Consider the following 56845-nt stretch of genomic DNA (forward strand, 5'->3'; position numbering starts at 1 on the left):
CTCGAAAACACGGTCGTACTGGTGGTCTCTGCCGACCTGCCCTTCGCCGCCGCACGCTTCTGTGGCGCCGAAGGCCTGAAGAACGTGATCACCCTGTCGACCTTCCGCAACTACAGTTTCCAGCAGGACTACGGCGTCGCCATCCAGGACGGTCCGTTGGCAGGCCTGTGTGCCCGCGCGGTGGTTGTTCTGGATGAGGATGACAAGGTCATGTACAGCCAACTGGTCGATGAGATCAAGGATGAGCCGGATTACGAGGCCGCACTGAAGGCGCTTTGATCCCATCGAATAACCCGGGGCAGGAGACCGACACAGGTCTCCTGCGTGCACCTTGATACAGACCTGTTAGAATCCCTTCCCCTATTTCAAACCAAGGCCGCACCCTCATCCCGTGAGCACTCCACCCGAGAACGCCAGCCTATCCCGCCAGCTCTATACCATGACCTGGCCCATGCTGTTTGGCGTGCTCTCGCTGATGACTTTCCAGTTGGCCGACAGCGCCTTCATCGGCCAACTGGGCCGGGATCCCCTGGCCGCGCTCGGTTTCACCCTGCCCATGCAACAACTCATCATCGGGCTTCAGGTAGGCCTGGGCATTGCTACCACCGCGATCATCTCCCGCACCCTGGGCCAGGGCGACGAACTCCGCGCCTTCCGCCTGGGCGGACTGGTCATTACCGTGGGCGGCAGTCTGGTTTTTTTGCTCTGCCTTGGCCTGTGGTTGCTGCAGAGCCGGATCATGACCGCCTTAGGTGCCGAAGACTCGCTGCTGCCCATGATCCGGAGCTACTGGCTGCCCTGGCTGATTGCGGCCTGGACCGGCGCCACCCTTTACTTCGGCTACAGTGTCTGCCGCTCCCACGGCGACACCAAACTGCCGGGCTACATGATGGTCGCCACCAGCCTGCTCAACATTGCCCTGGATCCGTTGTACATCTTTGTCTTCGACTGGGGCCTGCCAGGCGCCGCCTGGGCGACGGTCACGTCCTTTACCCTGGGCTGCCTGGTGATCTACCCCAAGCTACTGAAACGCCACTGGGCCCGGTTCGATCTGGGCCAGCTTGCCCTCGGCCCTGCACTGAAACAGCTCAATGGCATCATGGCGCCCGCCATGGTCAGCCAGCTGATGCCGCCGGCTTCGGCCATGCTGGCGACCGCCATGGTCGCCGGTTTCGGGTCGGCCGCGGTGGCCGCCTGGGGCCTCGGGACGCGTCTGGAATTCTTCTCGATCGTCGTGGTGCTGGCGCTGACCATGTCGATGCCACCGATGGTCGGCCGGCTGCTCGGCGCCGGAGACATCGAGCAGATCCGGAAGCTGGTGCGCATCGCAGTCCGGTTCGTGGTCGGCTGGCAGCTGGCGATCGGTCTGACCTGGCTGGCCGCCTCGGGGCTGGTATCGGAATTGTTTACCCGTGATGCCGAGGTTCAGGACATCCTGGCCGGCTATCTGCTGCGGGTGCCACTCAGTTACAGCGGTCTGGGGGTGTGCATGCTGATGGTCTCAGTGTGCAACGCCCTGGGCCTGGCCATGCGGGCGTTGCTGGTATCCACCCTGCGGCTGTTCCTCTGCTTTCTGCCGCTGCTCTGGCTCGGCAGCCAGATCAATGGCATCTATGGTCTGATGAGCGGCGCCCTGGTGGGTAACCTGTTCGCCGGCGCCATGGCCTACAGCTTCTATCGCGCCGGTATGAACAAACTGCGTGCCGCGCCGGCGTCAACCGAAGCGTGAGCGGAAGCTCTCCGGCATGGGCGCCACTTCCTTGCGTTGGTAGTTGAAAAACACAAACCCGTACTTGGCCAGCGCCACCGGCTGGCCGCTCTCGGCCTTGGTGACCCGGAACACGAAGTCTCCGCCGTACTTGTTGAAATCCATGAGTCCGACTTCAAAGCGGAGCATTTCCGGAAAGAAGGATTCCGACTGATACATGGTGGCCAGATCGGTCACGATGATGCCCACGCCGTCGTGACCGGCTTCCTGAATGCCGTAGTTCACGAGGAACTGGGCCCGCGCCTCCGACAACATGGAAATCAGCGCGTCATTGCCCAGGTGGTTGGCTCCGTTGATGTCGGTGATGCGCACCGGCATGTTGGTTTCGAAATAGAAGACGTCATCCGGAAAAGCGAGTTTGATGCGGGCCACGTTGGGTACCTGTCTGGCTGGGGATTCGTTTGGCAGGGCGCATAATACGCCTTTGGCGTGGTCTGTTCATCTTGCGGTGAATTCAGTTATCTTGCTTCTTAAATAACTCAGCGCCCGTACCTTGAGGGAGTGGCGACTGGGATGGCTATTCCAAAACCCGCTCAAGCACATCCCTGTGACGCTTGAGCTCCGCCATCCCTGGCTCCGCACAGTTTTGGAATAGCCATCCCAGCCCCCACGCCAAACTCCCCGGCGCTCTACAACAAGCTTACTAAGGGAAAACTATGGATATTCGCCCTGCGGCCACTCTGGTTCTGACTCGGGATACGGAAAACGGGGTTGAAGTACTTTTGCTTCAACGCACCTGGGATGCGGTCTTTCTTCCGGGCTATTTCGTGTTTCCGGGGGGAGCGGTGGATCAGCAGGAATCCATGGCCCGGGCGCACGCGATGGGGCCTGCGGATACCGAAATCAGCCAGATCATGAGTCTGGACGAAGGGGGCGCGGACTACATGCTCGCGGCTGTCCGGGAATGTTTCGAGGAAGCCGGCATCCTGGTCGCCATTGATGACAACGGCCAGCCCATCGGCGGGGAGCATGCCGTGCATGGGGACCGCGATGCGGTGTTCCGGGGCGAACTGAGTCTTGCCGACCTCTGCCAGCGGCATGGACTGGCGATTCCGCTGGATCGGCTGGCGTACCTGAGCCACTGGACCACGCCGCCGGGACCACCCCGCCGCTTTGATACCCGGTTCTTCGTGGCCGCCGCACCCGAGGGCCAGTTGGCCAGCCACGACGGCACGGAGACCATTGATCACCTTTGGATCAGTCCCGAACAGGCCCTGGAAGATCATCGCAGTGGTCGTCGCCTGCTCGGACTGCCCACGCTCCGGACGGTACGGGTGTTGAGCGATTTTCAGACCACCGAGGCGCTGATGCGCTACGCCCATGCCAATCCGCCCGAGACCTACCCAAGCAAGCCCTGGCCGGCGCAGAAAAAAGGTCAGTCCGTCATGCTGGAGCCGGGGGCACCCGCCTACGATGAGGCCACCCGGCTTGATCCCGAGGGTGAGGGCAGCACCCGGGCGGAAATTGTCCCGGGCGAGCCTGTCGAGATCGCCGCCGGCGTGATTCGGCTGACCGCGCCCAATCCGGGCATGATGACGGGACCAGGCACCAACACCTACCTGCTGGGCCACGAACGCTTTACCGTGCTTGACCCCGGTCCGGACGATGCGGTGCACATCGAGCGTATTCTGGAATTGACCGGCGGTGTCATAGACCAGGTGGTTGTGACCCACACCCATCCGGACCATTCCCCGGCAACGGCCACTCTGAAAGCCAGAACCGGTTGTCGGGTGTTCGGTCTGCCAGCGCCCGAGGGCCCCTCCCAGGACCGAACGTTCGCGCCGGATGACGAGCCTGAACACGGCGACCTGATCGTTACCGAGGCCGGGCTTCTGAAGACCCTGCACACGCCCGGCCACGCCTCCAATCACATCTGTTACCTGCTGGAAGGTCCCAACCTGCTGTTCTCTGGCGACCACATCATGCAGGGGTCAACGGTGGTGATTAATCCGCCGGACGGCGACATGAAAGCCTACCTGGATGCCCTCTACGACCTGCTCGGGGAATCCATCCGGGTGATAGCCCCGGCGCACGGTTTTCTGATGGGCTACCCGGAAGCGGTGATTGATTTCCTGATCACCCACCGGCTGGCCCGGGAACACAAGGTGGCCAAGGCGCTGAAACAGCACGGACCGGCCACGCTGAAGGATCTGACAACCCACGCCTACGACGACGTTCCGGCCGCCATTCATGGCCTGGCGGCGCGCTCCGCGCTCGCCCATTTGCTGAAGCTGGAGACCGACGGCCGGGCCCGCCAGACTGACGAAGTCTGGCATGCGACGCGCACAACCTGATATCGAGGCAAAAGGCTCGCACACCGGGTCTTTTCACTTCTTCGCGATGATATAAACCGCATGCACGATGCCGGGAATATAACCGAGCAGCGTCAGCAGGATATTGATCCAGAATTGCTTGCCGATGCCTTCCTGTAAAAAAACGCCTAACGGCGGTAACAAAATCGCAATAAGAATACGCAAAAGATCCATATTGTTAACTCCCTCTGCTCGGTATAACTGGGCCATATCTACAAAATAGCATCTGCTCAATTTTTGAACAGAAAACCAGAAAATACCGGCAATTCATGAAAGTGGCATTAAACCTTTGTCACAGCTGTATTCATGAGCGCCAGGAGCACTCTATCCTTGAGCGCATTCTGACGACCCGTGAGGAACTATGCTGTTTCACTGGCAATACACACTGACACCACTCCGACTGCTCGCCTGTTTGATGGCGCTGGGCCTGCCCGCGCTCGCCGTCGCCGAAAGCTCCGCAGAGGGCACCGGGAAAAACGCCGACACCCGGGTTGCGGTGCTGGCTGAGGACGAAAACGTCGAGGACGTGGAACAGTCCAGCCCCCGTCGCCAGGGAAATGCCAGCCAGACCGGATCCACCGCCGTTTCCAGTGACACCAAACCGGCGCCGACAAAATCTGTCCAGTCTTCTGGAACCAAAGACGCCAAAAAAGTGGCACCCAACATCGATCTGAAAGAGGTCACGCCGGCGCCCAAAACCGACGTGGTGACCACGCCGGCGGAGGACAGCGAGATCCGGCCGGGCGAAGAAATCCAGGGCACCGTGGCGGTCGAAGATACGGTGCAGCCGGCCAAGAGCTTTACGCTTCTGGATACCGAAATTCTGCCCGGCACCTCGACCCGCCTGGCCTGGTCACCCGGCATCCAGATTGCCGGACTGTCCCAGCCCACCCCGGTGCTGGTGGTAAACGGCGCTAACGCCGGCCCGACGCTATGCCTGACGGGTGCCATCCACGGTGATGAGCTGAACGGTATCGAGATTATCCGGCGCACCATGTACGACCTCGATCCGGAGAAACTTTCCGGCCGAGTGGTTGGCATTCCGATCGTCAACCTGCCCGGTTTCCAGCAGGGCAGCCGGTATCTGCCGGACCGCCGCGACCTCAACCGCCATTTCCCGGGCAGCACCGATGGCAGCCTGGCGGACCGCATTGCCCACTCGCTGTTCGAGAACATCATCCGCCGCTGCAGCATGCTGGTGGACATCCATACCGGCTCGCTAAAGCGCACCAATCTGCCGCAGCTGCGAGCCGACATGAACAATCCGGACGTCGCCACCTTTACCCAGGGCTTTGACCGAATGGCCGTGGTCCACAGCTCCGGCTCCCCGGGCATGCTCCGTAGCGCGGCGGTGGAAGCGGGCATTACCACGGTCACCATGGAGGCGGGCGAGTCCCACCGCATCCAGGAACACCAGATTGAAGCCGGGGTGAACAGCCTGACCAGCCTGATGGAGCGCCAGGGCATGATTTCCCGCATGTTCGTCTGGGGCGACCCGGAACCGGTCTATTACGATTCGGACTGGATCCGTGCCCAGCATGGCGGGATCCTGTTCAGTGAAGTCGATCTCGGCGCCCGGGTTTCCGAGGGCGAAATTCTCGGGTACGTGGCCGATCCGATCACCAACGCCCAATACCCCATCCGCTCCAGCAGCAATGGCCGGATCATTGGGATGGCAGTGGACCAGGTAGTGATGGCGGGCTTTGCCGCCTACCACATTGGTACGGAGGCAGAAGTTCCGGGAGAGTAGTATCCTGTGCGTTTTTCCTGACCACGCCCAAGGATTGACTGCGAGTGTCTTCAGAAAACGCCGGACTGTTATCCCGCATTCCCGGCCTGGCCTACGTCGGGCTGGTCCTTACCCCCCTGTTCTGGGCCGGCAACGCCGTGGTGGCCCGGGGCACGGTGGAAAGTATCCCGCCGCTGTCCATGTCGTTCTGGCGCTGGGTGATTGCGCTGACCATCCTGCTGCCGCTGGGCCTGCCCGGCATCTGGCGTCACCGTCAGATCATCCGGGACCGCCTGGGGTCGATGCTGGCGCTCGCCACCTTCAGTGTCGGTGCCTTCAACTCCCTGCTCTACTTCGCGGCCACCAGTACCACCGCCACCAACATTGCCCTGATCAATGCCACCATTCCGATCTTTGTCGCCCTGATGTCCTGGATCCTGCTGGGCGACCGGACTCGCCCCCTGCAGGCGCTCGGCATCGCGCTGGCGGTACTGGGTATCCTGACGGTGGTGGCGCAGGGCGACATCTCGGTACTGACCGGGCTTCGGGCCCAACCGGGCGACCTGATTATGGTGGCAGCGGTATGCAGCTGGGGTCTGTTTTCGGTGCTCCTGCGTCGGCAGGCTGTGCCACTGCCAGCGCTCACCTTCCTGACCACGCAGATCCTGCTGGGCGCGCTGGTGATCCTGCCGTTTTACCTGACTGACCTGGTGTTCTTCTCCGGCGGGTTCGAACTTTCCATCGAGACCTTGTTACCGCTGCTTTATTTCGCCATCTTTCCTGGGATCCTCGCCTACGGCTTCTGGAACCACGGGGTACATACCATCGGTCCATCGAAAGCGGCGATTTTCATGTATCTGACCCCGGTATTTGCGTCCGTACTGGCGGGTATTTTCCTGAACGAAGTACTGGGGCTGTTCCATGTTATCGGCGGACTGCTTATTCTGGCAGGTCTGATACTGGCAACCCGGGCCGGCCGACCAGCATCAATCCATCGCAAACCGGGCTGAGACAAGGAGACCATCATGTTTAACAGGCGCTTTCCGCACTCGCTCCCCTCCCTCCTGATGCTCATAATTGGTCTGGGGTTGGCCAACGTGGCCCTGGCCGAGCCCTGTGATCCGGAAGAATCGGGCTGGGAATTGGCCAGCTTGTACCGGGCGGGGGCCGTGGTGTTTTACGACGGTCAGTGGTTCCAGGCCCGGCAGATCAGTGAGGGCAAAGAACCCGGCATCAGCTTTGACTGGAAAGAGCTGGATGGGGTACCGGAATGTGACGCCGAGCAGAAGGCGAAACAGGACCCGGTCGAGGAAACCTCCAACGATCAGGCCGGTGACACAACGACCACCGGCGGCAGCAATCCATCGATATGCCAGACGCCGGAGCAATGGCGGTTCGCCTGGGAATACACCGAGGGCAATCTGGTCACTCACGGCGGCATGGTATGGGAAGCTTCCCGAAAGACCAGCGGCGACATGCCCGGCATGAACGAGCCTCCGCGCTGGCGCGAAGTGGAGGATCACTGCTCCCTCAAAAAGAAACTGGACCTGGAAACCCAGTAGCTCAGCGGCGGACGTCTAATGCGGTTTCAATCCGTTCCAGCACCTCCGCCAGCACCGCACGGGGGCAGCCAATGTTCAGTCGCATGAATCCGGAGCCCGGGTTGCCGAAGGACAGCCCCGGGTTCATGCCCACTCCGGCATCCTGGACAAAGAAACGCTTCAGTTCAGCATCGGTCATACCTAGGTCACGGCAATCCAGCCACATCAGATAGGTGGCTTCCGGAGCTGACACGCGCATGCCTGGCAGCCGTTCGCGCACCTCCCGCTCGACATAATCCCGGTTATTCCGCAAGTAGACCAACAGTTCATCCAGCCAGGGCCCGCCCTCGCGGTAGCCTGCCTCAAAGCCCGCCGAACTGAACGGGTTGCACTGGGGCATGTGCATGCTCTGGAATACTGCCTTGATGGCCTTGCGACGCTCGGCGTCGGCAACAACCAGCGCCGAGAGGCCCAGTCCCGGCATGTTGAAACTCTTGCTTGGCGCCACCGCCGTAACCAGCGCATCGTCAGGTTCAGCCAGGGTTGCCAGCACCGAATGCCTGGGCCCATCGTCGAAGGTCAGATCGCAGTGGATTTCATCGGACAACACCACCAGATCGTGCTTCCTGGCAATGGCCAGAACGCCGCGTAACTCCTCTTCGGTCCAGATCCGGCCTACCGGGTTGTGGGGTGAACACAGCATCAGCACGCGGGCGTCGGGCCGGGCGGCGCACTGTTCCAGGTGCTCCAGGTCCATCCGGTAACGCCCCGGGCCGGCATCCGGGCCTTTCTCCAGTACCAGTGGATTCTCGATCACGGTTCGACCGCTCTGGCGCACCGAGCTGAAAAACGGCGGATACACCGGCGGCTGGATGATGACGCCCTGACCCGGTTCGGCGTAGGCCATGCAAGCGGCATTGAGCGAGGGCACCACACCCGGCGCCATCAGAATCCACTCACGTTGGATATCCCAGCCATGACGGGTGCGAAACCAGTCGATCATCGACTGGTAGAGGCTGTCCGGGAACAGGCTGTAGCCATATACCGGGTGCCTGGCGCGTTCAACCAGGGCGCGGGTGACCGCTTCCGGGGCGGCAAAGTCCATGTCCGCCACCCAGACCGGGATCACATCCTCGCGGCCAAACACCGCCTTGCGGGCATCGAATTTCACCGAACAGGTGTGGTCACGGGCAACGGGCTGATCGAACGGACTGGTCACTACAAACTCCCTGACAGGCGGTCATGACGTACTACGGTTGCCGGTATTGTGGGGCCAGGGTCAGACCATCGCAAGCGCCCGCCCGGCAGCTCGGACCTCCTGCTTTGGTCGAACACCGGCGATTAGTGCTTGCCCGGACAGCCCGATACTTGCGAACCTAACAGTTTATCTTTCGGACCACTGCCATTCTCCCTGGAGCTTTGAATGATTGCCCAGATTCTTTCCACGATGTTGCCGGTCTTTGTCATCGCCGGCTGTGGGGCTCTCTATGGCCGCTACCGCACCCCCGACATTCAGGGCCTGAACATTCTCAACATGGAGCTGTTCGTGCCCATGCTGGTGTTTGCAGTCCTCGCCGACCAGCAGGCGCCCCTGCAGGAATATGCGCGCCTTGCCCTTGCCGCAACGGTCGTGGTGCTGGGCTCCGGCATCGTCCTGTACCCGTTGGCCAAGGTACTGAAGCTGAATCTGAAAACCTTCCTGCCGCCGATGATGTTCAACAACTCCGGCAACATGGGCATTCCGTTGCTGGTGCTGGCGTTCGGGGACGCCGCCCTGCCGGCGGCGGTGGTTCTGTTCATTGTCGAGATGCTGCTGCATTTCTCCGTCGGGCTGTACATGCTGGACCCACACACTTCCATTGTTCAGCGCCTGAAACTGCCCATCGTCTTTGCCAGTATCGCCGGCCTGGCGGTCAACCTCGGCGGTGTTCCCCTGCCAGAGTGGCTGTTGGAAACCCTGAACATGCTGGGTGGCGTGTGCATCCCGCTGATGCTCTTTGCCCTCGGCGTGCGGATGCTGGATGTCGACTTCAGCGACTGGAAACTGGGTATGCTCGGCGCCATCGCCTGCCCGGCCAGCGGGCTGATCCTGGCCTGGCCAATGATAGAGCTTCTCGACCTGCCGGGGCTGCAGGTGGCATCGCTCTGGGTCTTTGCCGCCCTGCCACCGGCCGTGCTGAACTACATGGTCGCGGAACAATACCGCCAGGAACCGCACAAGGTGGCCTCGCTGGTGCTGCTCAGCAACCTGGGCAGCCTGGTGGTCATGCCCATCGTGCTCGGGCTTGTGTTCGCCGAGGGCTATATCTAGGGAAGGCCTGTCATGTCCGAAGCCGCGGCGGTGGTCCGAGCCTCACGTCCAAATTTCCTGATTCTTGCCCCCCTGTGCGCCGGCCTCGGTATCGCTACGGCCTGGCACCAGGGCGCGCAGCCGGAACTGCTCGATATCATTCTGGTGCTTCTCGGGGCGGTGCTGGCCCACGCTGCGGTAAATTTGTTCAACGAACACCAGGACTTCGTCTCGGGTCTCGACCTGATCACCCGGCGCACGCCGTTCTCCGGTGGCAGTGGCGCCCTGCCCGACGTGCCTTCCGCGGCTAAAGGCGTGCTGCTGGCCGCCATGGGGACCTTGGGACTGGTGATGGCCATCGGCGTGTATTTTCTCTGGCAGAACGGCATGCCGATGTTGGTCGTCGGCATCACCGGGGTGCTGTTGATCCTCACCTACACGCGATGGATTACCCGGTCCCCTCTGTTGTGCTTGCTGGCGCCCGGAGTCGGCTTCGGCCCGGTCATGGTCATCGGCACGGTGGTTGCGCTCGGTGCCCGGGTCGACGGCACGGCGATGGTGGTCTCGCTGATCAGCCTGCTGATGGCCAGCGAGCTGCTCTTGATCAACCAGATTCCGGACGCCGAGGCCGACCGGATGATCGGTCGCCGACACCTGGTCATTACCCGGGGGCCGGTCGTGGCCGCCCGGCTTGTCGCAGCCCTGCTTGCCGGCAGTTATCTGTCACTGCTGGCCGCCTCGCTTATGGGCCTGCTGCCAACAGGCACCGCGCTGGCCCTGCTGCCCGCCCCGCTGGCCCTCTGGATCAGCATAACGCTGCCCCGGACTGTCGGCCGGCCAGAACGCCTGAACGTCATTCTGGGCACCAATGTGGCGGTGCTGCTGGCCACCCTGGCGCTCCTGGTCATCGGACTCAGTCTTTAACCCGGAACACACTGACCCGGGCCCGTAGCTGTCCGGCCAGTACCGCGAGATCACGGCTGGAACCAGCCACCTGTTCCGAGCCGGCCGAGGTCTGGATGGTCGCATCATGAATCCGGCTGATGTTCTGATTGACCTCTTCGGCGACAGAGGATTGCTCTTCCGCCGCGCTGGCGATCTGGGCGTTCATATCATTGATCGCGCCTACCTCCTGGCGAATTCGCCCCAGGGCCTCCTCTGCCTGCCGGGTCTTGTCGACGGTGGTCCCTGCCAGTTCCCGGCTGTCTTCCATCACCTCGGCAGCCTGGGTTGCTCCGGTCTGCAGGTTACCGATCATCTCCTGGATTTCCCGGGTGGAGTCCTGGGTTCGCGAAGCCAGCGAACGGACCTCATCCGCCACCACCGCAAAACCCCGGCCATGGGTTCCGGCCCGGGCCGCTTCAATGGCAGCGTTCAATGCCAGCAGATTGGTCTGCTCGGCAATGCCGCTGATGACTTCGATGATCGTCTCGATGTTGGCGCTGTCGGCCGAAACCCGTTGAACCGTCTCGGTCGCCCGCTCCAGAGTATCCGCAAGGTTGCTGATGGAGCCCGCTGTGTCCTGCACAACCGCATTGCCGCTTTCAACTTCATGGTCCGCTTTCCGGGTGGCCGACGCCGCACTGGATGCGAAACCCGCGACCTCGTTGACGGTGGCCGCCATCTGGTTAACCGCCGTCGCCATCTGCTCCGCTTCGTTCGCCTGAACGCGGATCTGCTGGCTGTTGCCATCCGAGGTGGATTCGAGTTCTGACGAGGCGGACGACAGCGCTTCCGATGCCGTACGCACCTCACGAATGATTTCCGCCAGTTGGGACACAGTGTCCCGTAAGGCCCCCATCACGCTGTCCGGGTATTCCGTCTGGATATTCTGGTCAAGCACCCCGTCCGAAAGCTGGCGAATGGCAAGAGACACCTCTTCCGGCTCGGCGCCCAGGGTCCGTTTGAGGCGGCGAATAATCATCCAGGCGACGACAGCCCCCAGCAGCACTGCCGATCCGGTCACACCAAGATTCAGCACGTTGAAGTTGCTCGCCGTGGACCTCACCTCGGACACATCCGCCGCAATCACGTCTTCCTGGTGATCGATAAACGCGTTTACCCGCGCCAGCCACTCGGTGTAGGCGCCAGCGACTTCGTCGAGCAGGAATCTCTGGGAACCCCCGATGTCGCCAGACATCCGCATGTCAAGGAGCTCCTCCGTCTGTGCAAGAGCCCTGCGCTCTATGTCTTCGATGGCTGCCAGAAGCTGGCGCTCTGTCGTCGTGCCCGGGTCCTGGCTGAAAAGCCGAGCCATCGCCGCCGCATTTTCCCGATAGAAAGCCTTCAACCGCTCGATGTCTTCGAGGTGTCGCGCCAGAGCCGTGTCCGTCTCCACAAGAACCGCATCACGAATGGCGATGGCCCGGTCATGGACGCTACCCCGGAAATTAATGGCATGCCGCTGCTTCACCGCAGCCCCATCCTCCACTGATGTCAGGGTTCGGTCGATAAAACCGACGCGGTCATTGCCAATCAGGCTGACCACAATCATCAGCGATAGAATCAGACCAAAACCAAGGGCGAGTCGTTTTGTCACAGTCAGCGGGCCAAACATCGGGGGAACTCCCAGCAGAATTTTATTCGTCAGCCTGGGTGTTCTCTAAAAACTGGATTCTGGATCAATGAAATCCTGAAAACGCCTTCAGTTTTTACATTTCTTGGCATTCCTGAAACCAATGTTTACCGGACTTCCGGGACCAGCTTGCAACTGCTCGAACTTTGACCGATGGTTAAGAACAAATCTGGTTGATTTTATTCATGATATGGAGGTCTCCCCATGAGTGTTTTGTTGCTTCTGATCAGTGCGCTGGTACTGATCTACCTCGGCATTGGCGGTACCACCGCCGCCGCCGTCATGTCCGTCGCCACGGTGGTGGGCCTGTTCCAGGACGATTGGCATCTCCTCAGCATCCTGTTCGGCGGCGCCCTGCTGGCACTGGCCCTGATCTTGGTACTGCCCGGAGACCTGCGCCTGAACAAACTCAGCCGACCGCTGTTGGGCTGGGTGCGCAGTCGCCTCCCCACGCTCTCGGATACCGAAGCGGAAGCCCTGAAATCCGGCTCGGTGGACTGGGACGGTGAGCTGTTCTCCGGCAAGCCCGAATGGAACAAGCTGCTCGAGGCTCAGCCGGCGCACCTCACCAGCGAGGAACAGGCGTTTCTGGACGGTCCGGTGGAAAAGCTCTGCGGCATGCTGGATGACTGGAAAATCACCCATGAACAGTACGATCTGCCGGAAAAAGTGTGGAAATTCATCCGTGAGAAGGGCTTCTTCGGACTGGTGATCCCCAAAGAGGACGGCGGCCTGGGATTCTCCAATACCGCGCACTCCGAGATCGTGATGAAAATTTCCACCCGCAGCGTCTCGGCGGCAGTGACCGTGATGGTGCCCAACTCGCTCGGCCCGGGCGAGTTGCTGATGCACTATGGCACCGATGCGCAGAAGCAGCATTATTTGCCCCGACTGGCCAAGGGCGAAGAAATTCCCTGCTTCGCCCTGACCTCGCCGGTCGCCGGTTCGGACGCCGGCGCCATCCCTGACAAGGGCATCGTCTGCAAGGGCGAATGGGAAGGCAAGGAAGTGCTGGGCCTGAAGGTCACCTGGAACAAGCGCTACATCACCCTGGCACCGGTGGCCACCCTCATCGGCCTGGCCATCAAGGTCTATGATCCGGACAAGCTGCTTGGTGGTGACGATGAGGTTGGCGTGACCTGCGTCATGGTCCCCCGTGAAACCGAGGGCGCAAACGCCGGCGCCCGGCACCTGCCGATGAACACCGTGTTCATGAACGGGCCTACCTGGGGCACCGATGTGTTCATTCCCATGGAGCAGGTCATTGGCGGCCAGGAGATGCTGGGCAAGGGCTGGACCATGCTGCTGGAATGCCTGTCTATCGGCCGTTCCATCTCCCTGCCGGCGCTGGGCACCGGGGCTGGCAAGGTGGCGAGCCTGGCGACGGGTTCCTACGCCTACACCCGGGAACAGTTCGGGCGCTCCATCAGCCAGTTCGAGGGCGTGCAGGAAGCCCTGGAACCCATTGCCGGCTACACCTACATGATGGACGCCGCCCGCCTGCTGACCTCCGGCATGCTGGACCGGGGTGTGCGGCCATCGGTCCCCTCGGCGGTGCTGAAGTACCGCAATACCGACCTGATGCGCGAAGTCATCAACCATGCCATGGACGTGGTTGCCGGCCGCGGGGTGATCACCGGTCCTCGCAACTTCCTGGCCCGGGCCTATCAGGCCGTGCCCATCGGTATTACCGTGGAAGGCGCCAACATTCTCACCCGCAGCCTGATGATCTTCGGCCAGGGCGCCATTCGCTGCCACCCCTTCATCGTCGAGGAAATCGAAGCCGCGGGCATGGACGATGAGGACCAGGCCGCCAGGAAGTTCGACGGCATCTTTTACCGGCACCTCGCCCACACCACCCGCAATGCCCTTCGGGCGCTGTTGCTCGGACTCTCCCGTGGGTGGCTGGAATCGGTTCCCAGACAGGGCAACATCAAATCGAGCTACCGTCAGCTGGCCCGGTTCTCGGCGGCCTTTGCGCTGATGACTGACGTTACCCTGCTGACCGTCGGTGGCGGTCTCAAGGCTCGTCAACGTCTGTCTGGCCGGATGGCCGACTGCCTGACCCACCTTTACTACGCCACGGCGGTGATCAAGCAATGGCATGAAGAGGGCTATCCAGACGATCAGCGCCCGCTCGTGGAGTGGAGCCTGCAGACCTGTCTGCGGGACCTGCAGGCGTCCATGCGCGAGGCCATCATCAACTTCCCGGTGGTGGCGCTTCGCTGGCCGTTGCGCATTCTCGTATTCCCATTGGGCGCAACCGGCCTGAATGGTCCGAATGACAAGCTCGGCACCGCCGTCGCCAACAGCATCGTCAAAGACACGCCACTGCGCCAGCGCATCAGCCGTGGCAGCTACATAAACACCGATCCAGACGATCCACTGGGCCGTGTGCTGAATGCTTATCGTCTCGCCAACGAAACCCACGAAATGCGCGACCGGCTGCACGAGGCCATGCGCAACCGGGACGAAGACGAGCTGGGTGGCATCGATCTGCTGATGGGTCATCAGCGCAAAGAGCTGGTGGACTGGGCCTGCGCCCAGGGCGTGGTGAAAGCAGACGAATGCGACAAGCTACTGGAGGCTCTGACCGCGCTGTACGATGTGATCCGTGTGGATGCCTTCGAGGGCGAGGGCCTGAAGGCGCTGTCCCGCTGCGCCAAGGGTAAGCGCAAGGTGGTGGAACGCCCGCCCAGGGACTAGCGGGCAAGCACGACCGGGCCAGCCTGACTGGCCCGGTCACTCCGGCAATTACTGATCAAGAATGTCGATGATTTCCCGGGTATCCTTGATGATCGTGTAGACCCGGTCCTCGATTTCCACACGCTGGCGGCGGCCGTCGATGTCGCGGATGTCACCGTAGTGCAGCAAATCCCGGTCAAAGTAATCCCCTTCCCGGTAGTTCAACTTCTTCTGCCAACCCGGCGGCAGTGGCTGGCCCCGCTCGACCTTTTTTTGCAGGCCCGGCGGCAGCTGTTCACCCTGAGGTGACTTGGCCATGGCGGGGGCGGCGCCGATCATCAGCGCTCCGAGGGCAAACATCAGAATGGACTTCATATTCAACCAACTCCTTACATCTGGCGATTCCGGTAAGTTAACACGGCATGGAACCCAATGACGTTAACGCTCATTCATGGCCAAAAGTTCCGGATGGTTCCGCTTCACTCACCCCGCAGACCGCCCCGGATCGCTTCATCCACCAGCCAGCGCCGGAGCAGCTGGAGCCCCCGCTCCCGGCGCCGACTGGTTTTCCAGGCAAAGTAGAACCGGTCCCCGGTCATCACCGGATGACACGGCAGGCGAACAAAATCCTCCGAGTCCTGACGGGTACTGAGCATGTAGTCGTTGGTCAGAACAATGCCCTGGTGGAAACGCGCAGCTTCCAGCGCCAGCAGCATGTGACTGAAATGCTGGATGCTCGCGTCCGGAGGAATCCGCCGGTCCACCGCGCGGTACCAGGCGTCCCAGTCCCCCGCCGCCTTCTCGAAAATACTGTGGGTGGATAACAGCGGAAATCGTGACACTTCCTCCACCGACATGGGCACATCTTCGGAATCCGGGCCTTCCCGACCCAGCTCACGGCGAATTTTCTGCCAGTAATCCTGACTGCACACCGGAAACAGGCGCTCCACGTACAGCAGCTCATAACTGTAGGCCGGCGACCCCTTGTGAATAGTGATAAAGCAGTCCGCCACCCGGTCCGACAACACCGGACTCTGGATGCTCATCTCCAGTGCCAACTCCACCTGCGGATGTAGGCGCTGAAGATCAGGCAATCGCGGTACCAGCCAGCGCACCGCGAAGGAACTGAAAACCGACAGGCGCAGCCGCGACTCCTCATGGCCCAGCAACTGTTCACTGGCCCGTTCGATCTGCAACAGCGCCGAACTGATGCCCTCCAGGTACTGACGCCCCTCGTCGGTGAGCGTAAGCGTCCGACCGCTGCGCCAGAACAGCCTCTCGCCCAGGTAGGTTTCCAGCTGTTTGATCTGATGACTGACCGCACTCTGGCTGACCGCCAGCTCCTCCGCAGCCAACGAAAAGCTGTTGAGTCGGGCGACGGCCTCGAAAACCGGCAAGGATTTCAGGGGTGGCAGCTTCATTATCTATTTTTATAATACCTATTCAATTTAGATCATTTTATCGGATAGTAATTCATCCATAGACTTCACTTCCACAGTCTGAGAGCGGGTCGGCCGGATCCTTTCCAAAATGCTCGTAGCCATGGATGGCGGAGAGCAAGTGTACAGGGACGTATTCACAACGGTTTTGGAAAGGATCCGGCCGACTCGCTCAGACTCCGAGTCAGGCGCAAGCTGCAATGAGGTGAAGGATATGTCAGGAAAAACCGTCAACAGTGCGATTCTATTGCTGGTGATTGGCAACGCCATGGCGCTGATCTCCGACGTCTTCATCAAACTGCTGGAGCCAGGCGCGCCGGTGTTCCAGTTTGCCTTCCTGCGCTGCGTGATCACACTGCTGTTCCTGCTGCCCCTGGCCGGACAACTGAACCGCAAGCGCCTGTTCGCAGGATTCAGGATTCACGCCTTTCGGGCCCACATCCACCTGGCCGGCATTCTGTGCATGGTCATAGCGCTGGGCAACCTGCCACTGGCCACCGCCAACGCGGTGTTCTACGCCGCCCCCATTCTCGTGATGGTGCTGTCCGTCGTCCTGTTTCGGGAACGGCTGACCCCGCTGAGCGTGAGTGCAGTATTCAGTGGATTTGCCGGCATCGTGGTCATCCTGAGGCCGGTAGAGTTCAACTGGGCGGCTGTGGCAGCACTGGGATCGGCCTTCGCGCTGGCGATCAACGCGGTCATGGTGCGGCGGTTGCCCAAGAAGCAGTCCACTGTGCACAAGCTGTTCCTGAACTACCTGCTGATCCTGCCCGCTGCCGGCGCCCTCGCCTGGTGGGAAGGTGCAGCCTGGGACTCCGGCATATTGATCAGCGCCCTGGGCTCATCCCTGTTCATACTCGGTTACAACATCACCGTGTTGCTGGCCTACCAGCAGGTGGACGCCAACCAGGTCACCAGTGCCGAGTACACCGGCCTGATCTGGGCCGTGGGCATAGGCTGGGTCGGATTCAACGAGGTTCCCGATCTCTGGTTCCTGGCCGGCAGCCTGATGATCGTGGTGCCGCTGATCCTGATCGGACTGCAGCACCGTCGCAAGGAGCCGGCCAGGGGCTTCAACGGTGGGAAGGTTCAATTAGCTCACGAGTATTGTGAATGATCCGGGCGACCCGATACTCCGGGGGCACATGCCCATCGAAGCCGATATGAACCCGGTACTCCCGGTGGTAATGGCGCCGGTCGTGCCGTCGGGGCTTATGATGGTGCCGTTTGTGGGGGTGCCGGTACGAGTGCCTGTCCCGGTGATGATGGCCACGATCATAGCGACTGTAATGGTCGCGGTCCCGCTTGTGGTACTTCCGCTGGTGCTTATCCTTGTGCCGGCGACCCCGGTCGTGGTGATCGCGCCGATAGTGCGCCTTCAGGAATTCTTTCTTCTGGTGGCCCGGAGGCATTGCCTTGCCCCGGTCCAGCTGTTTCTGGATACCCGGCGGATGCCCTCCGTCCCGGTACCCGTCTGCCATAGCCGGTGCGGTAGTCATCAGCAGGGTGGCAACGCAGCTTCCAATCAGTAATCGTTTCATCTTGATTCTCCTGTCCTTCAGGAAACGGGATGGGCAGGTACACACGTCTCCTGCGCCTCCTGAATTCAGACTATCGAACCGGGCGTAAAAGTCAGCCGCGAACCATGAGCTTTGCACGAACTTTACGGAAGCTGCGCCGGACTTGACGTTCTCCGGGGTCAGGTGTCGCGTTCGGCGTCAGAACGCAGGTGGGTCTCGATGGCGAAGGTGTGCGGACAGGCATCCCCGAGAGCGCGCAGAGAATCCGCCAGGCGCAGCAGGTATTCCGAGTTGGGGCCGCTCGGTCCGGCCGCGCCGGCAATCTGGCGAGCAATCTCGGCATCCGGCGCATGGCCGAGGAAGGCTTCGTTGTCTTGCGTGGCGATGTACACCAGGCCTTCACACTCGCCGCCATCTTCAAAGGTCATGGTGGTGGCGAACCGCAGGTAACCATTCTTCTCACGCACGTCCAGGTGTTCGAAAACGGTGGGCGACACCCGGTACGCCATTCCCTTGCAAGCGGCACCCGGGCTCTCGATCAGCGTGACGACACGGCCCGGGGCTTCCGGGGTGCCCCGGTGATCATGAGACCCTTGCCAGAACCGGCGCTCCCAACCATGAATGGTGGCCGGGCGTTGTTCCAGGAAGGGGAAATCCACCTTGTAGATGAGCGAGCCATAGCCGAACAGCCAGATGGAGGACACACCCTCGAAGTTCTGGCGCGTTCGGTTGTGTTCGATGGTGTTCGCGGGCATACAGCTCTCTTGGCAAAAACTTCAGGAATGCCCTTTTACTCTATGTGGCGGCAATGAAACCCGCAATACCCGTGAGCACGATTTCAGCGGCCATGGCCGACAGAATCAGGCCACTGATTTTCGACAGGATATTGAGGCCGGTTTTGCCCAGAGCCTTTTCCAGGTAGCCCGACAGCCGCAACAGCACCGCCAGGATCAACAGCCCGGACACCAGCCCCAGCAAACCGCCGGTCACTTCCGGCACGGATTTAAGTTCCGCGCCGTAGACCAGGATGGCACCGATGGTCGCCGGGCCGATCATTACCGGAATGGCCAGGGGCACCACCGCGATGTCATCGCGGTCCTCCTCGGGCAGGCCGGTGGCGTGGTTGCGGGTACCGCTGGTAACCAGGCTGATGGCCGTCAGGAAAAGCAGCGTGCCGGCACCAATCCGGAAGGAGTTGAGCGTGATGCCCACGGCATTGAACAGCAGCGGGCCGGCAAAGAACAGCACGAGTCCCAGCACAAACGCGGAAATACAGGCGCGCCGGATGATGGATGCCTTTTCCGCAGCCGGCAGGCCGCGGGTGAGCGCAAGAAACATGGTGACCACAAAGAACGGCGCCAGCAGGAACAGAAAACGAATCGTGCTGCTGATAAAGGTGGAGACAAAGGTTTCAAGCATTCCGGGCATTCCGACAGTTGATGAAAGCCGGCAAGTCTAGTCGCCTTAAGGATTTTTTGCCGTAAGGAAGTGAACGTATCCCACCCCGTGTCACCGGGCCGGGCTGACAAAGACCCAGTTGGTGGCCACGTCATCGCACACGATAATGTCGCGATTGATGGCGTCGCACAGGGACAGGGTTTCTGGCATCTTTTGATGGTAGCGGGCTTTCACCGCCAGGGTCTGCTTGTCCTGCTTCAACAGCTGGAAGGTGCGCTCCATCCGTGTCGCAAAGTCCACGCCACCGGCTTCCAGGGTCTGAAACGCATTGTAGAACGCGGTAAAGCTCATGGTGTTGGCACCCAGGCCAATGCCCACCATCTTTGGAATGTAGCGGTCGTAGGCCCTGGACAGGTAACGCCTGACCGCTGGTTCGTCGGTACGGTCGCCGTCGAAGGAACTCAGGCCCAGTCGGTTGTCGCGGTCCAGAACGCCCGGCGCCAGCTCACTGTTCGGCCGGTTCAGGGCCAGGTCAAAATGCCGGTCAGGGCAAACGATGCGCTCCGCCTGCAGGCGACAGTCGGCCAATCGGCCCGGACCCGCCGGCGGTGTTGTTTCAGGTTCGGGAGCCGGTTCGGAGGCCCGGGTTGCCGGAGACGGTGCTGTCGATGATGCCGACCGGCCCGTCGCGCTGTCCGCATCGGGCACCTGCAGACCGAGCCGTCGGGCGGGGCCACGGAGCAACAACGCCTGAACCTGCGGCTCATTGCGCCTGAAATCGGCCTGCGAGGGCAACCCCTGCCCCGCGCCTTCGGCAATCACCTCACAATAGAGTCGCTCAAGATCCGTCCTGGCACTCTGCTGACAGCTCTCCTGGGCAGCGACGAACTGGCTGGACAGACCAATCAGCAGCGCGACGGTCAGTGCGGCACTACGGCTCATCGCGCTGCCCCAGGACGATCCGGGCCATGAGGTCTTCGATCCGCCGGATAGTGGCCTCATCGCCCTTCTTGCCCGTCAGTACCACCTGGGATCCGATGGTTGCCACATACAGCAGCAGGGAAAGGTCCCGAACCTTCTGGGGGTCACTGCTCAGGCGTCCGAACAACGTGCAGTTCTGGCTGATGCGGGCAGCGTCCACCTGGGTGACCAGTTCGGCGGCGTAGTCGTGGCGGCGGGCATAATCCCGGACCGCCAGCTCTACCTGCAGGCGGCGGATATTACGGGAGGCATCCGTTAGCAACAGCTCCAGAATCTGGCGAAGCTCCGTTTCCACGTCGCCCCCTCTGGGCTTCCAGTACTGCAGTTCGTGAAGGCGCCGGTCGCGCCAGCGGTCGAGAAAGCTGACCACCAGATCCTCGTGGTCGCGGAAGTGCCAATAGAAGCTGCCGCGTGTCACGCCCAGCTTCTTGGCCAGCGTCAGCACCCGCAGTTGACTGAAGCCGCCAGCGGCCACCTCACCAGCGGCGGCATCGAGCCAGTCATCCCGGGTGAGCTGATTTTTCTCCGACGCGTTTCGGCCACGGCGTTTTGGGGTCTGGGCTTCCTTCATTCCGGAATCGGGTCCTGCGCTTGTCGGTCTGATCGGGGTTGCACCGGCATTCTACATCAACGGAATCGGCAACACTGAAATCGTTGACCACACTCAAAACATACATTAGTGTACGGACAAACAATACACCAGTGTATGGAGATTTCAAGATGGGTCTCCACGCGCCTCTGATCACCCTTCATCACAACGACATCAGTACCAGGGAGCTGCCACATGAGTACCGCCCACTACGACGTACACGGCAACGTCGCCGTCATTCGACTCGACAATCCACCAGTCAACGGCCTCGGTCTGGCGTTGCGCCAGGGCATTGTGAATGGCATCCGCCAGGCGGAATCCGATGACGCGGTCAAGGCCGTGGTGTTGATCGGCTCCGACCGCGCCTTTTCCGGCGGCGCCGACATTAGCGAGTTCGGCTCTTCCAGGGCCACGGCCGAACCCAACCTGAACACCGTGATCAATTACGTAGAAAGCAGCCGCAAACCGGTCATTGCCGCCATCAGCGGCGCCTGCATGGGCGGTGGCCTGGAACTTGCCCTGGGTAGTCATTACCGCATCGCGAGGCCGGATGCCCAGATTGCCCTGCCGGAAGTCAAACTCGGCCTGCTGCCCGGTGCCGGCGGTACCCAGCGCCTGCCCCGGGTCATCGGTGCCGAGCATGCGCTCAACATGATCGTCTCCGGCAGCGTCGTCCCGGCCAAGCAGTTCAAGGGCAGCGCCCTGTTTGACGAAATCATCGATGGCGAACTGATGGACGCCGCCATTGCCTACGCCACCAAAGTGGTCAGCGAAAACCTGCCGCTGAAAAAAGTGCGCGACCTGAAGGCCAAGCATCCCAATCCCGAAGGCTTCTTCATGTTCACCCGCAACACCGTGGGTGCCATGGCCAAGAACTACCCGGCCCCGCTGAAGTGTGTCGATGCCGTGCACGCGGCCGTGACCAAACCTTTCGACAAGGGCATGGAAATCGAACGCGAGGCGTTTCTGAATCTGATGCAGACCCCGGAATCCCGGGCCCTGCGTCACGCGTTCTTCTCCGAGCGCCTGACCAGCAAGATCGCCGATGTGCCCTCTGATACCCCGGTGCGTGACATCCAGTCTGTGGGTGTCATCGGTGGTGGCACCATGGGCACCGGCATCAGCATCAACTTCCTGAACGCCGGCATTCCGGTCACCCTGGTGGAAATGAAGCAGGAAGGCCTGGACCGCGGTGTCGCCGCCATCCAGAAAGTCTACGAAGGCCGGGTCAAGAAAGGTCGGATGAGCGAAGACGAGGCCCGCGCCAAGATGGAATTGCTGACGCCGTCGCTCACCTACGACGACCTGAACAACGTTGATCTGGTGATCGAAGCCGTGTTCGAGGAAATGGGCGTCAAGCAGTCCGTGTTCGAGAAGCTGGACGAGGTCTGCAAGCCCGGCGCGATTCTCGCCTCCAACACCTCCACCCTGGACCTGGACAAGATCGCCAGCTTCACCAAGCGCCCGGAAGACGTGATCGGCCTGCACTTTTTCAGCCCGGCGAACATCATGAAGCTGCTGGAAGTGGTGCGTGGTGAGAAGACGGCCAAGGATGTGCTGGCCACTGCCATGAAACTGGCCAAGAAGATCCGGAAAACCGCCGTGGTGTCCGGCGTCTGCGACGGCTTTATCGGCAACCGCATGATCAACCAGTACCAGCGTGAAGCCCTGCTGATGCTCGAGGAAGGTGCGAGCGTTCAGCAGATCGACAAGGCCATCGAGAAATTCGGCTTCGCCATGGGCCCGCTGCGCATGGCCGACCTGGCCGGTGGCGATATCGGCTGGGCCATCCGCAAGCGCCAGTACAAGGAAAACCCGGACATGGTGAAGATGGTGGTGGCCGATCGCCTGTGCGAGATGGGCCGCTATGGCCAGAAGACCGGCGCCGGTTTCTACCGCTACGAGCCGGGCAACCGCAACGCCCTGCACGACCCGGACGTGGACAAGGTGGTGGACGAAGTCCGCACCGAGCTGGGCATCACGCCGCGCAAGATCAGCAACAAGGAAATCGTTGAGCGTTGTGTCTACGCCCTGGTGAACGAAGGCGCCCAGATTCTGGACGAGGGCATCGCCCAGCGCGCCTCCGACATCGACATGGTCTACCTGACCGGTTACGGCTTCCCCGTGTTCCGCGGCGGCCCCATGCACTACGCCGAGGAAGTCGGGCTGCCGAACGTGGTTCGCGCCATGCAGGCCTTCACCGAAGACCGCCACACCCAGCCTGGTTTCTGGGAGCCCGCAGCCCTGCTGGCCAAGCGTGCCGAGGAAGGCAAGGGTTTCGATAGCAAATAACCGGTCCACGAATTTATTCGGAGAATTATTATGTCCAATGACGTTGTCATCGTATCCACCGCCCGCACGCCCCTGGCCAAGTCCTGGCGCGGCGGCCTGAACATGACCCACGGCGCCACCCTGGCTGGTCACGCCATCCAGCACGCGGTCGAGCGCTCCAAAGTCGACCCCAACGAAATCGAAGACGTGCTGATGGGCTGCGCCCTGCCCGAAGGCTCCACCGGTAACGACGTTGCCCGCATGGGCGCCATCCGCGCCGGCCTGCCGGTCACCGTCGGCGGCGCGACCATCAACCGCTTCTGCTCATCCGGCCTGCAGGCCATCGCCATGGCGGCCCAGCATATTGCTGTGGATAACGTGCCGGTGATGGTCGCCGGTGGTGTGGAATCCATCTCCACCGTGCAGGCCAACGTTAACCAGAACTACTTCATGGAGCCCTGGCTGGCCAAGAACAAGCCGGAGCTCTACTGGTCCATGCTGGACACCGCCGAAACCGTGGCCAAGCGGTATGGCATCAAGAAAGAAGACATGGACGAGTACGGCGTACGCAGCCAGCAACTGGCTACCCAGGCCCGCAAAGACGGCAAATTCGACGACGAAATCGTGCCCATCACCACCACCATGGGCGTGGCCGACAAAGCCACCGGCCAGCTGAGCAGCCAGGAAGTCACCGTCAGCCAGGACGAAGGCATCCGCCCGGGCACCAACCTCGAAGGCGTGAGCAAGATTCGCTCGGCGATGGAAGGCGGCGTGGTCACCGCCGGCAACGCCAGCCAGTTCTCCGACGGCGCCTCCGCCTGTGTTCTGATGGACAGCAAAGTGGCTGAGCAGCGCGGCGCCACCCCGCTGGGTATTTTCCGTGGCTTTGCTGTCGCCGGTTGTGAGCCCGACGAAATGGGCATCGGTCCGGTCTTCGCCGTGCCCAAGCTGCTCAAACGCGCCGGCCTGACCGTCGACGACATCGGCCTGTGGGAACTCAACGAAGCCTTTGCGGTTCAGGTGCTGTATTGCCAGCGCAAACTGGGCATCCCCATGGATCGCCTGAACGTTAACGGCGGCGCCATCGCCGTCGGCCACCCCTACGGCACTACTGGCTCACGTCTGGTTGGTCATGCGCTGATCGAGGGCAAGCGCCGGGGCGTCAAATACGTCGTGGTTACTATGTGCGTCGGTACTGGCATGGGTGCAGCCGGCCTGTTTGAGGTGGCCTGACCCCCTATTCTCCTTCTAGCCCCGGCGCTCAAGTGCCTTGTCGCCGGGGCCTTTTCACCTCACGAATACAGCAAAGGTGGTCCATGGATCTCAATTACACCCCGGAGCAGGAAGCCTTCCGAAGCGAAGTGCGCCAGTTCCTGCAAGACAACCTGCCGGACGACATCCGCGAACGTGTCCAGAAACGCCTGCGCCCGGACAAAGAAATGACCCAGCGCTGGCAGAAGATCCTGTTCGACCAGGGCTGGGGCGCCTCCACCTGGCCCGAAGAGTTCGGTGGCCCGGGCTGGAGCCCGATCGAACAGCTGATCTTCGAAGAAGAATGTGCCCTCGCCGGCGCCCCCCGCCAGCTGGATTTCGGCCTGCGCATGGTTGCCCCGGTGATCATGACCTTCGGCAACGACGAACAGAAACAGCGCTTCCTGCCGGGCATCCTCAGTGGCGAGGACTGGTGGTGCCAGGGCTACTCCGAGCCGGGCTCCGGTTCCGACCTGGCGTCCCTGCGCACCGCTGCCAAGCGCGAAGGCGACCACTACGTCGTCAACGGCCAGAAAACCTGGACCACCCTGGGCCAGCATGCCGACTGGATCTTCTGCCTGGTGCGCACCAGCACCGAGGGCAAACCCCAGCAGGGCATTTCCTTCCTGCTGATCGATATGAAGACCCCCGGCATTGAGGTTCGCCCCATCATCATGCTGGACGGCGAGCACGAGATTAACGAAGTCTATTTCGACAACGTGAAGGTGCCGGCCGAAAATCTGGTGGGCGAAGAGAATCAGGGCTGGACCTACGCCAAGTTCCTGCTCGGCCACGAGCGCACCGGGCTGGCCAACGTCGGCCAGTGGAAGGCACTGATGAAACGCCTGAAGCAAGTGGCCCGGGAAGAACAGGACGGCCAGCGGCCGCTGATCGAAAATACCCGCTTCCGGGATCGCCTGGCGCAACTGGACGCGGAATTGCGGGCACTGGAGTTAACGGTACTGCGAGTGCTGACCGACAAGCGCGGTCCCGGCCCTCAGGCCTCGATCCTGAAAATCCGCGGTACCGAAATCGGCCAGCGACTGTTCGAAATGCTGATGGAAGCGACTGGTCACGACGCGATCGCCCACATTCCGGAGGCGCTTGAGCTGGACTATACAGGCCCCCGTACCGGCTCCATTGACGCCACACCGGCGGCCGGCGATTACTTCAATATGCGCAAGCTGTCGATCTTTGGCGGGTCGAACGAGATCCAGCGCAACATCATCGCCCAACTCGTGCTTGGTTTGTAAGGAGGCGTTATGAATTTTGAACTGACCGAAGAACAGCAGATGCTCAACGATTCTCTGCGCCGCTTCGTGACCAACGAATACGGGTTCGAGAAACGAGATGAGGTCATTGCCTCTGGCAGGGGCACCGACCCGGCGACCTGGGCCGCTCTGGCCGAGATGGGATTGTTGGCGTTCACCTTCCCGGAAGACTACGACGGGCTCGGCGGCAACGCCGTCGACACCATGGTGGTGATGGAGAACTTTGGCCGCAGCCTCGTGGTTGAGCCATACCTCGCCACGGTGGTGCTGTCCGGAGGCCTGATCCGCGACCACGGCAGCGAGGCCCAGAAGGCCGACTGCCTGCCGGCGATTGCCAGTGGCGAGCGGCTGATGGCCTTTGCCCACAGCGAGCCCGGTGCTCGCCACAACCTGAGCCACGTGCAGACGACCGCGCGCAAAGACGGCGACAGTTACCGGATCAGCGGCCACAAAACCGCTGTACTCCATGGCGCCCAGGCCCAGCAGCTGATCGTGTCTGCCCGCACCGACGGTGCCAGTGGCGACGAACAGGGGCTGTCCCTGTTTCTGGTGGATGCCGCCGCCGAGGGTATCGAAACCCACGATTTCGCCACCCACGACGGTCACCGTACCGCCGACATCCGGTTCAGCAATGTCGCGGTCAGCGCTGAAAGCCTGATCGGTACCCTTGATGAGGCCTTCCCGGCCATCGAAAAAGCCGTGGATCTGGGCATCGCCGCGCTGTGTGCTGAGGCGGTGGGTGCCATGGAAGCCATGAACACCGCCACCCTCGATTACATCAAGACCCGCAAGCAGTTCGGCGTGGCCATTGGCAAATTCCAGGTGTTGCAGCACCGTATGGCGGATATGTTCATTCAGGCCGAGCAAGCCAAATCCATGGCCATTCTGGCCGCCACCGAAGCGGACTCCGACGATCGCGCCCGGCGCCGTGAAGCCCTGTCCATGGCCAAGGCCCTGGTGGGCCAGGCGGCCCGCTATGTCGGCCAGGAAGGCGTACAGCTGCATGGTGGCATGGGTGTGACGGACGAGATGTTCGCGGCCCACCTGTTCAAGCGCCTGACTTTGATCAACCTGTTGTTCGGCGATGCCGATCATCATCTGGCCCAGGTCAGCGATGGCCTGCTGGCCGCCAGCGCCTGATTCTGGCTGGACCGATAAAAGGAACCGATTATGAGTGTAAAACAGCTACTGGACCTGACCGGCAAGGTCGCGTTTATCACCGGAGGCTCCCGGGGCCTGGGCCTGCAGATGGCCGAAGCCCTGGGCGAACTGGGTGCCAGCGTCGCCATCAGTGCCCGCAAGCAGCACGAACTGGATGCCGCCAGGAAGCACCTGGACGGTCTCGGCGTCCGAGTGATCACCGTTGCCGCGGACCTGGGTGATCTGGAGGGCATTCCCGGTGTGGTCGATCAGGTGGTCAGCCAACTGGGTGACATCGACATTCTGGTCAACAACGCGGGCGCCACCTGGGGCGCACCGGCCGAGGACTACCCGGCCGAGGGCTGGATGAAGGTAATGAACCTGAACGTTAACGCCAGCTTCTTCCTGACTCAGACCGTCGGCAAGCGTTGCATGATCCCGCGCAAGACCGGCAAGGTGATCAACATTGCCTCCATCGCCGGTCTGTCCGGAAACCCGGAGGGCATGCAGACCATTGCCTACAACACCAGCAAGGGCGCCATGGTGAACTTTACCCGCGCCCTCGCCGCGGAGTGGGGCCGGTACAACGTCAACGTGAACGCCCTGTGTCCCGGTTTCTTCCCCTCCAAGATGTCCCAGGGCTTGCTGGACGCCCAGGGTGAGAAGATGCTTGAGCGCATTCCCCTGAACCGCTTTGGCGGCGAGGAAGACCTCAAGGGCGCCGCCGTGCTGCTGGCCTCTGAAGCCGGCCGTCACATCACCGGGCAATGCCTGGCGGTCGACGGCGGCACGCTGGTGAGCTAGGCGCCAGGTCGCTCACCTGTGATGGCAATCCGTCGCGGGTGAGCACAACGTTCCTCCTGCGGGAACCTGGACCGGCTTTCCCGGATCGAAGCATTGTCTATGCTGAAGGCTGCTGCGGTATCGCAATCGAATGCGATCATCGGGATGGAACATGAAGCCAAGGCTCCTATACGCATCGTTTCGCTTTGGTCAGACGACCCTGCTCCTGGCCGTGCTGATCTTTGCATCCTCGGTGATGGCGCAATGCCCCGGGCCAATTGAGCCCGAAGACCGGCTGCGGCGGGCAGCGAGCGTTACGGTGACCGGCGCAGGCATCATCACGGCCTGGGGCATCGCCCACTGGGATTATTTCAGCACCCGGCCCAGTGCGTCATCGGAAGGCTGGTTTGGCCAGGACAGCCCCGAAGGCGGAGCCGATAAGCTGGGCCACCTGTTCACCACCTACGCCACGGCCCAGGGCATCTCCAGCCTGTTCGAGCACTGGTGTTTCACCCCGGAAGACGCCGCCCGCTATGGCGCCCTGTCCTCGTTCGCCATCCTGGGTTACATGGAGTTGGGGGATGCCTTCAGCGACTTCGGCTTTTCCTACGAGGATCTGATCGCCAACGCCGCCGGCGCCCTGGCGGGGTACTACCGATACCGCTACCCAAGCCTGGCACGAAAAGTCGATCTCCGCTGGGAGGTCGGCGTCAAGCCAAACCAGATTGACCTCACCACCGATTACGACAATTCGAAATACCTGGTGGCACTCAAGCTGAACGGTTTTGACACCTTCAGCCAGGGGTTTCTCCGGCACGTGGAGCTGCACGCCGGCTACTACACCCGGGGCTATTCAGCCCCGGATGAGCCCGATGAGCGCACGCTCTACGTCGGCATCGGCCTGAACCTGACGGATCTGTTCCGGCGTAACGGATACAGCAAGACCGCCACGTTTCTCAACTACTATCAGCCGCCGGGCACCTACCTCGCAGCCGAGGAAACCCTGGGCGACTGACCGGCCGTCAGGCAAGCGCTGTGGCCTGAGCCTCCAGCTCCGGCTGCGTCTGCTCACAGCGATACTGCGCGGCATCGAAGCGGCGGGTCTGCTGCCGGAACTGCCAGGTAAAGCCCGGCCAGAGCGTGGTGTTCTTGCCGTTTTCGTTGACGTACCAGCTCTTGCAGCCGGTCTGCCAGACCGAATCACCCAGCTTGGCGTGGATCGAGGCGTTGTATTGGCTGAACGCCTCCTCCTTGACCTCAACGCTGCGCCAGCCATGGCGGTCCATGGTTTTCACGGCGTCCAGGATGTACTGGATCTGTGATTCGATCATGTACACCATGGAACTGTGCCCCAGACCGGTATTCGGGCCCATGAGCATGAAGAAATTGGGGAAACCGGTAATCGCACTGCCCTTGTAGGCCTCGGCGCCCTCCTTCCAGGCATCCAACAGGTCCTGGCCATCACGGCCATGGACCATGCCGGCAGGAATCGGATCCTGGGCCTTGAACCCGGTACCGTAGATGATGCAGTCCACCTCCCGCTCATTGCCCTCGCCATCCACAATCACGTTACCGCGCACCTCACGGATGCCATCGGTGAGCACGTTGACGTGGTCCTGGGCCAGGGCCGGGTAATAGTTGTTGGAGATCAGCACGCGCTTGCAGCCAAAGTGAAAATCCGGTGTCACCTTCCGGCGCAGTTCCTTGTCCTTGATCTGGCTGCGAATGTGCCGGCGGGCCTGCAGCTCGCCCAGTTTGAGGATGCGCGGGTTGCCGACAAAGCCCAGCACCCGGGCTTCCAGCGTCCAGTAGATGCTCTGGCGGAAGGCGTTGAGGGTTTGCGGGAACCGGCGGAACAGGGTTTTCTCGAACGGACGGATCGCCCGGTCCGGCTTGGGCATGATCCACGGCGGCGTACGCTGGTACAGGTCGAGCCGGGCGGCTTCCCTGGCCACTTCCGGGACGAACTGGATGGCGGAGGCGCCGGTGCCAATCACCGCCACGCGCTTGCCCCGCAAGTCGTAGCCGTGATCCCAGTCCTGGGAGTGGAAGCTCTTGCCGGTGAAGGTTTCGATACCCTTGATGGCAGGATAAGCCGGTGTGCTCAGCCCGCCCATGCCGGAGACGACGATGTCGGCCCGGAAGCGCTCGAAATCCGGCAGGGCCTTGTCGCTGCGGTCCAGCGAATCCCCGGGTTTGAGTCCCTTGTCCTGCATGTAGGCCCAGAGCTTGGGGCTGTCACAGGTTTCCACGGTCCACTGGGCGCGCTGGTCATCGTAATGGGCGCCGGCCACGTGGGTATTCAGCTGAATGTGCTCCATCAGGCCGTATTTTTCGGCACACCCGCGCAGATAGTCCTTGATTTCCTGCTGGCGGGCGAACATCCGGCTCCAGTTCGGGTTCTGCTCGAAGGAGAAGGAGTACAGGGCCGACTGCACGTCACAGGCGCAGCCCGGATAATGGTTTTCGTGCCAAGTGCCGCCGACGTCGTCGCTCTGTTCGAGAATGACAAAATCGTCGTAGCCGGCTTCCTTGAGTTTGATGCCCATTCCCAATCCGGAGAATCCGGTTCCGATGATGGCGATCTTCGTTGTCTGGCTCATGGCAACCTCGTCTTCCTGTGGCCTGTGCGGCCTTGTCTGTTGTTGTCGATCGCGTCATGATGACGCTGGGTAGACACATGTATACACAGAAAGGTAGACAGTCGTATACTTCAATTCGATCAAAATCTGCCGGTTGGCCCGTACTGACAACGAACTGTCCTGCCCTCCAACATCGGGAAGGGGCAATTGGAGGAAGCCTTCCGAAACCCGCTCGAGCACGTCCCTGTGGCGCTTGAGCTCCGCCATCCATGGCTGCGCACAGTTTCGGAAGGCTTCCCCCAATTCCCCCATCTGACTGAGGCGTTACACCATGAGTGTGTTAACAGGCGGCAAACTGAAGCTTGTGCAGGCTGCGCTGAGACTGATCACCGAGAGCCGAAGCCTGACATCGCTGGGCCTGCGGGAGCTGGCGCGGGAAGCGGGACTGAACCCGAACACGTTCTACCGGCATTTCCGGAACCTGGACGAGTTCGGGCTGAACGTGCTCGGCTACATTGCCGAGGACATGAAGGCCGGGGTTCGGGAGTTGCGGCGTACGGCGGATACCTCCGAGCAGGCCGCCCATGACACCGTCAGTTTCGTGTACCACTATTTCCTGGCCAATCCGGCCGCGACCACTGTGGCCGTGCGGGAGCTCCATGGCCCCTCCCCCATCCTTCGGCGGGCCCTGGAGGCGCAGCTGGACGCCAGCGCCCGTGAGATGGCCGAGGACATCATCGACCGGGACCTGGTCAAGGCGGTGGCGCCGGATACCATTCATGAAATCTCCCACATGACCATCCGCTACATCCTGTTCCGGGCGATGGATTACATTGATCAGCCGGCACAGCGGGAGCGCATTCAGTTGGAGACCGAACGCTTCATCAATCGGCAGTTCCGGGGCGCCATGGTGGACCGCCTGTCCGACGCCCAGTTGGCGCAGCTGGCCGCCAGCGCCGACTGATCTCATCAAACGGGCCCCTTTTCACTCTAAACGGGCAGGTTTCTCAGGTTGAACTAGTCTGTATATCAGATACTTGGTTCATCCGTTCAGCCGGAGGGCGCACGCATTATGAAACTGGGCATCCCGAAAGAGATTTTCACCGACGAGCGGCGGGTCGCGGTCACGCCCCCCTCGGCGCACAAACTGATTGATCTGGGTTACGAGGTCATCGTCGAAGCCGGTGCCGGCGAGGCCGCGCACTACCGGGACGAGGCCTACGAGTCGGTCGGCGCCAGTATCGCCGTTGATACCCGGTCGTTGTGGCGCGAAGCGGACTTCATCCTGAAGGTCCGGGCGCCGCTGGAAAATGCGTCCCTGGGGGCCCACGAGATTGACCTGATGAAGGAAGGGGCCTTCCTTGTCAGCTATATCTGGCCGGCCCAGAATCCGGAGCTGCTGGAAAAGCTCGCGGCCAAAAAGATCACCGCCTTTGCCATCGACAGCCTGCCACGCATCAGCCGCGCCCAGAAAATGGATGCCCTGAGCGCCATGGCCAACATTGCCGGCTATCGGGCGGTCATCGAGGCGGCGAATCATTTCGGGCGGTTTTTCACCGGCCAGGTCACCGCGGCGGGCAAGGTGCCACCGGCAAAGATCATGGTGATCGGTGCGGGCGTTGCCGGACTCGCAGCCGTCGGTGCCGCCAACAGCATGGGCGCGGTGGTCCGGGCCTTTGATACCCGGCTGGAAGTGAAAGAGCAGATCGAAAGCATGGGTGCGGAATTCCTCGAGCTTGATTTTGGCGAGGAGGAAGGCAGCGGCACCGGCGGCTACGCCAAGCAGATGAGCGATGAGTTCATCAAGGCCGAGATGGCGCTGTTCGCGGAACAGGCCAAAGAGGTGGACATCATCATCACCACGGCCCTGATTCCCGGCAAACCGGCGCCCAGGCTGATCACGGCGGACATGGTCAAATCCATGAAGCCCGGCAGTGTCATTGTCGACCTGGCTTCCGAGCGCGGCGGCAACTGCGAACTGACCGAGCCGGGCACCATTACCGAGAAACACGGCGTTACCCTGATCGGCTACACGGACCTGCCGAGCCGGATGGCCAAGGTGGCCAGTGACCTGTACGCCACCAACCTGTTTCACCTGATGACCGAGCTGACCCCCGAGAAGGACGGCGAGCCCGTGGTGAACATGGAGGACGACGTCATCCGTGGCCTGACGGTGGTGCATGGCGAGGATGTGACCTGGCCGCCACCCCAGCCCGAGGCACCGGTCAGTCCGACACCCGCACCGGGCACCGAGGAGCCCTCGGCGGCCCAGAAGGAGGCCGCCCGCAAGGAATCCGCCCGACGCAGCCTGATTGGCAAAAGTGTCCTGCTGCTGGTGACGGTGGCCGCCCTGTACGGAGTCGGCGCCTACGCACCGGAGAGTTTCCTGAGCCATTTCACGGTCTTTGTGCTGGCCTGTTTCATCGGCTGGCAGGTCATCTGGAACGTCACCCCGTCGCTGCATACGCCCCTGATGAGCGTGACCAACGCCATCAGCGGCATCATCGTGATCGGGGCCATGCTGCACCTGGCCCAGGCCGAAAACATTGCGGTCGGGATCATGGCGTTTGTCGCGGTGCTGATTGCCAGCATCAACGTGGGGGGCGGCTTCCGGGTCACCCATCGTATGCTCAAAATGTTCCGTAAGTAGGAGTCGACCACCATGAGTACAGGACTCGTCAGTGTCGCCTATGTGGTGGCCAGCGTGTTGTTTATCCTCAGTCTCGGTGGCCTGAGCCATCAGGAATCGGCCCGGCGCGGTAATCTCTACGGCGTGGCCGGGATTATCATTGCCCTGATTGCCACGGTGGCCAACGTCAGCGGCGGCGGCCTGATCGCCATCGTGATTGCGGTGTTGCTGGGTGCCAGCGTCGGCATCGCCATCGCCAACAAGGTGGAAATGACCCAGATGCCGCAGTTGGTGGCGCTGTTGCACAGCTTCGTGGGACTGGCGGCGGTGTTCGTGGGTTTTGCCGGCTACATTGAACCGCTCAAGGTCACGGTCGGAACCGAACACACCATCAAACTGGTGGAGGTGTTTGTCGGGATCTTCATTGGCGCCGTCACGTTTACCGGCTCCCTGGTGGCCTGCGGCAAGCTCGACGGTCGCATCGACAGCAAGGCCCTGACCCTGCCTGGCCGGCATCTGATGAATCTGGTGGCGGTGATCGTCTCGGTGCTGCTGGGCGCCTGGTTCCTGGGCACCGACAGCCTGGCGCTGGGACTGGTGGCCCTGGTGCTGATGACCCTGATTGCCTCGGTACTGGGCATTCACCTGATCATGGCCATCGGCGGGGCCGACATGCCGGTGGTGGTGTCCATGCTTAACAGCTACTCGGGTTGGGCGGCCGCCTCCATCGGTTTCATGCTCGGCAATGACCTGCTGATCGTGACCGGCGCCCTGGTCGGCAGCAGCGGTGCCATCCTCAGCTACATCATGTGCAAGGCCATGAACCGGTCCTTCGTCAGCGTGATCCTCGGCGGTTTCGGCCAGACCAGTAGCAGCTCGGCCACGGCCGACGCGGATCAGTCGGTCCAGGAGACCAGTGCGGATGAGGTGTGCGAGGAACTGCGCAACGCCGAGTCGGTGATCATTGTCCCGGGCTATGGCATGGCCGTGGCCCAGGCCCAGAACGGGGTGAGTGACATGACCAAGCTGCTGCGGGAACGGGGCGTCAACGTGCGCTTCGGCATCCACCCGGTGGCCGGTCGCCTGCCAGGGCATATGAACGTGCTGCTGGCCGAGGCCCACGTGCCCTATGACATCGTGCTGGAGATGGACGAGATCAACGAGGATTTCCCGGACACCGACGTGGTGCTGGTAATCGGTGCCAACGACACCGTAAACCCGGCCGCCGCCGAAGATCCGGGCAGCCCGATCGCCGGTATGCCGGTGCTCGAGGTCTGGAAAGCCCACCGGGTGGTGGTCTTGAAACGAGGCATGGCGACGGGTTACTCCGGGGTGGAGAACCCGCTGTTCTTCAAGGACAACACCCACATGCTGTTCGGCGACGCCAAGGACAGCATCGACAAGCTGGTCACCGGTTTACGGGGTTAGCCTCGGGGCGTGAGGGCGCGGTATCGGGCCTTAGCGGATACCGCGCCGGAACCTGCCTACTCGGTGGTGTTGTAGACGTAGGAGGAGACTGTGCCGTCCTCGTTGAAGCGCACCACCAGGTCGGTGGTCTCGGCGTCACCAAACGCCGACCAGCGGTATTTGCCGTAAGTCCAGGTACGTTTGCCGTCTTCGACGCCGGTGCGCCAGGGCTCACCGAACAGCGCCTCGATATCGGAGCGGGTGGTCTCGCCAATGGTGATTTCATCGACATTGTGGGTCGCAAACTCCTGACCCACCGTGGCGCAACCGGCCAGGGTCAGCACGGCAACCAGGGCAGTCATCTTCAGTACAGCTGAGTTGAACATCCTTTCACTCCCTTCCAATGAACGGTGGGCCCATGATAGTGGATCTGCCGGTGAACGCGATTACGGATCAGACAGGTGCAGAACGGGCAGGCATAAAAAAGCCCCGGATAAACCGGGGCCGAAGGGGTACTACAACTCAGTAGAGTTTGGCCAGGGACTTCTTGGCGAACGGTTCCACTTCGCCAATCCGCCCTTCCTTCACTTTCACCAGCCACTCCGGGTCCTGCAGCAGGGCACGGCCAACGGCGATCAGCTCGAACTCGTTGTTGTTCATGCGCTCAACCAGTTCGTCGATGCCGGACTGTTCCACGGCTTCTTTCTTGCTGGCAAAGGTACCGCTGATGAAGTCTTCGGTAAGGCCAACACTGCCGACCGACATGGTCGGCTTGCCGGTCAGTTTCTGAGTCCAGCCGGCCAGGTTCAGGTCAGAGCCTTCGAACTCCGGCTCCCAGAAACGGCGGGTGGAAGCGTGGAAGATGTCCACGCCGGCCTCGACCAGCGGTGCCAGGAACGCGTCCAGTTCTTCCGGACTGTTCACCAGTTTGGCTTCGTAATCCTGCTGTTTCCACTGGGAGAAACGCAGCATGATCGGGTAATCCGGACCAACGCGATGACGGACGGCCTCGACGATTTCAACCACGAACCGCAGCCGGTTTTCCATGCTGCCGCCATACTCGTCATTACGCTGGTTGGTGCCTTCCCACAGGAACTGGTCCAGCAGGTAGCCGTGGGCACCGTGGATCTCGACGCCGTCAAAACCCAGTGCCTTGGCATCCTGGGCGGCATCGGCGAAGGCCTTGATGACGTCGTCAATGTCGTCTTTGGTCATGGCCTTGCCGTTGGGCTTGCCCGGTGCAAACAGGCCGGACGGGCTGTAACCCGGGACCGACGGATCGGGCTCGATACCTTCCTTACGTACGGCGCCGACGTGCCACAGCTGCGGGAAGATGGCGCCACCGGCCTCATGAACGGCGTCAACCACCTGCTTCCAGCCGGCCAGGGCATCGTCACCATGGAACGCCGGAACGTTCGGATAGCCATTGGCGCCGGCGTGATTCACCGTAGTACCTTCGGTAATCAGCAGGCCAACGCCATTTTCCGCACGGCGACGGTAATAGCTGACCACGTCCTCGTTGGGGACATTTCCCGGCGAGAAGTTACGGGTCATGGGCGCCATCGCCACACGGTTGCGCAGCTTCAGGTTATGAAGCTCAAACGGCTGAAAAAGGGGGCCAAGATTCATGGTCATGGGAGAACACTCCTCGCTTAAAGAAGCTGACTGGCGATGAGGTGATCAGAAACATAGCGACCTCATCAATTTGGTTTCGTAAAGCAACCCTATTCAATCTGGTTTTAAAATGCAACCCTATTCGGTACACTCCCCTACATGGCCAGAAAACGTTTTGATGATTCCAACTGCTCCGTCGCCCGCGCTCTCAATGAAGTCGGCGACTGGTGGTCCCTGCTGATCGTGTTGCACGCCATGTACGGCACCCGACGCTTTGTCGACTTCCAACAGGAACTGGGCATCGCCAAGAACATCCTGTGCGACCGCCTCGCCCGGCTGGTGGACAACGAAGTCCTGAGCAAGGTCGACGTCGGCGAACACGGTTCGCGATTCGAGTATCGCCTGACCGGGAAGGGCCGGGACCTGTTCCCGGTGGTCATTGCCTTGCGCCAGTGGGGCGACAAATGGAACCCGGCGCCCGATGAAACACCCCTGGATCTGCGTGACCGGGCCACAGGGCGCCCCATCCATCCGGTGGAAGTCCAGGACGCCGACGGCCAACCACTGACGGTCCGGGACGTATTCGTGCCCGAGGACTCCCTGCCGGCGAGTCGGAGCGGAAGCAAAAAAAACTCCGCCTGACCATTGGCACAAGCCCCACACCTGCCCACTTTTTGAGTTACATCAAAGCGGTGAATAAAGCGGTCGGGTTCGCCGGCGAATCTTGCGCCAAATCAACTTTCCAATCTCCGTGGTCATTAACCTGAGCCCATCACACTTTCAGGTTAAGGAGATGGAGATGTCCCATACATTCAAACTCAGTGTTCTGGCTGCCGCGGTTCTGGCCGCCGCTCCCGTTGCCAACGCTTACGAGGCCGGTGATTTCATTGGCCGCGCCGGAGCCGCCACGGTCGATCCGGATTCGTCCAGCGACAGCCTGAGAACCGACCTGCCCGGACTCGAGGTTATTCCCGGCGCCAAAGTAAAAGTCGGATCCGACACCCAGCTGGGGCTTACCTTCAGCTACATGCTCTCTGACCACTTTGGTGTCGGTCTTCTCGCCGCCACTCCGTTCAACCACGACATCAAGGGCGACGGCATTCTGGGCGGCGCGGGCAAACTCGGTGAAACCAAGCATCTGCCCCCGACACTGACCTTCCAGTACTTCCCGATGCCGAGCGGAAGCAAGTTCCAGCCGTACGTTGGCGCCGGGGTGAATTACACCAATTTCTTCGAAGAGAAGACCACCCAGACACTGACGGATACTGTGGATGCTGTCGCCCAGGCCAATCTGGGAACACCGGCGGGTACGGTGGATCGCACCGATCTGACCCTCGACGACAGCTTTGGGCTGGCGGCCGAAGTTGGGTTGGATTACATGTTGACGGACAAACTTGGCCTGAACGCGGCCGTCTGGTGGATCGACATCGATACCGACGCCGAGGTTGGTGTGTATGCCGCCGATGGCAGCAAGATCACTACCGGCAAGCTCGATGTTGAAATCGACCCCTGGGTTTACATGGTCGGCCTTTCCTACAAATTCTGATCCCCGTGCCCTCCGCTTGCCGCCAAGGTCTGTGGGCTGACGGAAGGTGCACTTCCTGTGCGGGGCCTCAGGGCCCCGTTTTTTTATCCCCTAAAAACAGGAAGGCGGAGCAAATGCCCCGCCTTCCTGCGTAATCTCAGCCTGCCTCAGCCACTCTGACGGGCGGCGGACCGGCCTCGCTGACCACCACCATTCTGGCTGCGGCCACCACTGCGCCCGCCCGGCCTCGCGCCGGCACTGCGGGGCTTGCCGCCTGGCCTGCCATTGCCACCACCGTTGCCGTTTCGGCCGCGAGCCTTGCTCGGGTCGGCCTTGGCTTTCGGCTTCAGGGGCAGATTGTTGGTCGGCTCGAAGCCTTCCATGGCTTTTCTTGGCAATTGTTTCTTGATCAGTTTCTCGATACCCGCCAGCATCTTGCCTTCGTCAGCACTGACCAGTGACAACGCGTGTCCGCTCTCGCCTGCCCGGCCGGTACGGCCAATCCGGTGGACGTAATCTTCCGGTACGTTCGGCAGTTCAAAGTTCACCACCTGGGGCAGTTGCTTGATGTCCAGGCCACGGGCCGCGATATCGGTCGCCACCAGAACCCGGATGTCACCCTGTTTGAACTCGGCCAATGCGCGGGTGCGGGCACCCTGCGACTTGTTACCGTGAATCGCCGCTGCCGTGATGCCATCGCGCTCCAGTTTCTGGGTCAGGCGATTGGCCCCGTGCTTGGTGCGGGTAAAGACCAATACCTGTTCCCAGCCATTGTCCCGGACCAGTTTGCTCAGCAAGGCTGTCTTCTGGCTCTGATCGACCGGATAAACAGATTGCTTGATGCTTTCCGCCGCGGTGTTACGGGCCGCCACTTCAACTTGAACGGGATTATCCAGCAGGCCCTGGGCCAGGGTGCGGATCTCGTTGGAGAAGGTGGCGGAGAACAGCAGGTTCTGGCGCTTGGCCGGCAACAGCGCAAGGATCTTGCGGATATCGCGGATGAAGCCCATGTCCAGCATCCGGTCGGCTTCGTCCAGGACCAGGATCTCGACCTCGTCAAAACGCACCGCGTTCTGCTGATACAGGTCCATCAGTCGTCCCGGTGTCGCCACCAGTACGTCCAACCCCTTGCGCAACTTCATCATCTGGGGATTGATTTTCACCCCACCGAAGACCACGGCCGCCTTGGTTGGAATGTATTTGCTGTACAGGTTCACGCTGTCGTGCACCTGCGCTGCCAGCTCCCGGGTCGGGGCCAGAATCAGGGCGCGTGGGCCTTTGCCGGTGCGTGGCTTTTCCGCCAGGCGCTGCAACAATGGCAGCGTAAAGCCGGCAGTTTTACCGGTGCCGGTCTGGGCCGCCGCCATCACGTCCTTGCCGGACAGGACCGCAGGAATGGCCTGGGCCTGAATGGGCGAAGGGGTATCGTAACCCTGATCGGTGGTGGCACGGACCAGCTGCTCGGACAAACCGAGTGAAGAAAAACTCATATAGGATCAACTCTTGATTGTTCTGCCTCCACGAACACCGGTTCTGGGCGAATGCGGGCAGATGCCATGAAGATTCATGGAATAAAAGACGACTACGGTCACGCGCCGTTAACGGGGTGACGTCCTCTGACAGGTCGTATGGATGGTTCGCAAGACGGCGTTAGGCCGGAAAAAGCGGAATCCCTAGAGGCAGGATGCGGGCACAGTAACAGAGGCCCGGCGAGTTAGCCATAGGTATTTGTTAACAGTCGGAGAGGAACTCACGGGGCCGCAGACCGTCACAGACCCCTCTCATTCCCAACCGGAGTTTTCATGACCAGTATCAGCGTGGGGCCCATGAGCCTGTCCATAGGCCATCTTTCGGTGCTTGCCGCCCTGCTTCTGGCCCTGGTGGTGGGCGGCCTTATGGGACGACGGTACGGCGTACCGGTGGCAGGCCCGGTCGCCGATATCTTCCTCGCCGCCATGATCGCTGCCCGACTCGGCTTTGTGCTTGAATACTTCGAACACTATCGGAATGACCTGCTCGGGATTATCGATATCCGGGATGGCGGATTTGATGCGGTCTGGGGGGTGATCGGGGCCCTGGCGATGACGCTCTACCTGCTCTGGCGCCGGCAGGCGCTTCGCCGCGCCCTGACCGTTGCCGTAACGACGGGCACCCTGTTCTGGGCCGGCACCACGGCCACCCTTGCCCTGATCGAGCAACAGGCCCGGGGGATACCGGAGGTGGCGCTGACCGCTCTGGATGGCCAGCGCAGCCCACTCCGGGATCTGGCGAAGGGCAAACCCATGGTGGTGAACCTGTGGGCGACCTGGTGCCCGCCCTGCATCCGGGAAATGCCGGTTCTTCAGCAGGCACAGGAGCGCGATTCCGATGTGGTCTACGTGTTTGCCAACCAGCGCGAGCACGCCGGCACCATCGAGCAGTTCCTGGCTAAGCAGCAGCTGGAGGTGGACAACGTCTATTTGGATAAAGCTGGCCAGCTGGCCCGCGCCTCAGGCAGCCATGGATTGCCCACCACCCTCTTCTACAACGCCAACGGCCAGCTGGTGGATTCCCACATGGGGCAACTCTCTCACGCCACCCTCGCACGGGGTCTGGACAAGTTCGGGCAACGGTCAAATCGCTCCGATGGCGACCAGCAGGACGGCAATGCCGCATCGGAAGAGGCTCAATAGACGCTGGCCGCACCTTCCGGCCGGCTCTTGAAGCGCTTGTGCAACCACAGGTACTGGTCCGGCTGTTCTCGGACGGTATCTTCGATAAAGCCGTTCCAGATCTCCGCGTCTTTCCGGGTATCGTCGCCGAACGTCTCCTGAATTGGCGAGAACTCCACCCGATAGCTGCCATCGGGCATGCGCAGGTGACTGACGCAGATAATGGACGCCCCGGATTGCCGGGCGATATAACTGGGCGAGGTGATACAGCCGGCGTTGACGCCGAAAAAGGGCACGAACACTTCCGATTTTTTGCCGAAATCCTGATCACAGGCAAACCAGACCTGCCCGCCCTCTTTCAGGAATGACAACATCGGCCGCAGCTCACGCTTGGTAAAGGGCCGGATGTTGAAATGTCGGCGACGCCCCCGTTCGATCATCCGGTCGATCACCGGATTGTTGTTGGGCCGATACATGTAACCCGGCTTATCAAGCTGGCAGGCGATCAGAGGCAAGGCGAAATCAAAAATGCTGTAGTGGCCGCCGATCAGGAGCACGCCCTTGCCCCGCTGCTTGCCCTCCTCAAGGTGCTCGATGCCGTGGACCGAAGCACTGTCACAATAGGGCGACATATCCCGCCACCAGGCGTGGGTGCTTTCGAGGAATCCGCGGGCCGAGGCGACAAACGTGTCCTCGACCAGCTGTTTGCGCTCAACGTCATCCAATTCCGGCATGCAGGCAGAGAGGTTCGCCTCGGCTACTCTGGCCCTGGATTTGAGTTTTCGGGCCAGGAACCGGCCCAACGAGCCACCGAAGCTCTGCTTGACTGACATGGGAAGAAACGACAACAACCAGAGAACGAACACCAGGCACCAGGAACCCCAGAATGCCGGATGCCAAAGCGGGCGCTTTGCCGCCTTGCTGCGAGAGGCCATACAACCATCACCTTTACAGTGAAAATGACCGGCCAAGAACTACCGAAAGACCAAACCGGATGACAGCCACGCACCCTGACACACTCACCACCGGTTTAGTATGGGCTTTCGGTAACAGTCGTTGTCGCAGGCACTGAACGGTGTCCGGTTCAGCGCGTTGCCGCCTCGGCGAAACCGGCCAGGGCCCCATTAATCTTTGCCAGGACCTCATCACAGCCCTCAATGCCGTGCCGGGCTTTGAGATAGGCCGGATCGTTATAGCCAAGCCAGACCTGGCCATCCTCATCTTCCCAGATCAGCGCTTTCTGGGGCAGGTCCGCGGCCACACTCTGGGCGCAACGCATAAGGGGCGTACCGACTTTGGGGTTGCCAAAGATCACCAGCTGGGTCGGTCTCAGATAGGAGTCGACAGATTCGGCGCCAGCCGCATGGTCAATCCGGTTCATCACCGTCATGCCTCTCTCTTCCAGCGTCGCCACCAGCTTGTCGGCAGTGGCCGGCACGCTGTAGCTGCTCTTGACGGTAATAAGTCCGTCGGCGGCCTGGGCCAGGCCGGCCCAGGCAAGGGTGACCAGGGCAACGGCAAAAAGCCTGAGGGTATTCATATCAGTTTCCTGTCAGTGAAGTGCAAGACCAATACTAGACCACTGCAGCCGGCCGTGGGCTCTGGCGCCGTCCTCAAGCCGCTGCCTGGGTTTCCGGGACTGGCGCGGCTATTCAACGGCGCTGAAGGAAAACTCGATTCCAGTGCATCCAAATCATTGATTCAGTAGTATCTGTGAAGGCAGGTACGTATTTTTACGTAGAAGTCCCAACAAGAAGAGAGTCGTCATCATGTTTCGATGGAAGTTCTCATGCAGCGCCCTGATGCTGCCCCTGCTGCTGGTGGGCTGCAGCGATAACGGCGGAGGCAAGGCCAGCCAGCAGGCAGCGCCGGATCTCAAGCCACCCACCGAAACCGGCATTCTGAAGGTGGCCACCCGCAACGGCTCGACCACCTACTACCTGGACCGGCATGAAAACCCGGTGGGGCCGGAATACGCCCTAATCAGCGATTACGCCACCGCCCGCGGCTGGGAGGTGGAGTGGACCATGCTCGATTCCACCAGCGAGGTCCTGAATACGCTCGAGGCCGGAACCACCCATCTGGCCGCCGCCGGTCTGACGCACCTGCCATCCCGGGACGAACGCTTCGCCCGCGGCCCGGCCCACACCGAAATCACCGAGCAGCTGGTGTGCCATCGCGACGCCCGTCCTCTGCCCCGGCAACCCGAGAATCTTCCCGGCACGGAAATCGTCGTCACCGCAGGCTCGAGTTACGTTGAAACCCTCAGCAAGCTGAAAAGCCAGTACGCGGGCATTGAGTTCACCGAAGACACCAAACGGACCACCGAGATCATCCTGTCGGCCGTCGCCGATCAGGACATCGGCTGCACCGTGGCCGACTCCAACATCGTTCAGGTCATGCGCCGTCACTTTCCCCACCTGGAAGTGGCGATGAACCTGACCACGGGCCGGAACCTTGGCTGGTATCTGCCAACAGGCTCGGATGCCCTGGCGTCGAATGCCCGGGAATGGATGAACAGCGTCGAAGGCGACGAAGCCATTGGCCGCATGGAGAACCGCTACTATGCCTACATCGGGGATTTTGATTTCGTGGATCTCCGCGCCCTGAACCGACGCATCGAAGATCGTCTGCCCGAATTCATCGACGAATTCCGGGAGGCAGAAGCCAAGACCGGCATGCCCGCAGAGCTACTGGCGGCCCTGTCTTACCAGGAGTCGCACTGGGATCCCGAAGCCGTATCCCCAACCGGCGTCCGCGGCATCATGATGCTCACCCGGCGCACGGCGGAATCGCTCGGCGTCGACAACCGGCTTGATCCGTATGCGGCCATTGACGGCGGCGCCCGCTACCTGGCGGACCGGCATCGCCGTTTGCCTGAGACCATTCCCGAGCCGGATCGCACCTTCCTGGCGCTGGCCAGCTACAATATCGGTCGCGGCCACCTGCTCGATGCCCGTCAGCTGGCAAGGTCACTGAACAAGAACCCCGACTCCTGGCAGGATATGGCCGAGGTACTGCCACTGAAAGCGGACAAGCGCTACTACCCCAGCACTCGCTATGGCTATGCCCGCGGCTATGAGCCGGTGCACTATGTGCAGCGCATTCGCAATTACCGGGACGTTATCCGGGCCGCCTTCAATTAAATGAATCAACCGCCAACCTGGGAGTGCGGCCAACACCGGCCGCCCGTCGTTATGCTGAAACGGATTCTGTCGTGTGTTTTGCTTGTTGTGCTCTCGATAGCCACTCCGGGGTTCGCCGCCGATGCCCCGCTGAAAGTTGGCATCACCGAAGTCCCCCCGTTCGTCATGCAGACCGAGGACGGTCAATGGGAGGGCATCAGCATTGACCTCTGGCGCACCGTCGCTGCGGGTATGGGCCGGGAGTTTGAATGGGTGCCACTGGCCTTCAGCGACCTTCTGACGGCCACCGAGAACGGTGAGATAGACGTGGCTGTCGGTGCCCTGACCATGACCGCCGACCGGGAGTCGCGTTTCGATTTCAGTCACCCGTTTTTCCAGACCGGCCTGTCGATCGCGATCCCGCCGCAACCGGAGCAAAGCCTGCTGGCCAGCCTGAAGGCGCTGATCAGCTGGCAGTTTGTCAGCGTCGTACTGGCCCTGGGCGCATTGCTGCTGGCCGTGGGTTTTGCGCTCTGGCTGGTGGAACGGCGGCGGAACCCGGAGCAGTTTGGCGGAACCGCGGCACAGGGCATTGGCTCAAGTTTCTGGTGGGCGGCGGTGACCATGACCACCGTTGGCTATGGCGACAAGGCGCCGGTCTCCTTTGCCGGTCGGCTCATTGCCCTGGTCTGGATGTTTGCCGGTTTGATCATGGTGGCCAGTTTTACCGCGGCGATCACCTCGTCGCTGACCGTCAGTAACCTTCGCACCGGTATTCAGGGCGTCGACGACCTGCCCGGCAAGGTCGTGGCCACGATCGACAACACGGCCAGCCAACGCTATCTGGAAGACCGGCGCATCCGCTACCAGACCTATCCGGACCTGACCTCCGCCATGGTGTCGGTGGCCGAGGGCGAAACCGATGCCATTGTCTACGATCGCGCGCTGCTGCAGTATCGGAACCAGCAACTCGGTCAGCAGCAACTGACCATTCTGCCCGGCATTTTCGCCGAGCAACTGTATGCCCTGGCGCTGCCCGAGGGGCGACCCCTGCGCGCCAGGGTTTCCCAGCAGATTCTGCGCATGACCGAATCCCAGGACTGGCGCAGCATACAGGCCAGCTACCTCGGCACCGAGTAACAGGGGAATGGTCGCAGCGTCCGCTGCGCCCGGGACGGTCAGGAACCGAACAGCGCAGACCGCAGTGGTTTCAGGAAACCGGCCGATTCCCGGGCATTGGCGTGGGTGCGTTTGCCATCGAACTCCAGAACGCCGTCCTCGATCGGCTCAAACCGAAGAATCTTTACGTCTTCCAGATAGTTCTGGGAGGCCTTCCACGGACCGTGCGTACCCTGACGGGGTAACTGGTCCGCGGCCCGCTTAACATAGCCCGAGTTGAGTGCACCCAGAATGGTGTCCTCGCCGCGGCTGTTCTCGGTGTCCCGGGCCATCACCACCCGGTAGCCACGCTTGTCCATCAGGTTCATCAACCGGCACAGGTACTCGGCGGCAATGTCCACTTTCAGGGTCCAGGAGATATTGGTGTAACCGAAGATCATGCCGGCGTTGGGCATCCCTTCCACCATGACGTTCTTGTAGATCACCTTGTCTTTCATCACCACCGCCTGGCCATCCACGCTCGGCTTGATCCCGCCAAGCATCTGGATCTCAAGGCCGGTGGCCGGAATGATGATATCCGCGTCCAGTTGCTCACCGGATTTCAGGCGAATCCCGGTTTCGGTGAAGCGGTCGATGTGATCGGTGGCGATGCTGGCCTTACCGGCTTTCAGGGCTTGGAACAGATCGCCGTCTTTGACTACGCACAGGCGCTGATCCCAGGGATCATAGTCCGGAGTGAAATGCCGCATGTCCGCCTCGCCGCCCACTTGGCGCCTTATAATGCCCAGGAACATCCGGCGCATGAATTTCGGGCTCTTGCGGGACCGCAGGTACAGGAAACGGGAAATCGCCACATTGCGGGCGCGAGTCAGCCGGTAGGCCACCGATTCCGGCAGGAATTTCTGCAGTCCAAGCGCCAGTTTGTCGGTGGACGGCAGGGGCATAAGATAGGTCGGAGACCGCTGGAGCATGGTTACATGGCTGGCTTGCTCAGCCAGCGTCGGCACCAGCGTAATCGCCGTTGCGCCACTGCCGATGACCACGATCTTCTTGCCGGCGTAATCCAGATCCTCCGGCCAGTGCTGGGGATGCACGATCTCGCCCTTGAACGTGCTTTCACCGGGAAAATCCGGCTTGTAACCGTGATCATAGTTGTAATAGCCGGTGCAGCCGATCAGGAAATTCGCGGTGTAGGTTTCGGACTCGCCGGTGCTTTCGTGTTCGGCGGTAACCCGCCAGCATTTGTCGACGCTGGACCAGTCGGCTGTTTTCACCGCCAGACCATAACGGATATGGCGCTCGACATCGTGTTCCTGTGCCGTTTCGCGCACGTACTGCTTGATTGAGGCCCCGTCCGCCAGCACCTTGCCGCCCACCCAGGGCCGGAAATTGTAGCCGAACGTGAACATGTCCGAATCGGACCGGATTCCGGGGTAACGGAACAGGTCCCAGGTCCCGCCCAGGGACTGGCGGCGTTCCAGAATGGCAAAGGATTTGCCCGGGCAGTCCCGATTCAGGTGGCAGGCCATTCCGATCCCGGATACGCCGGCGCCAATAATCAGGACATCCAGATGTTGCTCACTCATAACCCGCCTCTCGATTCCCTGTTGTTGTTGTGATCAAGCGTCTGGAATCAAGATAGCCCAGGCGGGGGCGGGTGGGAATTGGCCGGGCCGGTCTTACCGGGTCGTTGTTTGAGCCAGTTCACAAATGGCACAGGCCGAGTACTCGGCCCAGATCCGGTAGGCTTCCGCTCCGGGATGAAAACCATCAGCGGCCATGTATCCGGGCTCAAGCGGAAAGCCCACCGACAGGAACCGGGCACCGGTCCGGTTCCGGCAGAACTCGTCCAGTAACCCGTTCAGCTGTCGGGCCCGCAGCCCCAGATACCAGCGCAGGGGCTGGGGCAGCGCCGGAAACAGGTGCATGGGCGGAACGGCCGTGAACAGGGTATGACGCACGGAAAAACGGTCGGCCAACTGACCGGACAGTTCGTCCAGGTGGGTCAGCCACTGCCGGTCACGGGTGCGACCGGTGACATCATTCACGCCGATGGACACCAGCGCCACGTCAAAACTCGCCTCCGGCTCGCGGGCCAGCGCCCTGAGTACGTCCCCGGATGTCCGCCCGGTCTCGGCCAGCAGGCGCCAATGCAGCCGGAACCGCTGCCCGAGTTGCACCGCCAGTCGCCCTGCCAGAGCCTCGCTCTGGTTGAGCACTCCCACGCCTGCCGCCGCCGAGTCACCCACAATCAACAGCCGGAGCTCCGGCCCGGAGCCGGTCACCCCTTCCCGTTCGCCGTCCGGTTCCGGAAGGCGCGGTGTCACACGGCGCACATAGTGGCCCTGCCCGATCAGGATCGGTCCCAGGGTCAGGGTGGAAAGAGGGTAAAGCACGGGAGCCGAATCAGTCGTGATGGCCGATCGGGCCCTCCTTGAACAGGAACTCCCGCAGGTGTTTGTCCATGGTCGGATCCTTGCGGCGGATCCACTCCAGCACCATGGCGGCGTGCTCCTTCTCCTCATCCCGGTTGTGTTCTAGGATGGCCTTGAGTTCCGGGTCCTTGCAGGCGTCAACGCGCTGGTTGTACCAGTCTACCGCCTCGAACTCCTCCATCAGCGAGCTGACGGCACGGTGCATGTCGCGGGTGTCAGCAGTCAGCTCGGCCACCGGTTCGTGATAACTGTCATTGGCCATGATGCGATCCTTCTTGTGGGGTGGGCTGATAGCAATATCAGCGTAACGGAAGCTTCCGACTTTAGTGGAAATACCCCGGATTAAAAAGAGCCGGAACCCGGCAAGGATCCGATGGTCGTGTTTGAGCCTTTGGGCGCCCTGTGCCAAAGTCAGAAGGTCATTCAGCCCCCGGGACGCAACACCAATGAAAACCGTTTTCTCTCCCCTGCACAGCCGACGCGCCGTCAAAACCGAACTGGATGGCGGCATCCTGATCGATCCCCATGAAAAACCCTCCCGGGCGGAAACCATCCTCGCCCGGGTCAAGAGTCAAGGGCTCGGGGAGATCCTGGAGCCGGAGGAGTTCGGGCTGGAGCCAGTCAAGCGGGTACACCGCGCCGATTACGTTGCCTTCCTGGAACATTGCTGGGCCGACTGGGTCGCTGCCGGCAAGCCGGGCGAAGCCATTCCGGCGGTCTGGTGTGGTCGTGGTATGCGGGCCAGGATGCCCAAGGACATTGATGGCCGGCTGGGCTACTACAGCTTTGCCGCCGAAACCTCGATTTCCGACGGCACCTGGGAAGCCGCCCGGGCCTCCGTCAATGTTGCGCTGACGGCCCAGAAACTCGTGGCTCAGGGAGAGCGGGCCGCGTTCGCCCTGTGCCGGCCACCGGGCCACCATGCCCACGCCGACCTGTTCGGCGGTTACTGCTTTTTCAACAATGCCGCCATTGCGGCCCAGGCGTTCCGGGACCAGGGGGCCGAACGGGTGGCGATTCTCGACGTCGATTTCCATCACGGCAACGGCACCCAGGCCATCTTCTACAATCGCCGCGACGTGCTGACCCTTAGCCTGCACGGCGATCCGGAGCTGGTGTTTCCGCATTTTCTGGGCTTTGAGGATGAAACCGGTGAGGGTGAGGGCGAAGGCTACAACCTGAACATCGTGTACCCGCCCGGCACCCCCTACAGCACCTGGAGCCAGGGCCTGGAAACGGCCTGCGAGCGGATTGCCGGCTTTCAGCCGGACGCCCTGATTGTCGCGCTCGGTGTGGATACTTTCGAGGAGGACCCGATTTCGTTCTTCAAACTGAAATCGGAGGACTATCTCAGCCTGGGCCGGCGGCTTGAAGCCCTTGGACTGCCGACGGTGTTCACCATGGAAGGCGGCTACGACGTGGACGCCATCGGGGTCAACGCGGTCAATGTCATGCAGGGATTCGACGGAGCCTGAGGCCCCGGGGGGTCAGCCCTTGAACCCCTTGCCCAGCAGGTAGACTTCCCGGGAGCGGGCACGCGAGGAATCCGGTTTGCGCACCACGACCTTGTCAAATACGGCCCGAACCGCTTTCAGATACTCGTCGTACCCTTCGCCCTGGAACACCTTGGCCAGGAAGCTGCCCTTGGGCTTGAGCACCTGGCACGCCATGTCCAGCGCCAGTTCCACCAGGTACATGGACGAGGCCTGGTCGGCCACGGTCACGCCGCTGATGTTCGGGGCCATGTCGGAGATCACCACATCCACCGGGGTATCACCGAGGGTCGCCATGATCTGGTCGAACACCTCGTTCTCGGTGAAGTCTCCCTGAATGAATTCCACCCCGGCCACCGGGTCCATGGGCAGGATGTCGGAGGCGATGACCCGCCCCTTGTGGCCCACCAGTTTGGCCGCCACCTGGGACCAGCCGCCCGGGGCCGAGCCCAGGTCCATCACCACCATGTTGGGATGGATCAGGCGATCCTTCTTGTTGATCTCCAGGAGTTTGTAGCTGGCCCGGGAGCGATAACCGTCCACCTGCGCCTGTTTCACGAAGGGATCATTCACATGTTCTTCGAGCCAGCGGTTGCTGCTTTTGGATCGGGCCATAGGAACTCATCAGTCGGAAAGAAACCAGCGATCTATTGTACGTGGCGCGCCACCGCCCGGCAAAATCCTGACAACGGCGCCCGCCGCACGTACAATCGGGCCACCGGTATCCGTCCCGGGCCGGGTCCGGACGATCCCATGGGCACCAGCGGGCGACCAACGTGAACCTGAACGACATCCGAAAACTGCATCAGAAAAAATACCGCCAGGCCTTCGGACATTACCTGGTCGAGGGTGAGCATCTGGTGCTGGAACTGCAGAAAGCCGCCAGCACCCAGCCCACGCTGAAGAAAGCCGAGCTCTATGTCACCGCCGCCTACGAGCACTGGCAGAGCCCGTTCAGGACCCACCTGGTCAGTGACCGCCAGATGGCACAACTGGCCGACACTCAAAGCCCCCAGGGCATTCTGGCGGTGGTGCCCATGCCCGCACCAGACCCCGGACGGGCATCACCGGCGCCAGGCGAAAAGGCGATCTACCTTTACGAAGTCCAGGATCCGGGCAACCTCGGCACCATTCTGCGGACCCTCGCGTGGTTCGGTGGTTTCCGCTGCCTGCTCAGCCCCGGCAGCGTCGATCCCTACAACCCGAAAGTGGTGCGCGCGAGCATGGGCGCACTGTTCCACATTCCCCTGGCCACGGACGTGCCACTGTCCCAACTGGCCAGCCATTATGACCGCGTTGCCTGCCTCGACCTGAACGGGGCACCGCTGACCTCAACGGCATTCCGCCAGCATGATTGCTACCTGTTCGGCAACGAGGCCCGCGGGGTGCCGGCGCAAGCGCTCAAGGAACTGGCGGCCACGCCCTACACCATTCCGGGGCACGGCGACATCGAGTCGCTGAATCTCGCGACCTCGGTCAACATCTGTGCCTACGAACTGGTCCGGGGTTAACGGACGGCCGATGCTGAGCTTTTTCGGCAGTGGTTCTGGTGGATATCGTCATTGCCCGTAGCTTGCTAATTGGCGAGGATAGGGCCCTGATGCCCCAATCCGGATGACGATTATGGATGCCTATCTCCAACCCAGCGCCTTCTTTGACTACGACCAGCCCGAGCTCGAAGCCTGGATAGACCGGCAGCTGGAGGGGGTCCCCGGGGATCCGGTGGAACAGGTCAAGGCGCTGTACCTGGCGGTCCGGGACGGGGTCAGCTACAACCCCTACGTGTTCCGCACCGATCCAGACACGTTCAGCGCCAGCCACGCGCTGGCCAGCGGCGAGAGCTACTGCATCCCGAAAGCGGTCCTGCTAGGCGCGGCCGCCCGCTCCATCGGCGTTCCCAGCCGACTGGGCCTGGCGGATGTCCGCAACCACCTGTCCAGCCCGAAATTGATCCAGTGGCTGCAATCCGACATCTTCCGGATGCACGGCTTTATCGAGCTGTATCTGAACGGTCGCTGGGTGAAGGCAACGCCGGCATTCAACCGGCAGTTGTGCGACATGATGGGCGTGGCACCGCTGGAATTCGACGGTGTCAACGATTCGGTCTTCCAGGAATTTACCGATTCCGGCGATGCCCACATGGAGTACGTGAACGATCACGGCGTTTTCGACGACGTTCCCCATGATTTTATTGTGTCCGGCATTCGTAATGCCTATCCCCACCTGTTCGGTGACCACGACTTCACGCCGGCGGAGGGGACCAGTCTGGAAGCCGACCTCGGCCGATAACCGCCCGACCACCGCAAGCGTCAGTCCTGGCTGACCAGATTCTCCGCCTGGCCCTGCGTCGCCAGCGCCGAGGCAAAGGCGTCCATCAACTGGCTGGTATTGTGCCAGCGCGGCGCAGGGTCCGGGTTCAGGGCCTGGCTGAAGCGTTCAAACCGGACACTCCGCCAATGGTCCGGGTCCATAATGCGCTCCACGCGAGCGACATTCTTCCGGGTCGCCGGCTCCAGTTCGTAGCGCAGGAGTGGCACCTGGTCACCGGATACGAAATCCTGCCCCCGGTGGTAATCGTGCAGCAACAGCATCAGCAGACCACCGCCCATAAAATGGCGCCCCAGGCTGACCGCCAATTCCCCTTCCCTGATCGCCGCCAGCGCCCGGGGCTCCCAGTCGACACCCCCAATCACCAGGTCGGTGCCGGGCTGCATGCCCACCACCCGGGCCGCTTCAATGGCGCCCAGCGCCATGCCATCGCTCGCGCTCCAGATGGATTTCGTGTCCGGATAGCGCTTGAGCAGCACGCGGGTTTTCTTGCGGGCCTCTTCCGTACTCCAACCGGCGTGGACCAGTTGGGACAGGGTCGCCCTTTGATCGTTCACCACCTTGAGCAAGCCGGTGTTCCGGTCTTTCGCGGCTGAGGAGTCGCGGGTTCCGGACAGGGCAATCAGGGAGAGTGGTTGCGCCGGTTCAATCAGGCCAAGATCGCTTGCCTGCTGCCCCAGAATGTCTGTCAGCCGACGGCCCGCTGCGACGTTGTCCGGCGACAGGTGGCCAATCCAGTTGGCCAGGGATTGCCGGGGCAACCCCACAGCCCTCTGCGCCTCGGCGGGGACATCGGTATTGAAGGTGAAGACTTTCACTCCGGCATCGTTGGCAAGCCGGAGCATGCGTGCAGTGACTTCCTCCTTGCACATGAACACCAGGTAGTCGGGTTTGTCCGGTCGGTTAAGCACCGAGCGCAGGAGGTTAAGGTAACTGAATCGATGACTGTCCCGGTCGACCTCGATGCTGAGGTCCATTTCCAGGTCAGACGCCACGGCTGTCATGAAATCGGCGACCATGATCCAGAAGCGGGAATCGTCCGGGGACAGGAAGACAACGCTGGGGCGGGACTCTGCGTAAGCAGGGCTAAGCAAACAGACTGAAAGGAGGCAACCTACAACCAACCGAAGACGGGACTTCATAGCGCCACTTCCCCCTCGCAAGACCAGACATCCTGGGCAGATGTGGCCTAAACTACCCCAGAACCCCGATGCCGGACAAGCAGCCGCCGTCTGCCGTCAGTCGGAGTGCCAGAATCCGACCGACTGGCTGTCGAAATCAACGTACAGGTCGCCCGCCAACTGCTCATAAACACCCTGCTCCTTGAGCCGTCGCATTTCCCGGGACAGGTCCCCCAGAAACACCTGGTTGCGCTCGTTATTGTGGCAGGTCAGGCGATCGTAACTTTCCAGCAGCGGACGCTCGGGTGCGTAACTGAGGCCATCAAGGTAGGGGCGGACGTCGGGTATCGCGGCAATAATGGTATCGAAGCGATCATGATCCAGCATGGCGACATTAAGCTCGTCATTTTTTGCCCAGACAATGTCGATGTCGTACTCCGCCAGCAACGGATCCAGATAGGTTTCATGTCCGATCACGGCACCCACCTGCCGGCCCTTCAGTGAGGCCAGGCCTTCCGGTGGCGGTGATGCTTTCGTGGTGAACAAATGGTAGCTGAATTTCCCCAGCGGAAAACTGGCGATGACCGCCTTCTCGCCCAAGCGTCGTTCAAGCACTTCGGTAAAGGAATAGATACAGTCCGCACCGCCCTGTTCAAATACCAGCAGGGCGCGCTTGTAGGGATAGAACCGTTCATCCACATCCACCTGAAGGTTGGAGAGCGCACGGTCCAGAATTTTCTGGTACACACCGTTCTCGTTCTCGGTCAGCAGGTTGGATATATCGGGCACCGCCACGCGGATCGGAGCTTCCGCATGCAACTCAGTGGCATACAGCATCAGCCCAAGCAATGCCGTGCACAGGGCTCTACCAGAGATTGTCATACTGGGCGCAACGGTCCTTGATGGGTAGGCGTCTGTTTTTTCGTACAGCTGCGGTGAGTATGGCAAGCCCATGCCAGAGGGGCCAGAAAAACCTTGTAAAATCTGTGGTCTTTACCGGATAAAAAAAGGCACCGGATCGCTCCGGTGCCTGTCACTCTCGCCATCAAGGCAAGGGCAAGCCGTATCAGGCCGCCTGATCCTCGTCATCTTCCACCGAGTTCCGGATCAGGAAGTCGAAGGCACTCAGCGCCGCCTTTGAACCCTCACCCATGGAAATCACAATCTGCTTATAAGGCACGGTGGTGGCATCGCCGGCCGCGAAAACACCCGGAATGGAAGTTTCGTTGCGGTCGTTCACGATGATCTCACCGTGCTGGCTCAGCTCGATATCGCCTTTCAGCCACTCGGTGTTGGGCACCAGGCCAATCTGGACGAACACCCCTTCGAGAGCGACGTGGTGTTCTTCACCGGTGGTCCGGTCCTTATAGTTCAGACCGTTCACCTTGCCGTTCTCACCGGTAATTTCGGTGGTCTGGCCCGAGGTAATGATTTCCACGTTTTTCAGGCTCCGCAGCTTCTTCTGCAGCACCTCGTCAGCGCGCATTTCGGCACCAAACTCGATCAGGGTCACGTGGCCCACGATACCGGCCAGATCAATGGCCGCCTCGACACCGGAGTTGCCGCCGCCGATGACCGAAACACGCTTGCCTTTGAACAGCGGGCCATCGCAATGCGGGCAATAGGCCACGCCCTTGTTCCGGTATTCCTCCTCACCCGGAACGCCCAACTGACGCCAGCGCGCACCGGTCGACAGCACCAGGGTGCGGGCTTTCAGGGAAGCACCATTGGCAAGCCGGATTTCATGGGGCAAGCCCGGCTTGGAAGCGGGAATCAACTTCTCGGCCTGCTGCATGTTCATGATGTCGACGTCGTATTCCTTAACATGCTGCTCCATGGCGGCAACCAGTTTCGGACCCTCGGTGTAGGGAACGGAAATAAGGTTTTCGATGCCCATGGTGTCAGCAACCTGGCCACCGAAGCGCTCCGCCGCAATACCGGTGGAAATACCCTTGCGGGACGCATAGATGGCCGCGGAGGAACCGGCCGGGCCGCCACCGATCACCAGCACCTCGAAGGTGTCCTTCTGGTTGACCTTCTCGGCTTCCTTTTCGTCGGACTTGGTGTCCAGCCGGGCGGCAATCTCCTCCAGAGTCATCCGGCCCTGCCCCCAGGCCTCACCGTTCAGATACACGCTGGGCACCGCCATCACTTCGCGCTGCTCCACCTCATCTTGGAACAGGGCGCCATCAATGGAGGTGTGCTTGATGTTCGGATTCAGCACACTCATCAGGTTCAGAGCCTGGACCACATCCGGGCAGTTCTGGCAGGACAGGGAAAAATAGGTCTCGAACTCGAACGAACCGTCGAGATCTTTGATCTGTTCAATCACTTCCTGGCTCGCCTTGGAGGGGTGGCCGCCGACCTGCAGCAGTGCCAACACCAGGGAGGTGAACTCATGCCCCATGGGAATGCCCGCGAACCGGACACCGACGTCAGAACCGACGCGGTTAATGGCAAACGACGGACGGCGAACGTCGTCAGCGTCTTCGGTCCGAAGGCTGATTTTCTCGGACATCGGCTCGATTTCCTCGAGCAGCTGCTTCAGCTCCTGTGACTTTTCACCGTTATCGTACGCTGCAACCAGCTCGATCGGCTGCTGCAGTTTTTCCATGTAGGCTTTCAATTGCTCCTTGATACCTGCATCCAACATGTACGCTTTCCTCTTCGGCTAATGTGAAACCAAGTCACTGAATTCAAAATGGACTCTGAATTTGATGTATCGAACGATAAGGGTTGGAGAGTAAAGCCTCAAATTAATTGACCCAACCAGTTTAATAGGTCCTTGCTATACGGTGAATGGTGCTCGATAGCTCACGCCCGACTCCATGACCAATAGCTCATAGGCATTCCGCCGAACACCCTTTAAGATGAGGCCAGACACCGAAAAATCACCCCTCGCTATCGAGAGTAGGCAGAGCATGTTTCTAGATCGTTTTTACTCCCTCAAGGATGGGCGCGTCACCATCACCGCGCTGCAGGCCAGTCGCTTCGCCAAGGAAATAGCCGGGGACTTCAATCCGATTCACGACCCGGATGCCCGCCGGTTCTGCGTGCCAGGCGATCTCCTGTTCGCCGTTGTGCTCTCCCGGTTCGGCCTCTCGGCCAACATGACCTTCCAGTTCCGCAGCCTGCTGGGTGACGGCGTTGCGCTGGAATTCCGGGAACCGACCGAGGGCACCATTGAGGTCTGCGACGAAAACGGCAAAGTCTACCTTGAGGTAACCCGAAGCGGCGCCAATACCCGAGACGAAACCGTCATCGAGGACTTCACCCGCTGCTACGTCGCGGCCTCCGGAAAGAACTTCCCCCATACCCTGCAGCCGCTGATGGAATCGAAGGGAGTGATGTTCAACCCGGATCGGCCGATGGTCATGTACGAGAGCATGAGTCTCGCCCTCGATACGCTGGATGCCGCCGGACCTGAGCTGGAATTGCACAATGCCGACCTGGAAGCTAACGGCAAACGTGGCAATGTCACCCTGGAATACCGACTGCTGTCCGATGGCAAGCCGGTGGGTGAAGTGGCCAAACGTCTGGTGCTTGGCGGCCTGCGCCCCTATAGCCCCGACGCCATGGCCGGCGTTCTCGAGGAGTTCTACCGGCTCAAGGCCCGCGGGGCCGATTACGGCAGCAACGCCTGATCACGGCAAACGATTTATTCGTCCAACACAAAAACGGAGACCCGAGCAATGGCGATTCAGGCAGGTGAGCGGATACCGAATATTGAACTGCAGGTGATGGGCAGTAACGGGCCCGAGAAGGTCAGCACCGGCGATCTCTTTGCGGGAAAAAAGGTGGTGATGTTCGCCGTGCCCGGCGCGTTCACCCCGACCTGCTCGAAGGCACACCTTCCCGGTTTTGTCGTGGATGCCGACAAGATCAAGGCCAAGGGTGTGGACAGCATCATCTGCACCTCGGTGAACGACACCTTCGTGATGGATGCCTGGGGCAAGGCCAACAACGCCGAGCAAATTGTCATGCTGGCAGACGGCCTGGGTGAATTCGCCAACGCCGTCGGCCTGACCCAGGACCGAACAGCCACACAGATGGGCATTCGCAGCCAGCGCTACGCCATGATCGTCGACGACGGCATCATTACCTTGCTCAATGTCGATGAGCAGGGCCTGGAGAAAACCAGCTCCGAAGCCATTCTCGCCGCCCTGTAACACCTGCCCAAACGCAACGAACCCCGGATAAACCGGGGTTCGTCAGCAGTACCGGGACCGCAATGCAGACCCGACCTTTTCGTTTCACCTGAGAAGGGAAACTTAGATCTTACCTACCAGGTCCAGGGAAGGAGCGAGGGTCTCTTCGCCTTCTTTCCACTTGGCCGGGCATACTTCGCCGGGATGGTTACGAACGTACTGCGCCGCTTTCACCTTGCGCAGCAGGTCGTCTGCATCACGGCCAATGCCTTCAGCAGTGATTTCCATTGCCTGGATAACGCCATCCGGATCGATCAGGAAGGTGGCGCGATCCGCCAGGCCCTGACCTTCACGCATTACACCGAAGTTGTTGGTGATGGTGCCAGTCTGGTCGCCCACCATGAAGTAGTTGATCTTGCCGATGGTCTCGGAGCTGTCGTGCCAGGCTTTGTGGGTGAAGTGGGTGTCGGTGGACACGGAGAACACCTCAACACCCAGCTTCTGCAGCTCTTCGTACTTGTCAGCTACGTCGCCCAGCTCGGTCGGGCAAACGAAGGTGAAGTCGGCCGGGTAGAAGAAAAAGACAGACCACTTACCTTTTACGTCGGCTTCGCTGATGTCAACAAACTCGCCCTGCTTGAATGCGGTTGCGTTGAACGGTTTGATCTCGCTGTTAATGATGCCCATTAAAGCTAACTCCTTGTTGATGGATTCACAGATTGATGAATGAACGGCGCCTAAATTAACGATTTCAGCTACTGGGATAAAATTGATAATTCCCAAACCATAGATAGGCTAAACCTATTTTGAATAAAGGTGCGGCGAAGCCTCTATACACAGCCTTCTTTATGGAGACGGATTTTCCAACTTCAATCTTTCAGAATGTCAGGGATCGACTATTATTAAGGCTCTGCAGGGAGGACAGGGCTCATGCAACGATGTCTTCTGCTACTCATCTGCCTGACAGTCACCGCCTGTGGTGGCGGCTCGGGAAGCGGCTCCGGCACCACTGTCGGTCTCTCCGAACGTCCCAGCAATAGTGAATGCCTGGCCTTCTCGCCCTCGGCCGAGGTTCAGTTGACCCCCGTTGCTGACTCGCTTTCGTTTAGTTCGCCCCTGTTAATG

At 61.1% G+C, this 56845-nt stretch carries 55 protein-coding genes (2 of these 55 cut by a window edge); 30 read left to right on the forward strand and 25 right to left on the reverse strand.

What is annotated here, in order from left to right:
- On the forward strand, positions 1-279 hold the 3' portion of the coding sequence (gene tpx / locus KZO34_RS09520) for a thiol peroxidase (protein ID WP_219476006.1). It extends 219 nt beyond the left edge of the window; 279 of the gene's 498 nt are visible here — the last part of the coding sequence; its start codon lies off the left edge, out of view; the stop codon is at positions 277-279.
- Positions 280-439: 160 nt separating this feature from the next.
- Complete coding sequence (locus KZO34_RS09525; RefSeq protein ID WP_219477267.1) at positions 440-1729, forward strand: MATE family efflux transporter; 1290 nt, start codon at positions 440-442, stop codon at positions 1727-1729.
- Here the strand turns inward: KZO34_RS09525 and KZO34_RS09530 are convergent.
- Positions 1715-2140 carry a thioesterase family protein gene (locus tag KZO34_RS09530; RefSeq protein WP_219476007.1) on the reverse strand — a complete coding sequence of 142 codons (426 nt, stop codon included), beginning with the start codon at positions 2138-2140 and terminating at the stop codon, positions 1715-1717. The genes KZO34_RS09525 and KZO34_RS09530 overlap by 15 nt on opposite strands.
- Positions 2141-2424: 284 nt before the next feature.
- On the opposite strand from KZO34_RS09530, the gene KZO34_RS09535 reads away from it, so the two are divergent.
- Positions 2425-4062, forward strand: a complete 1638-nt coding sequence (locus KZO34_RS09535; RefSeq protein WP_219476008.1) for an MBL fold metallo-hydrolase — start codon at positions 2425-2427, stop codon at positions 4060-4062.
- Positions 4063-4095: 33 nt separating this feature from the next.
- On the opposite strand, the gene KZO34_RS09540 is transcribed toward KZO34_RS09535, so the two are convergent.
- Positions 4096-4254, reverse strand: coding sequence for a YqaE/Pmp3 family membrane protein (locus KZO34_RS09540; RefSeq protein WP_219476009.1), 159 nt, complete (start codon positions 4252-4254; stop codon positions 4096-4098).
- Positions 4255-4441: 187 nt separating this feature from the next.
- Between KZO34_RS09540 and KZO34_RS09545 the strand changes: the two genes are divergently transcribed.
- Genes KZO34_RS09545 through KZO34_RS09555 form a run of 3 tightly spaced genes read left to right on the forward strand, consistent with a single transcriptional unit; the run spans position 4442 to position 7371 of the window.
- Complete coding sequence (locus tag KZO34_RS09545) at positions 4442-5830, forward strand: succinylglutamate desuccinylase/aspartoacylase family protein (protein WP_257900237.1); 1389 nt, start codon at positions 4442-4444, stop codon at positions 5828-5830.
- Between the two features lie 44 nt (positions 5831-5874).
- A complete protein-coding gene (locus KZO34_RS09550) occupies positions 5875-6819 on the forward strand; it encodes a DMT family transporter (protein WP_219476010.1) in 945 nt (314 codons plus the stop codon).
- 15 nt (positions 6820-6834) lie between these two features.
- Entirely contained in the window at positions 6835-7371 is a 537-nt protein-coding gene (locus tag KZO34_RS09555) for a carbohydrate-binding protein (RefSeq protein ID WP_219476012.1), read from the forward strand.
- A 1-nt stretch (position 7372) separates the two neighbouring features.
- Here the strand turns inward: KZO34_RS09555 and KZO34_RS09560 are convergent, their stop codons facing one another.
- A complete protein-coding gene (locus KZO34_RS09560) occupies positions 7373-8569 on the reverse strand; it encodes a MalY/PatB family protein (protein ID WP_219476013.1) in 1197 nt (398 codons plus the stop codon).
- Positions 8570-8773: 204 nt separating this feature from the next.
- On the opposite strand from KZO34_RS09560, the gene KZO34_RS09565 reads away from it, so the two are divergent.
- Positions 8774-9661 (forward strand): AEC family transporter, encoded by an 888-nt coding sequence (locus KZO34_RS09565; protein WP_219476015.1) that lies wholly within the window; start codon positions 8774-8776, stop codon positions 9659-9661.
- Between the two features lie 12 nt (positions 9662-9673).
- Entirely contained in the window at positions 9674-10564 is an 891-nt protein-coding gene (locus KZO34_RS09570; RefSeq protein WP_219476018.1) for a prenyltransferase, read from the forward strand.
- Here the strand turns inward: KZO34_RS09570 and KZO34_RS09575 are convergent.
- Complete coding sequence (locus tag KZO34_RS09575) at positions 10554-12197, reverse strand: methyl-accepting chemotaxis protein (RefSeq protein ID WP_219476020.1); 1644 nt, start codon at positions 12195-12197, stop codon at positions 10554-10556. The two genes, KZO34_RS09570 and KZO34_RS09575, sit on opposite strands and share 11 nt — an antisense overlap.
- A 222-nt stretch (positions 12198-12419) precedes the next feature.
- On the opposite strand from KZO34_RS09575, the gene KZO34_RS09580 reads away from it, so the two are divergent.
- Positions 12420-14921 (forward strand): acyl-CoA dehydrogenase, encoded by a 2502-nt coding sequence (locus KZO34_RS09580; RefSeq protein ID WP_219476022.1) that lies wholly within the window; start codon positions 12420-12422, stop codon positions 14919-14921.
- 48 nt (positions 14922-14969) lie between these two features.
- On the opposite strand, the gene KZO34_RS09585 is transcribed toward KZO34_RS09580, so the two are convergent.
- Together KZO34_RS09585 and KZO34_RS09590 are read right to left on the reverse strand one after the other, a co-directional pair.
- The gene (locus tag KZO34_RS09585) at positions 14970-15275 is read right to left on the reverse strand and encodes a hypothetical protein (protein ID WP_219476023.1); all 306 of its coding nucleotides are present in this window, start codon (positions 15273-15275) and stop codon (positions 14970-14972) included.
- A 104-nt stretch (positions 15276-15379) separates the two neighbouring features.
- Positions 15380-16321 (reverse strand): LysR family transcriptional regulator, encoded by a 942-nt coding sequence (locus KZO34_RS09590; protein ID WP_219476025.1) that lies wholly within the window; start codon positions 16319-16321, stop codon positions 15380-15382.
- Between the two features lie 232 nt (positions 16322-16553).
- Between KZO34_RS09590 and KZO34_RS09595 the strand changes: the two genes are divergently transcribed.
- Entirely contained in the window at positions 16554-17456 is a 903-nt protein-coding gene (locus KZO34_RS09595; RefSeq protein WP_219476026.1) for a DMT family transporter, read from the forward strand.
- Here KZO34_RS09595 and KZO34_RS09600 read toward each other — a convergent pair.
- The 5 genes from KZO34_RS09600 to KZO34_RS09620 all read right to left on the reverse strand — a co-directional run bounded on the left by KZO34_RS09600 (position 17413) and on the right by KZO34_RS09620 (position 20809).
- Complete coding sequence (locus tag KZO34_RS09600; RefSeq protein ID WP_219476028.1) at positions 17413-17880, reverse strand: hypothetical protein; 468 nt, start codon at positions 17878-17880, stop codon at positions 17413-17415. The two genes, KZO34_RS09595 and KZO34_RS09600, sit on opposite strands and share 44 nt — an antisense overlap.
- A 158-nt stretch (positions 17881-18038) precedes the next feature.
- Positions 18039-18614 (reverse strand): gamma-glutamylcyclotransferase, encoded by a 576-nt coding sequence (locus tag KZO34_RS09605; RefSeq protein ID WP_219476030.1) that lies wholly within the window; start codon positions 18612-18614, stop codon positions 18039-18041.
- A gap of 40 nt (positions 18615-18654) precedes the next feature.
- Positions 18655-19278, reverse strand: a complete 624-nt coding sequence (locus KZO34_RS09610; protein WP_219476031.1) for a MarC family protein — start codon at positions 19276-19278, stop codon at positions 18655-18657.
- 90 nt (positions 19279-19368) lie between these two features.
- Positions 19369-20199 carry a hypothetical protein gene (locus KZO34_RS09615; protein WP_257900239.1) on the reverse strand — a complete coding sequence of 277 codons (831 nt, stop codon included), beginning with the start codon at positions 20197-20199 and terminating at the stop codon, positions 19369-19371.
- Positions 20189-20809 (reverse strand): TetR/AcrR family transcriptional regulator, encoded by a 621-nt coding sequence (locus KZO34_RS09620; protein WP_219476032.1) that lies wholly within the window; start codon positions 20807-20809, stop codon positions 20189-20191. The genes KZO34_RS09615 and KZO34_RS09620 overlap by 11 nt, the downstream gene beginning before the upstream one ends.
- Positions 20810-21022: 213 nt before the next feature.
- Between KZO34_RS09620 and KZO34_RS09625 the strand changes: the two genes are divergently transcribed.
- The 6 genes from KZO34_RS09625 (at position 21023) to KZO34_RS09650 (ending at position 28558) form a co-directional block, all read left to right on the forward strand.
- On the forward strand, positions 21023-23119 hold the full coding sequence (locus tag KZO34_RS09625; RefSeq protein WP_219476033.1) for a 3-hydroxyacyl-CoA dehydrogenase NAD-binding domain-containing protein: 2097 nt from the start codon (positions 21023-21025) through the stop codon (positions 23117-23119).
- Between the two features lie 30 nt (positions 23120-23149).
- Positions 23150-24331, forward strand: a complete 1182-nt coding sequence (locus KZO34_RS09630) for an acetyl-CoA C-acyltransferase (RefSeq protein WP_219476034.1) — start codon at positions 23150-23152, stop codon at positions 24329-24331.
- Positions 24332-24414: 83 nt separating this feature from the next.
- Positions 24415-25602 carry an acyl-CoA dehydrogenase family protein gene (locus KZO34_RS09635; protein ID WP_219476035.1) on the forward strand — a complete coding sequence of 396 codons (1188 nt, stop codon included), beginning with the start codon at positions 24415-24417 and terminating at the stop codon, positions 25600-25602.
- A gap of 9 nt (positions 25603-25611) precedes the next feature.
- On the forward strand, positions 25612-26760 hold the full coding sequence (locus KZO34_RS09640) for an acyl-CoA dehydrogenase family protein (RefSeq protein WP_219476036.1): 1149 nt from the start codon (positions 25612-25614) through the stop codon (positions 26758-26760).
- 30 nt (positions 26761-26790) lie between these two features.
- Positions 26791-27564 carry an SDR family oxidoreductase gene (locus KZO34_RS09645; RefSeq protein WP_219476037.1) on the forward strand — a complete coding sequence of 258 codons (774 nt, stop codon included), beginning with the start codon at positions 26791-26793 and terminating at the stop codon, positions 27562-27564.
- A gap of 151 nt (positions 27565-27715) precedes the next feature.
- Positions 27716-28558 carry a DUF2279 domain-containing protein gene (locus KZO34_RS09650; protein WP_219476039.1) on the forward strand — a complete coding sequence of 281 codons (843 nt, stop codon included), beginning with the start codon at positions 27716-27718 and terminating at the stop codon, positions 28556-28558.
- A 7-nt stretch (positions 28559-28565) separates the two neighbouring features.
- Here KZO34_RS09650 and KZO34_RS09655 read toward each other — a convergent pair whose 3' ends face one another.
- On the reverse strand, positions 28566-30146 hold the full coding sequence (locus tag KZO34_RS09655; RefSeq protein WP_219476040.1) for a flavin-containing monooxygenase: 1581 nt from the start codon (positions 30144-30146) through the stop codon (positions 28566-28568).
- Between the two features lie 310 nt (positions 30147-30456).
- On the opposite strand from KZO34_RS09655, the gene KZO34_RS09660 reads away from it, so the two are divergent.
- From KZO34_RS09660 to pntB, 3 genes are all read left to right on the forward strand, one after another.
- The gene (locus KZO34_RS09660) at positions 30457-31089 is read left to right on the forward strand and encodes a TetR family transcriptional regulator (protein ID WP_219476041.1); all 633 of its coding nucleotides are present in this window, start codon (positions 30457-30459) and stop codon (positions 31087-31089) included.
- Positions 31090-31197: 108 nt separating this feature from the next.
- The gene (locus KZO34_RS09665; protein ID WP_219476042.1) at positions 31198-32775 is read left to right on the forward strand and encodes a Re/Si-specific NAD(P)(+) transhydrogenase subunit alpha; all 1578 of its coding nucleotides are present in this window, start codon (positions 31198-31200) and stop codon (positions 32773-32775) included.
- A 12-nt stretch (positions 32776-32787) separates the two neighbouring features.
- Positions 32788-34182, forward strand: coding sequence for a Re/Si-specific NAD(P)(+) transhydrogenase subunit beta (pntB, locus tag KZO34_RS09670; RefSeq protein WP_219476043.1), 1395 nt, complete (start codon positions 32788-32790; stop codon positions 34180-34182).
- A gap of 56 nt (positions 34183-34238) precedes the next feature.
- Here the strand turns inward: pntB and bamE are convergent, their stop codons facing one another.
- On the reverse strand, positions 34239-34547 hold the full coding sequence (gene bamE, locus KZO34_RS09675; RefSeq protein ID WP_219476044.1) for an outer membrane protein assembly factor BamE domain-containing protein: 309 nt from the start codon (positions 34545-34547) through the stop codon (positions 34239-34241).
- Positions 34548-34683: 136 nt separating this feature from the next.
- Positions 34684-35796, reverse strand: coding sequence for an NADH:flavin oxidoreductase (locus KZO34_RS09680; protein ID WP_219476045.1), 1113 nt, complete (start codon positions 35794-35796; stop codon positions 34684-34686).
- Positions 35797-35934: 138 nt separating this feature from the next.
- Between KZO34_RS09680 and KZO34_RS09685 the strand changes: the two genes are divergently transcribed.
- Entirely contained in the window at positions 35935-36417 is a 483-nt protein-coding gene (locus KZO34_RS09685; protein WP_219476046.1) for a winged helix-turn-helix transcriptional regulator, read from the forward strand.
- Positions 36418-36574: 157 nt separating this feature from the next.
- Positions 36575-37321 carry an OmpW/AlkL family protein gene (locus tag KZO34_RS09690; RefSeq protein WP_219476047.1) on the forward strand — a complete coding sequence of 249 codons (747 nt, stop codon included), beginning with the start codon at positions 36575-36577 and terminating at the stop codon, positions 37319-37321.
- 146 nt (positions 37322-37467) lie between these two features.
- On the opposite strand, the gene KZO34_RS09695 is transcribed toward KZO34_RS09690, so the two are convergent.
- Complete coding sequence (locus tag KZO34_RS09695) at positions 37468-38790, reverse strand: DEAD/DEAH box helicase (protein ID WP_219476049.1); 1323 nt, start codon at positions 38788-38790, stop codon at positions 37468-37470.
- Between the two features lie 312 nt (positions 38791-39102).
- On the opposite strand from KZO34_RS09695, the gene KZO34_RS09700 reads away from it, so the two are divergent.
- Positions 39103-39972 (forward strand): TlpA disulfide reductase family protein, encoded by an 870-nt coding sequence (locus KZO34_RS09700; protein ID WP_219476050.1) that lies wholly within the window; start codon positions 39103-39105, stop codon positions 39970-39972.
- Here KZO34_RS09700 and KZO34_RS09705 read toward each other — a convergent pair.
- Both KZO34_RS09705 and KZO34_RS09710 read right to left on the reverse strand, forming a co-directional pair.
- Positions 39966-40886 (reverse strand): lysophospholipid acyltransferase family protein, encoded by a 921-nt coding sequence (locus tag KZO34_RS09705; RefSeq protein WP_219476052.1) that lies wholly within the window; start codon positions 40884-40886, stop codon positions 39966-39968. The genes KZO34_RS09700 and KZO34_RS09705 overlap by 7 nt on opposite strands.
- Before the next feature lie 149 nt (positions 40887-41035).
- Positions 41036-41491 carry a DUF302 domain-containing protein gene (locus tag KZO34_RS09710; RefSeq protein WP_219476054.1) on the reverse strand — a complete coding sequence of 152 codons (456 nt, stop codon included), beginning with the start codon at positions 41489-41491 and terminating at the stop codon, positions 41036-41038.
- A 229-nt stretch (positions 41492-41720) separates the two neighbouring features.
- Here KZO34_RS09710 and mltF point away from each other — a divergent pair, with 229 nt between their 5' ends.
- A complete protein-coding gene (gene mltF / locus KZO34_RS09715) occupies positions 41721-43097 on the forward strand; it encodes a membrane-bound lytic murein transglycosylase MltF (RefSeq protein WP_219476055.1) in 1377 nt (458 codons plus the stop codon).
- 51 nt (positions 43098-43148) lie between these two features.
- A complete protein-coding gene (locus KZO34_RS09720; RefSeq protein WP_257900241.1) occupies positions 43149-44216 on the forward strand; it encodes a transporter substrate-binding domain-containing protein in 1068 nt (355 codons plus the stop codon).
- A 38-nt stretch (positions 44217-44254) separates the two neighbouring features.
- Here the strand turns inward: KZO34_RS09720 and KZO34_RS09725 are convergent, their stop codons facing one another.
- From KZO34_RS09725 to KZO34_RS09735, 3 genes are all read right to left on the reverse strand, one after another.
- Positions 44255-45781, reverse strand: coding sequence for a flavin-containing monooxygenase (locus tag KZO34_RS09725; protein WP_219476056.1), 1527 nt, complete (start codon positions 45779-45781; stop codon positions 44255-44257).
- Positions 45782-45874: 93 nt separating this feature from the next.
- A complete protein-coding gene (locus KZO34_RS09730; RefSeq protein ID WP_219476057.1) occupies positions 45875-46591 on the reverse strand; it encodes an SGNH/GDSL hydrolase family protein in 717 nt (238 codons plus the stop codon).
- 10 nt (positions 46592-46601) lie between these two features.
- Entirely contained in the window at positions 46602-46892 is a 291-nt protein-coding gene (locus tag KZO34_RS09735) for an encapsulin-associated ferritin-like protein (RefSeq protein ID WP_219476058.1), read from the reverse strand.
- A gap of 184 nt (positions 46893-47076) precedes the next feature.
- On the opposite strand from KZO34_RS09735, the gene KZO34_RS09740 reads away from it, so the two are divergent.
- The gene (locus KZO34_RS09740; RefSeq protein ID WP_219476059.1) at positions 47077-48105 is read left to right on the forward strand and encodes a histone deacetylase family protein; all 1029 of its coding nucleotides are present in this window, start codon (positions 47077-47079) and stop codon (positions 48103-48105) included.
- A gap of 12 nt (positions 48106-48117) precedes the next feature.
- Here the strand turns inward: KZO34_RS09740 and rlmE are convergent, their stop codons facing one another.
- Positions 48118-48738, reverse strand: coding sequence for a 23S rRNA (uridine(2552)-2'-O)-methyltransferase RlmE (rlmE, locus tag KZO34_RS09745; RefSeq protein ID WP_219476060.1), 621 nt, complete (start codon positions 48736-48738; stop codon positions 48118-48120).
- A gap of 161 nt (positions 48739-48899) precedes the next feature.
- Between rlmE and KZO34_RS09750 the strand changes: the two genes are divergently transcribed.
- Positions 48900-49634: a TrmH family RNA methyltransferase gene (locus KZO34_RS09750; protein WP_219476061.1), complete on the forward strand. Its 735-nt coding sequence runs from the start codon at positions 48900-48902 to the stop codon at positions 49632-49634.
- A gap of 112 nt (positions 49635-49746) precedes the next feature.
- Positions 49747-50412, forward strand: coding sequence for a transglutaminase-like domain-containing protein (locus tag KZO34_RS09755; RefSeq protein WP_219476063.1), 666 nt, complete (start codon positions 49747-49749; stop codon positions 50410-50412).
- 20 nt (positions 50413-50432) lie between these two features.
- Here the strand turns inward: KZO34_RS09755 and KZO34_RS09760 are convergent, their stop codons facing one another.
- From KZO34_RS09760 to ahpF, 3 genes are all read right to left on the reverse strand, one after another.
- Positions 50433-51593 carry an ABC transporter substrate-binding protein gene (locus KZO34_RS09760; RefSeq protein WP_219476065.1) on the reverse strand — a complete coding sequence of 387 codons (1161 nt, stop codon included), beginning with the start codon at positions 51591-51593 and terminating at the stop codon, positions 50433-50435.
- 96 nt (positions 51594-51689) lie between these two features.
- Positions 51690-52454: a type 2 periplasmic-binding domain-containing protein gene (locus KZO34_RS09765; RefSeq protein ID WP_219476067.1), complete on the reverse strand. Its 765-nt coding sequence runs from the start codon at positions 52452-52454 to the stop codon at positions 51690-51692.
- A 184-nt stretch (positions 52455-52638) separates the two neighbouring features.
- Positions 52639-54225, reverse strand: coding sequence for an alkyl hydroperoxide reductase subunit F (gene ahpF / locus KZO34_RS09770; RefSeq protein WP_219476069.1), 1587 nt, complete (start codon positions 54223-54225; stop codon positions 52639-52641).
- 268 nt (positions 54226-54493) lie between these two features.
- Here ahpF and KZO34_RS09775 point away from each other — a divergent pair, with 268 nt between their 5' ends.
- The gene (locus tag KZO34_RS09775; protein ID WP_219476071.1) at positions 54494-55216 is read left to right on the forward strand and encodes a DUF3581 domain-containing protein; all 723 of its coding nucleotides are present in this window, start codon (positions 54494-54496) and stop codon (positions 55214-55216) included.
- 48 nt (positions 55217-55264) lie between these two features.
- On the forward strand, positions 55265-55741 hold the full coding sequence (locus tag KZO34_RS09780; protein WP_219476073.1) for a peroxiredoxin: 477 nt from the start codon (positions 55265-55267) through the stop codon (positions 55739-55741).
- A 102-nt stretch (positions 55742-55843) separates the two neighbouring features.
- Here KZO34_RS09780 and ahpC read toward each other — a convergent pair whose 3' ends face one another.
- Positions 55844-56407, reverse strand: a complete 564-nt coding sequence (gene ahpC / locus KZO34_RS09785; RefSeq protein ID WP_219476075.1) for an alkyl hydroperoxide reductase subunit C — start codon at positions 56405-56407, stop codon at positions 55844-55846.
- A 243-nt stretch (positions 56408-56650) separates the two neighbouring features.
- Here ahpC and KZO34_RS09790 point away from each other — a divergent pair, with 243 nt between their 5' ends.
- Positions 56651-56845, forward strand: the 5' end (the start) of a protein-coding gene (locus KZO34_RS09790; protein WP_219476077.1) for a PQQ-dependent sugar dehydrogenase. Its footprint extends 1911 nt past the window's final position; only the first 195 of its 2106 coding nucleotides appear in the window; it begins with the start codon at positions 56651-56653; its stop codon lies beyond the right edge, outside the window.

Origin of the sequence: Marinobacter sp. F4206, assembly GCF_019392195.1 — a bacterium.
GTDB lineage: Bacteria > Pseudomonadota > Gammaproteobacteria > Pseudomonadales > Oleiphilaceae > Marinobacter.

Coding starts and splice junctions, on each gene's coding strand:
- KZO34_RS09700 (WP_219476050.1), top strand. CDS start 39,103: ATGACCAGTATCAGCGTGGGGCCCATGAGCCTGTCCATAGGCCATCTT.
- bamE (WP_219476044.1), bottom strand. CDS start 34,547: ATGTTCAACTCAGCTGTACTGAAGATGACTGCCCTGGTTGCCGTGCTG.
- KZO34_RS09760 (WP_219476065.1), bottom strand. CDS start 51,593: ATGAAGTCCCGTCTTCGGTTGGTTGTAGGTTGCCTCCTTTCAGTCTGT.
- KZO34_RS09630 (WP_219476034.1), top strand. CDS start 23,150: ATGTCCAATGACGTTGTCATCGTATCCACCGCCCGCACGCCCCTGGCC.
- KZO34_RS09645 (WP_219476037.1), top strand. CDS start 26,791: ATGAGTGTAAAACAGCTACTGGACCTGACCGGCAAGGTCGCGTTTATC.
- KZO34_RS09640 (WP_219476036.1), top strand. CDS start 25,612: ATGAATTTTGAACTGACCGAAGAACAGCAGATGCTCAACGATTCTCTG.
- KZO34_RS09765 (WP_219476067.1), bottom strand. CDS start 52,454: ATGACAATCTCTGGTAGAGCCCTGTGCACGGCATTGCTTGGGCTGATG.
- KZO34_RS09595 (WP_219476026.1), top strand. CDS start 16,554: ATGTCAGGAAAAACCGTCAACAGTGCGATTCTATTGCTGGTGATTGGC.
- KZO34_RS09555 (WP_219476012.1), top strand. CDS start 6,835: ATGTTTAACAGGCGCTTTCCGCACTCGCTCCCCTCCCTCCTGATGCTC.
- KZO34_RS09545 (WP_257900237.1), top strand. CDS start 4,442: ATGCTGTTTCACTGGCAATACACACTGACACCACTCCGACTGCTCGCC.
- KZO34_RS09680 (WP_219476045.1), bottom strand. CDS start 35,796: ATGACCATGAATCTTGGCCCCCTTTTTCAGCCGTTTGAGCTTCATAAC.
- KZO34_RS09590 (WP_219476025.1), bottom strand. CDS start 16,321: ATGAAGCTGCCACCCCTGAAATCCTTGCCGGTTTTCGAGGCCGTCGCC.
- KZO34_RS09695 (WP_219476049.1), bottom strand. CDS start 38,790: ATGAGTTTTTCTTCACTCGGTTTGTCCGAGCAGCTGGTCCGTGCCACC.
- KZO34_RS09565 (WP_219476015.1), top strand. CDS start 8,774: ATGATTGCCCAGATTCTTTCCACGATGTTGCCGGTCTTTGTCATCGCC.
- KZO34_RS09575 (WP_219476020.1), bottom strand. CDS start 12,197: ATGTTTGGCCCGCTGACTGTGACAAAACGACTCGCCCTTGGTTTTGGT.
- rlmE (WP_219476060.1), bottom strand. CDS start 48,738: ATGGCCCGATCCAAAAGCAGCAACCGCTGGCTCGAAGAACATGTGAAT.
- KZO34_RS09725 (WP_219476056.1), bottom strand. CDS start 45,781: ATGAGTGAGCAACATCTGGATGTCCTGATTATTGGCGCCGGCGTATCC.
- KZO34_RS09665 (WP_219476042.1), top strand. CDS start 31,198: ATGAAACTGGGCATCCCGAAAGAGATTTTCACCGACGAGCGGCGGGTC.
- KZO34_RS09615 (WP_257900239.1), bottom strand. CDS start 20,199: ATGAGCCGTAGTGCCGCACTGACCGTCGCGCTGCTGATTGGTCTGTCC.
- KZO34_RS09585 (WP_219476023.1), bottom strand. CDS start 15,275: ATGAAGTCCATTCTGATGTTTGCCCTCGGAGCGCTGATGATCGGCGCC.
- KZO34_RS09535 (WP_219476008.1), top strand. CDS start 2,425: ATGGATATTCGCCCTGCGGCCACTCTGGTTCTGACTCGGGATACGGAA.
- KZO34_RS09635 (WP_219476035.1), top strand. CDS start 24,415: ATGGATCTCAATTACACCCCGGAGCAGGAAGCCTTCCGAAGCGAAGTG.
- KZO34_RS09580 (WP_219476022.1), top strand. CDS start 12,420: ATGAGTGTTTTGTTGCTTCTGATCAGTGCGCTGGTACTGATCTACCTC.
- ahpF (WP_219476069.1), bottom strand. CDS start 54,225: ATGTTGGATGCAGGTATCAAGGAGCAATTGAAAGCCTACATGGAAAAA.
- KZO34_RS09625 (WP_219476033.1), top strand. CDS start 21,023: ATGAGTACCGCCCACTACGACGTACACGGCAACGTCGCCGTCATTCGA.
- KZO34_RS09570 (WP_219476018.1), top strand. CDS start 9,674: ATGTCCGAAGCCGCGGCGGTGGTCCGAGCCTCACGTCCAAATTTCCTG.
- KZO34_RS09775 (WP_219476071.1), top strand. CDS start 54,494: ATGTTTCTAGATCGTTTTTACTCCCTCAAGGATGGGCGCGTCACCATC.
- KZO34_RS09710 (WP_219476054.1), bottom strand. CDS start 41,491: ATGAATACCCTCAGGCTTTTTGCCGTTGCCCTGGTCACCCTTGCCTGG.
- KZO34_RS09740 (WP_219476059.1), top strand. CDS start 47,077: ATGAAAACCGTTTTCTCTCCCCTGCACAGCCGACGCGCCGTCAAAACC.
- KZO34_RS09690 (WP_219476047.1), top strand. CDS start 36,575: ATGTCCCATACATTCAAACTCAGTGTTCTGGCTGCCGCGGTTCTGGCC.
- mltF (WP_219476055.1), top strand. CDS start 41,721: ATGTTTCGATGGAAGTTCTCATGCAGCGCCCTGATGCTGCCCCTGCTG.
- KZO34_RS09720 (WP_257900241.1), top strand. CDS start 43,149: ATGCTGAAACGGATTCTGTCGTGTGTTTTGCTTGTTGTGCTCTCGATA.
- KZO34_RS09525 (WP_219477267.1), top strand. CDS start 440: ATGACCTGGCCCATGCTGTTTGGCGTGCTCTCGCTGATGACTTTCCAG.
- KZO34_RS09705 (WP_219476052.1), bottom strand. CDS start 40,886: ATGGCCTCTCGCAGCAAGGCGGCAAAGCGCCCGCTTTGGCATCCGGCA.
- KZO34_RS09540 (WP_219476009.1), bottom strand. CDS start 4,254: ATGGATCTTTTGCGTATTCTTATTGCGATTTTGTTACCGCCGTTAGGC.
- KZO34_RS09735 (WP_219476058.1), bottom strand. CDS start 46,892: ATGGCCAATGACAGTTATCACGAACCGGTGGCCGAGCTGACTGCTGAC.
- KZO34_RS09780 (WP_219476073.1), top strand. CDS start 55,265: ATGGCGATTCAGGCAGGTGAGCGGATACCGAATATTGAACTGCAGGTG.
- KZO34_RS09755 (WP_219476063.1), top strand. CDS start 49,747: ATGGATGCCTATCTCCAACCCAGCGCCTTCTTTGACTACGACCAGCCC.
- pntB (WP_219476043.1), top strand. CDS start 32,788: ATGAGTACAGGACTCGTCAGTGTCGCCTATGTGGTGGCCAGCGTGTTG.
- KZO34_RS09600 (WP_219476028.1), bottom strand. CDS start 17,880: ATGAAACGATTACTGATTGGAAGCTGCGTTGCCACCCTGCTGATGACT.
- KZO34_RS09650 (WP_219476039.1), top strand. CDS start 27,716: ATGAAGCCAAGGCTCCTATACGCATCGTTTCGCTTTGGTCAGACGACC.
- KZO34_RS09610 (WP_219476031.1), bottom strand. CDS start 19,278: ATGCTTGAAACCTTTGTCTCCACCTTTATCAGCAGCACGATTCGTTTT.
- KZO34_RS09655 (WP_219476040.1), bottom strand. CDS start 30,146: ATGAGCCAGACAACGAAGATCGCCATCATCGGAACCGGATTCTCCGGA.
- KZO34_RS09620 (WP_219476032.1), bottom strand. CDS start 20,809: ATGAAGGAAGCCCAGACCCCAAAACGCCGTGGCCGAAACGCGTCGGAG.
- KZO34_RS09605 (WP_219476030.1), bottom strand. CDS start 18,614: ATGCCCGCGAACACCATCGAACACAACCGAACGCGCCAGAACTTCGAG.
- ahpC (WP_219476075.1), bottom strand. CDS start 56,407: ATGGGCATCATTAACAGCGAGATCAAACCGTTCAACGCAACCGCATTC.
- KZO34_RS09685 (WP_219476046.1), top strand. CDS start 35,935: ATGGCCAGAAAACGTTTTGATGATTCCAACTGCTCCGTCGCCCGCGCT.
- KZO34_RS09660 (WP_219476041.1), top strand. CDS start 30,457: ATGAGTGTGTTAACAGGCGGCAAACTGAAGCTTGTGCAGGCTGCGCTG.